This window comes from Intestinimonas timonensis, assembly GCF_900626145.1.
Taxonomy (GTDB): Bacteria; Bacillota; Clostridia; order Oscillospirales; family Oscillospiraceae; genus Intestinimonas; species Intestinimonas aquisgranensis.
Genome location: NZ_LR130823.1, coordinates 1 through 42666, shown reverse-complemented (window position 1 = coordinate 42666; position 42666 = coordinate 1). Strand labels below are relative to the sequence as shown.

General features: G+C 56.7%; 38 protein-coding genes. 32 read left to right on the top strand and 6 right to left on the bottom strand.

Going from position 1 to position 42666, the window contains the following annotated elements; all coding sequences use genetic code 11:
- The 3 genes from E0E29_RS17100 to E0E29_RS17090 all read right to left on the bottom strand — a co-directional run.
- The coding region (locus E0E29_RS17100) for a hypothetical protein (RefSeq protein ID WP_130850961.1) at positions 1–1733 on the bottom strand (1733 nt) is incomplete at its 3' end.
- A gap of 127 nt (positions 1734–1860) precedes the next feature.
- On the bottom strand, positions 1861–2451 hold the full coding sequence (locus E0E29_RS17095) for a hypothetical protein (protein WP_130850960.1): 591 nt from the start codon (positions 2449–2451) through the stop codon (positions 1861–1863).
- Between the two features lie 36 nt (positions 2452–2487).
- The gene (locus tag E0E29_RS17090; protein ID WP_130850959.1) at positions 2488–4167 is read right to left on the bottom strand and encodes a recombinase family protein; all 1680 of its coding nucleotides are present in this window, start codon (positions 4165–4167) and stop codon (positions 2488–2490) included.
- Here E0E29_RS17090 and E0E29_RS17085 point away from each other — a divergent pair.
- The 4 genes from E0E29_RS17085 to E0E29_RS17070 all read left to right on the top strand — a co-directional run bounded on the left by E0E29_RS17085 (position 4161) and on the right by E0E29_RS17070 (position 8049).
- Positions 4161–4943 carry a tetratricopeptide repeat protein gene (locus E0E29_RS17085; protein ID WP_242622576.1) on the top strand — a complete coding sequence of 261 codons (783 nt, stop codon included), beginning with the start codon at positions 4161–4163 and terminating at the stop codon, positions 4941–4943. The two genes, E0E29_RS17090 and E0E29_RS17085, sit on opposite strands and share 7 nt — an antisense overlap.
- Positions 4944–4955: 12 nt before the next feature.
- Positions 4956–5861, top strand: a complete 906-nt coding sequence (locus E0E29_RS17080) for a DUF3991 and toprim domain-containing protein (protein WP_130850957.1) — start codon at positions 4956–4958, stop codon at positions 5859–5861.
- Between the two features lie 116 nt (positions 5862–5977).
- Positions 5978–7795, top strand: a complete 1818-nt coding sequence (locus E0E29_RS17075; protein WP_130850956.1) for a type IV secretory system conjugative DNA transfer family protein — start codon at positions 5978–5980, stop codon at positions 7793–7795.
- Complete coding sequence (locus E0E29_RS17070; RefSeq protein ID WP_130850955.1) at positions 7792–8049, top strand: helix-turn-helix domain-containing protein; 258 nt, start codon at positions 7792–7794, stop codon at positions 8047–8049. Before E0E29_RS17075 ends, E0E29_RS17070 begins: the two co-directional genes overlap by 4 nt.
- Positions 8050–8244: 195 nt before the next feature.
- Here E0E29_RS17070 and E0E29_RS17065 read toward each other — a convergent pair whose 3' ends face one another.
- A complete protein-coding gene (locus tag E0E29_RS17065; protein ID WP_116721466.1) occupies positions 8245–8460 on the bottom strand; it encodes a helix-turn-helix domain-containing protein in 216 nt (71 codons plus the stop codon).
- 167 nt (positions 8461–8627) lie between these two features.
- On the opposite strand from E0E29_RS17065, the gene E0E29_RS17060 reads away from it, so the two are divergent.
- The 24 genes from E0E29_RS17060 to E0E29_RS16945 all read left to right on the top strand — a co-directional run bounded on the left by E0E29_RS17060 (position 8628) and on the right by E0E29_RS16945 (position 37523).
- Positions 8628–9182, top strand: coding sequence for an SLOG family protein (locus tag E0E29_RS17060; RefSeq protein WP_130850954.1), 555 nt, complete (start codon positions 8628–8630; stop codon positions 9180–9182).
- A 149-nt stretch (positions 9183–9331) separates the two neighbouring features.
- The gene (locus tag E0E29_RS17055; protein ID WP_130850953.1) at positions 9332–10705 is read left to right on the top strand and encodes an ABC transporter substrate-binding protein; all 1374 of its coding nucleotides are present in this window, start codon (positions 9332–9334) and stop codon (positions 10703–10705) included.
- A gap of 23 nt (positions 10706–10728) precedes the next feature.
- The gene (locus tag E0E29_RS17050; RefSeq protein WP_130850952.1) at positions 10729–12321 is read left to right on the top strand and encodes a response regulator transcription factor; all 1593 of its coding nucleotides are present in this window, start codon (positions 10729–10731) and stop codon (positions 12319–12321) included.
- Between the two features lie 173 nt (positions 12322–12494).
- Positions 12495–12848 carry a hypothetical protein gene (locus tag E0E29_RS17045; protein WP_075705368.1) on the top strand — a complete coding sequence of 118 codons (354 nt, stop codon included), beginning with the start codon at positions 12495–12497 and terminating at the stop codon, positions 12846–12848.
- Complete coding sequence (locus tag E0E29_RS17040; protein ID WP_130850951.1) at positions 12845–15265, top strand: histidine kinase N-terminal 7TM domain-containing protein; 2421 nt, start codon at positions 12845–12847, stop codon at positions 15263–15265. The genes E0E29_RS17045 and E0E29_RS17040 overlap by 4 nt, the downstream gene beginning before the upstream one ends.
- Positions 15258–16688: a sensor histidine kinase gene (locus tag E0E29_RS17035; RefSeq protein WP_130850950.1), complete on the top strand. Its 1431-nt coding sequence runs from the start codon at positions 15258–15260 to the stop codon at positions 16686–16688. Before E0E29_RS17040 ends, E0E29_RS17035 begins: the two co-directional genes overlap by 8 nt.
- Positions 16685–17302, top strand: coding sequence for a response regulator transcription factor (locus tag E0E29_RS17030; RefSeq protein WP_130850949.1), 618 nt, complete (start codon positions 16685–16687; stop codon positions 17300–17302). The genes E0E29_RS17035 and E0E29_RS17030 overlap by 4 nt, the downstream gene beginning before the upstream one ends.
- Before the next feature lie 150 nt (positions 17303–17452).
- A complete protein-coding gene (locus E0E29_RS17025) occupies positions 17453–17821 on the top strand; it encodes a hypothetical protein (RefSeq protein WP_075705364.1) in 369 nt (122 codons plus the stop codon).
- A gap of 241 nt (positions 17822–18062) precedes the next feature.
- The gene (locus E0E29_RS17020) at positions 18063–22715 is read left to right on the top strand and encodes an S-layer homology domain-containing protein (RefSeq protein WP_130850948.1); all 4653 of its coding nucleotides are present in this window, start codon (positions 18063–18065) and stop codon (positions 22713–22715) included.
- A gap of 214 nt (positions 22716–22929) precedes the next feature.
- A complete protein-coding gene (locus tag E0E29_RS17015) occupies positions 22930–24264 on the top strand; it encodes a hypothetical protein (RefSeq protein WP_130850947.1) in 1335 nt (444 codons plus the stop codon).
- 37 nt (positions 24265–24301) lie between these two features.
- Positions 24302–25636 (top strand): SPFH domain-containing protein, encoded by a 1335-nt coding sequence (locus E0E29_RS17010; RefSeq protein ID WP_130850946.1) that lies wholly within the window; start codon positions 24302–24304, stop codon positions 25634–25636.
- Positions 25637–25755: 119 nt separating this feature from the next.
- The gene (locus tag E0E29_RS17005; RefSeq protein ID WP_130850945.1) at positions 25756–26598 is read left to right on the top strand and encodes a hypothetical protein; all 843 of its coding nucleotides are present in this window, start codon (positions 25756–25758) and stop codon (positions 26596–26598) included.
- Between the two features lie 44 nt (positions 26599–26642).
- Complete coding sequence (locus E0E29_RS17000) at positions 26643–27044, top strand: hypothetical protein (RefSeq protein ID WP_130850944.1); 402 nt, start codon at positions 26643–26645, stop codon at positions 27042–27044.
- Positions 27045–27066: 22 nt separating this feature from the next.
- A complete protein-coding gene (locus E0E29_RS16995) occupies positions 27067–27918 on the top strand; it encodes a DUF4428 domain-containing protein (protein WP_242622575.1) in 852 nt (283 codons plus the stop codon).
- A 48-nt stretch (positions 27919–27966) separates the two neighbouring features.
- Positions 27967–28650: a TIGR00266 family protein gene (locus E0E29_RS16990; protein ID WP_130850943.1), complete on the top strand. Its 684-nt coding sequence runs from the start codon at positions 27967–27969 to the stop codon at positions 28648–28650.
- A 24-nt stretch (positions 28651–28674) separates the two neighbouring features.
- A complete protein-coding gene (locus E0E29_RS16985; protein ID WP_130850942.1) occupies positions 28675–30141 on the top strand; it encodes a hypothetical protein in 1467 nt (488 codons plus the stop codon).
- Positions 30142–30153: 12 nt separating this feature from the next.
- A complete protein-coding gene (locus E0E29_RS16980) occupies positions 30154–31164 on the top strand; it encodes a DUF5067 domain-containing protein (protein WP_130850941.1) in 1011 nt (336 codons plus the stop codon).
- A gap of 92 nt (positions 31165–31256) precedes the next feature.
- A complete protein-coding gene (locus tag E0E29_RS16975) occupies positions 31257–32471 on the top strand; it encodes a hypothetical protein (protein WP_130850940.1) in 1215 nt (404 codons plus the stop codon).
- Between the two features lie 177 nt (positions 32472–32648).
- Positions 32649–33674: a TFIIB-type zinc ribbon-containing protein gene (locus E0E29_RS16970; protein WP_242622574.1), complete on the top strand. Its 1026-nt coding sequence runs from the start codon at positions 32649–32651 to the stop codon at positions 33672–33674.
- A gap of 19 nt (positions 33675–33693) precedes the next feature.
- The gene (locus E0E29_RS16965) at positions 33694–35010 is read left to right on the top strand and encodes a TPM domain-containing protein (RefSeq protein WP_130850938.1); all 1317 of its coding nucleotides are present in this window, start codon (positions 33694–33696) and stop codon (positions 35008–35010) included.
- Between the two features lie 15 nt (positions 35011–35025).
- The gene (locus E0E29_RS16960; RefSeq protein WP_130850937.1) at positions 35026–36162 is read left to right on the top strand and encodes a hypothetical protein; all 1137 of its coding nucleotides are present in this window, start codon (positions 35026–35028) and stop codon (positions 36160–36162) included.
- Between the two features lie 49 nt (positions 36163–36211).
- On the top strand, positions 36212–36781 hold the full coding sequence (locus tag E0E29_RS16955) for a DUF6935 domain-containing protein (protein WP_130850936.1): 570 nt from the start codon (positions 36212–36214) through the stop codon (positions 36779–36781).
- Between the two features lie 103 nt (positions 36782–36884).
- A complete protein-coding gene (locus E0E29_RS16950; RefSeq protein ID WP_130850935.1) occupies positions 36885–37265 on the top strand; it encodes a hypothetical protein in 381 nt (126 codons plus the stop codon).
- Between the two features lie 81 nt (positions 37266–37346).
- Positions 37347–37523 (top strand): cysteine-rich KTR domain-containing protein, encoded by a 177-nt coding sequence (locus E0E29_RS16945; protein WP_130850962.1) that lies wholly within the window; start codon positions 37347–37349, stop codon positions 37521–37523.
- Positions 37524–37581: 58 nt separating this feature from the next.
- Here E0E29_RS16945 and E0E29_RS16940 read toward each other — a convergent pair whose 3' ends face one another.
- On the bottom strand, positions 37582–37932 hold the full coding sequence (locus E0E29_RS16940) for a helix-turn-helix transcriptional regulator (RefSeq protein WP_130850934.1): 351 nt from the start codon (positions 37930–37932) through the stop codon (positions 37582–37584).
- Between the two features lie 225 nt (positions 37933–38157).
- Here E0E29_RS16940 and E0E29_RS16935 point away from each other — a divergent pair, with 225 nt between their 5' ends.
- From E0E29_RS16935 to E0E29_RS18370, 3 genes are all read left to right on the top strand, one after another.
- Complete coding sequence (locus E0E29_RS16935) at positions 38158–38436, top strand: hypothetical protein (RefSeq protein WP_130850933.1); 279 nt, start codon at positions 38158–38160, stop codon at positions 38434–38436.
- A gap of 42 nt (positions 38437–38478) precedes the next feature.
- Positions 38479–38766: a helix-turn-helix domain-containing protein gene (locus E0E29_RS16930; RefSeq protein ID WP_130850932.1), complete on the top strand. Its 288-nt coding sequence runs from the start codon at positions 38479–38481 to the stop codon at positions 38764–38766.
- A 549-nt stretch (positions 38767–39315) separates the two neighbouring features.
- Positions 39316–39468 (top strand): hypothetical protein, encoded by a 153-nt coding sequence (locus E0E29_RS18370; RefSeq protein ID WP_165449964.1) that lies wholly within the window; start codon positions 39316–39318, stop codon positions 39466–39468.
- A 188-nt stretch (positions 39469–39656) separates the two neighbouring features.
- Here E0E29_RS18370 and E0E29_RS16925 read toward each other — a convergent pair whose 3' ends face one another.
- Entirely contained in the window at positions 39657–40865 is a 1209-nt protein-coding gene (locus E0E29_RS16925) for an IS110 family RNA-guided transposase (protein ID WP_130849211.1), read from the bottom strand.
- Positions 40866–41255: 390 nt separating this feature from the next.
- Between E0E29_RS16925 and E0E29_RS16920 the strand changes: the two genes are divergently transcribed.
- Positions 41256–42539, top strand: coding sequence for an IS110 family RNA-guided transposase (locus E0E29_RS16920; protein WP_130849970.1), 1284 nt, complete (start codon positions 41256–41258; stop codon positions 42537–42539).
- Positions 42540–42666 lie beyond the last annotated feature (127 nt).

The following is a 42666-nucleotide window of genomic DNA, read 5'->3' as shown; positions in this document are numbered from 1 at the left end:
TCGGTCACGCGGTCATAGGAGAGCTGACCAGATAGGACCATGCGCTGGATTTCGCCCACCACCTCGTCGGGGATGGCCCTGGCCCCCATGGCGGTGGAGGCCGTCTTGCGGATCTTCCGCCCTGACGGGTCGGTGGTGGGCACGTCCACAGGCCGGGCCGCGTTGGCCCCCTCGGGGAAGAACTGCCCACTCTGGTTCTGGAAGTGGGACCATTCGTCAAAGCCCATGGGGGCCGCGCCCACGCTGGTGGTCTCGCCATCCTCATCCGCCAGGGGCGGCGTCTGGGCCCTTCGCTCCGCGATGGGCAGGTCCACTGGACCCTGCGTCTGCCGGGGGACGAATATGGGTGGCGTTTCCGCCATCCTCCCGGCGTCCATGGCCACCGTCCCGTCCTCCATCAGTGCGGAAAGGGCCTCCGACGCCTCGGTCAGATTTCCAGCCTTTTCCGCGGCGGCGGACAGATCCCCGGCAGTCCTGCGACCACCTTCCAGACTGCCGAGGATGGCGTCTCTGGCCGTCACAGAGCCGCTGAGAGGCGAGATTTCCAAGGCGGTATCTGGTGTTGGGAGGGAGGCCGCTGTCTCCTGCACGGTTGCTGTTCCGGCTGTTGGAAGGGTCTCCGGGTACGCACCGAACCGGTCAGAGAAGGACTGGTTGGCGGCGGCCTTCGCGCTCTCCACGCTTCTCGTGTTGAAGTCCGGATTCGCCTGATTTGCCCGGATGGTGTCCATGGTGGCGGAGCGCTGGTCCAGCGTGTTGTAGGCGGTGCCGAAGGTGCCGAACACGCCGCCGGAGAGGGCCCCGCCCGCCGCCGCCTGGGCCAGCTCCGCAAGGGAGAACTCCGCCTCCGGGTCCTTGTATGCCTTGTCCACAAGGTAGTTGGCCAGGTAGGAAACCGACTCCTCCCCGGCCTCCGTCCCCGCCTGCCGCAGGATGTTCCGCAGGACACCCTTGCCCCCGGTCTTCATCGCGTCCAGCAGGGTATCCAGGGGGATCTTCTCGGTGGCCGCCTCGATTCCGCCGGAGATCAGGCCCCGGCTCAGCGCCTCGGAGGCGGGCATCCCCCGTTCGCCCAGCTCATACATCCTGTCGGCGGCGGAGATGGTCCCCATGGCCACAAGAGGAAGGGCCGGGTTGACGGCGGCCAGGGGCAGGAGGGCGGCATTCTGTCCGATGGAGAGTGCAGTTCCGCCCAGGAACCGGGGGACCCCCTCCAGGCCCTCCAATGCCTGCTCCCGGTATTCCCCCGCCCGCCGCATGAGCTGCATGCCGGCGGAATCCGGAGAGACTGCGGTGCTCATGGTGTCATGCAGCTTTTGGTTGAGGGCTTGCCGCTTCTGGTCCAGCGCCTTCCACTGGTCCTGGGAGCGGATGTAGGTGAGGGCGTCGCCCGTCCGTCCGGCCTCCAGCGCCCGAATCTGCTGGTTGACCTGGGTGAGCTGGTCCAGCGCGCCGCTCTCCGCCCTCTCCCGCGTGTTCTTGTTGAGCTGGGAGAAAGTGTCCCCGATCACGGGCATGGCGGCGGCCCCCGTGCTCAAAATGCTCTGCGCGCCGCTTTTCAGCCGGTTCGTGCTCGTTTTGGACGGCGTGAGCGTGCTCAGCTCCCGGTCGATCTCCCGGAGCCGCGCCCGGTTTTCCGCCGTCTTTTCCGGCGTATAGACCTTGTGGCTGTTGATGGCCGCCCGCTCCGTGATGAGGTCCTTCCGCTGCTGTTCTAGGCTTTTTTCAGGCAAAGGAGTAGCAATTCCGGTGTTTACAGTTCTGGTTGAAAAACTTTTTAAGTCTTTTTCTTGTTTTTTTGCCTGATTGTTTACACTGTTCCAATTTATAGCCATAATTGGTCTCCTTCAAATTAGGAGATTACGCATAAAGCCCATACTGAGAAAGGAGGCGTTTGGCAGTTTCCTCAGTAATACTTCCACGCTCATAATAAGACTGAATGATAGAAGCCGCTCTTCTGCTTGCTGTATTTAGATTCCCGGTATCTTGGATTTTGCTAAGCTCATTTTGCAGCAGAACAAGACCGGGATTTGCTGGATCATAAATTTTGTGCCCATAAATAGTCCACGCGTCGTCCGCACTTAAACCTCCGACGGCCTGCTGAGACTCCGGGCCCCAAAATCCATCTGCTGTCACTCCAATAGACGCCTGCATCCGTTTGATCTGGTCAGAGGTCAGAGACCCGTTATCGTACTGAGGAGCATAGGGCCTATTATTGGTAGGAGAATCAGAAGAATTTCTTCCCGTAGGGCTCACCGGTGCGGAATAGGTAGCAGCCTGTGCCGGCTGATACCCTGTTCCCATGTAATACTCATAGGCGCTGAGCACGTTGGGCGTAAGATTGCCGTTTTCAATGGCGTCTATCATTTGGGAATAAGACAAAACGGGTTCTGTGGATACCCTGGTGAGGTTGTTGATGTAGGACTGCGCGTCGCTTGCGGTGATGCCCATAGGAAAACACACTGTCAAAGGGGTATGTAGCGGGGGTTAGCCCGCTACTGCGGGTTTTGTGGTGTTGATTTCAATGTATTCTACTATGCGTCTAAATTCATCCGCAAACTTAAATCTCACACTAATGTTTCCATTCTCATAAACCTTAATATGGTCGATCAGTTCAACGAGAAGTTCCCGGGAGAGCTGGTCGATATTTTGATGTTTTGTAAAGGCCACCAATGCGGGATGCTCACTCTTTACGCCGTTTGCCAGTTCCGCCCGTTCAGCGTTCAGCCGGGCCAGCACATCCGTAAGAGCGATGGTCTGTCGTTCATAATCGGCTTTCATATCCCGGTAGTCCTGCTGGGTAATTTCCCCGTCTTTCCAGTCTTGATAAAGGGACTGCTTGTAGCGGCTGATTTTTGCCAGTTCCCGCTCCTTTGAAGCAATCAATTCTTCCAAACGGATGGACTGGCTCTTTTTGACCGGGGCGGTGTTAATGCGGGCAATCATTTCCGAGTATGAAACAGCCAAATGGACTTGCTGTTGTACCGCAAAGAGGACAGCGGCCTCCAGACGATTATGCTTGATTGAGTGCATTGTGCAGGCTGTCCGGGAGCGGTTCTTATAGGTGGAGCAGGCATAGTACACATTATTGTTGTTGCCTACGCTTCGGGTAATCGCCCGTCCGCAGTCAGCACATTTTAGAAAACCGCTGAACAGGTGGACTTCCCGGCCTTTTGGAGAAGTGCGGGTATCACGCTGTAAAAGAGCCTGTACCTTATCAAAGGTTTCATAATCAATTATTGCCTCATGCGTACCAGCCACCTCCACCCATTCTTCACGGGGGACGCTTTCAACTTCGTGTACCTTGTAGCTTTTCACCCGACTGCGGCCCTGTGCCAAATCCCCGGTATAGTTGGGGTTCGTAAGAATGGAGTGGATCATGCGGGCTCCCCACATAGGATCGTCATATCCTCTTGTTGAAACGGGTATGCCCTTTTGCAGTTTATAAGCCGAGGGGCTGGGTACGCCGTGTTCATTCAGATACAAGGCGATGGCCCGTTTCGATGTCCCTTTTAGGAACAAAGAGAAAATAAGTTTGACGATTTCAGCGGCATCGTGATCGATGATCAACTGGTGCTTGTCCTTTGGGTGCTTTACATATCCATAAGGAGCAAATGCGCCGATGTACTGACCGTTGCGCCGCTTGTAGTCAAATACCTGGCGGATCTTCTTTGAGGTCTGGTAGCAGTATTGATCGTTCATCACATTCGTAATCGGGACGATAATACTGGAAACGCTGTCCGGGTTGAGGTAGCTGTCCACATTTTCAGCAAGACTGATAAAACGGACGCCCATCTGCACAAACAGGTTGTCAATCAGACTTCCCGCATCGCTGTAATTCCGGGCAAAACGGGAAAGGTCTTTTACCACAACACAGTTGATTTTCCCACTCATTACATCGGCCAGAAGCCGCTGGAAATTTTCGCGGTTGGCATCCGTCCCCGTGTGTCCATCGTCCACATATTCGGAAACGCTTTCAAATTCCTCAATGTGTTTTTGGTAAAAGTCATTCAGCAGGTCGCGCTGGTTTTTTACGCTGTTACTATCGTCTTTTCCTTTTTTCAAATCTTCTTTGGAAAGCCGGATATATTCGCCCAGCCGCCAGCGCCGGATCGTATAAGAGGGAGAGAAACTCTGTTGAAACCCTCTGTTTTTTGTTCGTGACATTGTTCCTCCTTCCCTATCGTGCCGCCAAAACGGTTCTGCAGGATGTCTATGCGCTGGATGAGGAACACGCCGAAGCCGTCCGGGTGCTGGAACAGCTCTGGGTGGAAGGATACACGGTGGCGGCGCATCAACTGGGAAAGTTCTACCGGGATGATCTCTCCACCATGCGGGATTATGAAAAAGCGGAGCGTTGGTTTCGCTTATCCGCAGAGGCCGGAAATGACTTTTCGGCATACGCACTCGGGAAGCTCCTGCTCTCTCAAAAGCGCACCGATGAGGCGGTGCGCTGGCTGGACAAGGCCGCCGGGCATGGGAATCCGTTTGCCCAATACCGCCTTGGGAAGCTCTGTCTCACCGGTGAGTCCGTAAAGAAGGATGTGAGAAAAGCTCTGGAGTACCTGACTGCCGCCGCCAGACAAGGAAACCCGTTTGCTCAGTACACACTGGGCAAGCTGTATCTCCTGGGCCGGGATGTGGAACAGGATCGGGAGCAGGCCAGGGATTGGTTCACCCGCTCCGCTGCCCAGGGCAATGCGTATGCTCAATTCTTCCTTGACCGCTTTGACCAGTTCCGAGATCCGTCCATCATGCTGGCGGCAACCAAGCTGCTCCATCACATGAGCCGGATCTTCCGGGACAATTCCATGCCGCCTCGCAATCCGGCAGGGATTCGCATTGATTCCAAACGGCGCAAGCGGCTGACGGAAAAGCGGATGGCCATGGGCCACAAGGCGGATGATCATGAGGAGCAGGTATCCTATCAGCAGACCATGTAACAGGAGGAGCCTATGTCGACTTACATTCATTTCATGGAAGAACAGAAGCAGCGAGCCGCCTCCGTTGATCTGGAGGAGTTCCTCCGCTGTCGGGGCGAAAAGCTCCTTGCCTCCGGCAGAGAGAAACGGCTGGCCCGTGACCATAGTGTCACCATCCGCGGCAACGAGTGGTACGATCATGCCGAGGAGCGGGGCGGCCACGCCGTCAGCTTCGTGCAGCGGTTTTATCACCTCAGCTATCCGGAGGCGGTGACCATGCTTCTGGGAGGCGAGCTGGGAACGGTTTATCCCTCTGCCGAAGAACGGGTAGAGGAGCCGCCGAAGCCCTTTGTCCTTCCGCCGGCCAATTCCAATATGCGCCGGGTCTATGCCTATCTGGTCAAGCACCGGAATATCGACCGGAGCGTTGTGGCGCACTTTGCAAGAGAGAAGCTGCTGTATGAAGACGCCGATTACCACAATGCGGTTTTCGTGGGTACGGATGAAGACGGCGTCCCCCGCCATGCCCACAAGCGCAGCGCCAACAGCTTCGGCAAAGCCTTCCGGCTCAATGTGGAGGGCTGCGATCCCCGCCACAGCTTCCACCACATCGGCACAGATGGGAGCCTCTATGTGTTCGAAGCTCCCATCGATATGCTCTCCTACATCACGCTCCATCCGGAGGGCTGGCAGAGCCACAGCTATGTGGTCTGCTGCGGCACCTCCATTCAGCCGGTGCTGAAGCTGCTGGAGCGGCAGCCGCAAATCAATACGGTCCTGCTCTGCCTCGACAATGACGAGGCTGGCCATCTGGCCAGCCGGCGCATGAAGGAACAGCTGGCAGGGAGGTACACGGTGGAAAGGCTCATTCCCGCACACAAGGATTGGAATGATGATCTGACCGCTGAGGAACCGTCCTACACACAAGTCATGCAGTAAATAACAACAACGCACACCACTTCCTGTTCGCCCGAAGTAGGCCGTAACAAGAGTGATGTGCGCATTCAGAAGTATGGAACCGAGCAGGAAGTGGTGTGCCCTGAAAGGGGTTAACCATGCCACACCAAGTCCTGATTTTGTTGGCCGCCGGCGGGCTGATGTTTCTGGTCATCGGCTGTCTGGCCGCCTTGTCCCACTACTATACCCTGAGCGGCATCAAGTCCAGGACAGTGGGCGACGGCCAGCACGGCACCGCGAGATGGGCCACAGCCAAAGAGATCCGGCAGACCTATGCCCATGTCCCCTTCGAGGTGAAGAAATGGCGCAGCGGCCAGAACCTGCCCACGGAGCAGGGGCTGGTGCTGGGGTGCAAGGGAAAGAAAGGCGAACTCACCGCCCTCGTGGACAGCGATGACATCCACTGCCTGATGATCGGCGCTTCCGGCATCGGCAAGACCGCCTATTTTCTCTATCCCAATCTGGAGTACGCCTGCGCCAGCGGCATGAGCTGGCTGGCGCTGGACAGCAAGGGCGACCTCGCCCGCAATTACGGCGCCATTGCCAAGAACTGCTATGGGTATCAGAATGTGGCCGTGATCGACCTGCGAAATCCCACCCGCTCAGACGGTAACAATCTGCTGACGCTGGTCAACCGGTATATGGACATTGCCCGGAGTGACCCGAACAATCTTGCAGCCCGGGCCAAGGCCGAGAAATACGCCAAAATCCTGTCCAAGACCATCGTCAATCCGGACGGCGATGACAGCAACCGCGGCCAGAACGCTTTCTTCTACGATGCGGCGGAAGGGCTTCTCACTTCGGTCATCCTGATGCTGGCCGAGTTCCTGCCGCCCGATAAAGACCACCCCCAGGAGCGCCGCCATATCGTCTCCGTGTTCAAGCTGGTGCAGGATCTGCTGGAGCCCAGCCGTGTCAAGGGCAAGAGCCACTTCCAGCTCCTGATGGCAAAACTGCCGCCGGATCACAAGGCGAGGTGGTTTGCCGGTGCCGCCCTCAACAGCGCCGAGCAGGCAATGGCCTCCGTCATGTCCACCGTGCTGTCCCGCTTGAATGCCTTTCTGGACAGCGAGCTGGAGCAGATCCTGTGCTTCGACAGCGCCATTGACGCTGAGAAGTTTGCTTCGGAGAAGTCTGCCATCTTCCTGATCCTGCCGGAAGAAGACACAACCAAGAACTTCATGGCCGGTCTCATGATCCAGAACCTGAGCCGGGAGCTGTTCGCTGTGGCCGATGAGAACGGCGGCAAGCTGAAAAACCGGGTGGTGCTTTTCTGTGACGAATTCGGCACCATGCCCCCGTTTGATATACTGCCCCTTTTCTCCGCTGGACGCTCTCGCCGGTTAACGCTCGTGCCGATCATCCAGTCCTTAGCGCAGCTCGAAAAAAACTACGGGAAAGAGGGCTGCGAGATCATTCAGGACAACTGCCAGGACACCATCTTCGGCGGCTTTGCACCCAACAGCCAGACCGCCGAAGTGCTGTCCAAAGCCCTGGGCAGCCGCACCGTCCTCTCCGGCTCGGTGAGCCGTGGCAAGAACGATCCCAGCCAGAGCCTGCAGATGATGGAGCGCGCCCTGCTGACGCCCGACGAGCTGAAATCCATTCCCAAGGGCAGCTTCATTGTCATGAAAACCGGCACACATCCTATGCGGACCCGGCTTCAGCTTTTCCTGAATTGGGGCATTACCTTCGGAGAGCCGTATGTGGTGCCGGAGAGAGCCAACCGAGCAGTGGCCTATGCCAACCGGGTGGATCTGGAGCGGAATCTTCCGCAGCTCAGTGAACCGGAGGAGATGGATGAAAGCCGCGGCTATGCGGTATCCAGCCGGGGTGGAATCGCCCACACTCCGGCTCAGGAGAGAGCCGTAAAAAGAGGAAAACAGATGAAGACATTCGGAGAGGAGGAACGATGAGCTACTTCGGAACGATTTACGCCGACACTGAGCTTCCCTCCAGAGCGAAGGCTGTCTATATGTACCTGCGGGATCGCTCCGATGCCGAGGGAAAGTGCTGGCCGGGCATCAAGACCATTGCCTCGGACATGAAGCTGTCCCGCTCCACGGTCAAGCGGGCGCTGCACGATCTGGAGCAGCACGGCTATCTCCAAAAAGATTCCCGCCAAAGAGCAAACGGGAGCAGCACCTCCAATCTCTATACCGTGAAATAAAAGAGAGAGTGGTTTGTACCAAAATGTAGTACAAACCACTCTCTGAATCAATGGCAATTTCAAAATCTTCCGCCAAGGGAGAACTGCGCCCATTCGCTGGACCCAGGAGCGGTTCATTGTGAACCACCCAGAAGGACTCACTCTATCAGAGATTTAGGTCAGAGAAAAGACTTATCATCATCTTAATGAAAAATCTTACTTCTCAAGTCGAAATTTCAGCAGCAGATACGGCTCCACTTCAAGGACGGTGGCTATCCTAAACAGCAGATCCAGAGACAGGCCATGACTCATGCCGGGCGCTTCAACGGACGCGAGATGCTGGCGGCTAATATCAAGGATCTCTGCCAACTGTTCCTGGGAATATCCCTTTTTCTTGCGATAGTATCCGATAGCATAAGACAGGTTTTCCATGCGCTCGGAAAAGTCAAAATCCCATTCCAGAGTTATCACCACCTTACGGAATTAGTTTATCCGAAGGCAGCGCATACTAAAATTAACTCTAAAGCATTATTGACGCTTATAAAGCGCCAATATATAATTAAAACACTATTTTGTTGGATGTTATGTGAGGTGTCAATATGACAAGGGGACTTGCCTGTGCCATCACCGGCCATAGACCGACACGCTTTCGCTTCAAATATGATGAAAACAACAACGGCTGCAAGCGGATCAAGAAACGCATCCGGGATCAGTTGATCCAGCTCTATGAGCAGGGCTTTCACCAGTTTTGGGTGGGCGGCGCTCTGGGGGTGGACATGTGGGCCGGGGAGATATTGCTGCGGCTGAAGGAACAGTCCGAGTATTGTGAGATACAGCTGAAGATCGCTCTGCCCTTTGAGGGCCACGACACAGACTGGGAAGATCGCAGCCGCAGCCGTATGTCTTTTCTGATCCGGCACAGTACGGAAACCATAGTAGTAGGCAATAAAGATATGCCCCCGGCGGTCAATTACCGGAGGCGCAATGAGTATATGATAGATCATGCAGACTGCTTACTGGCGGTCTATGACAACGACCGTTCTATCCGCAGCGGAACGGGCATGACCGTCAACTACGCCAGAAAAAAGGGACTGCCCATCACTCTGATCCACCCGGATAAGGCAACGATATCAAAAGAAAAACCTAAACGATGAAAACTACCCGTTGCGGATAGGGCAGGTTTATGGAATCCATGTTATACTGAATTGAAATGGATACTCCACGAAATGAATTCAATAAAGTATCCTGTTTCAACTGGCTTTTTTTACCCTCAGCAGATATAATGAAAACGAGGTGATGCGATGTGAAGATACGAAGAATTGCGGCGTTTTTGCTGGCAGGTATCTTGCTGGCCTGTTGCTGCGCGGGCTGTTCCGACACGGCCAAAAAAGAAGAGACGCCGACCACCATTACGGTCTGGCACGTCTATGGCGGCCAGACGGATTCCCCACTCAACGACCTCATCGATGCGTTCAACCAGACGGTGGGAAAGGAGCAGCGGATCAACGTGCAGGTCACCTCCGTGTCCAACACCAACACCATCCACGAGCTGGTGCTGGCCGCCGCCAACGGAGAGCCGGGTGCCTCGGAGCTGCCCGACCTCTTCATCTCCTACCCAAAGACCGTGATGGCCCTGCCCGACGACAGCATTCTGGTGGACTACCGGGACTATTTCAGCCAGGAGGAGCTGTCTGCCTTCCTCCCAGCCTTTCTGGAGGAGGGGACGGTCAATGACCGTCTGGTGGTGCTGCCGGTGGCCAAATCCACAGAGATCATGTTCATCAACCAGACCATCTTCGACCGCTTCTCCCAGGCTACCGGCGTAACGATTGAGGATCTGGATACATGGGAGGGGCTTTACAGGGCTGCGGAGATCTACGCGGACTGGACCGACGACCAGACGCCGGATATTCCGGGGGATGCCAAGTCCATGTTCGTTCATGACTACTACTTCAACTACTTCCAGGTAGGAGCCCAGTCCCTGGGCGAGGACTTCTTCCGGGGGGATGAGCTGGCCTTCGGCCCCGCCTTCCAGACGGCGTGGGAACCCCTGGCCCGGGCCGCCCTGCAGGGCGGAGTCTGGCTCAAAGGCGGGTACGCCACCGAGTCTATCCGCACCGGCGACAGCATCGTCAGCGTGGCCTCCTCTGCCAGCATCCTCTATTACAGCGATGTGGTGACCTATCCGGACAACACCTCTGAGGACATCACCATCATCTCCCGGCCCTGCCCGGTGTTTGAAAACGGAGAAAAGCTGGTGATGCAGCGGGGCGCGGGCTTCTGTACCGTCCGCTCCACCCCGGAGCGGGAGCGGGCCGCGGTGACCTTCCTCAAATGGCTCACCGAGCCGGAGCACAATGTGGAGTTCGTGACCCGGACAGGCTACATGCCGGTGACCCAGGCTGCATTCGAAACGGAGCTGCCAAAGGCCATTGAAGGTTTGGAGAGCGCCAAATATGCCTCTCTCTATCAGGCCTATCTGAATACCCAGCAAAACTATAAATTCTATGTGCCGCCCCAGTTGGAGAGCTACCTGAGTCTGGAAACCACGCTGGAGGACCATGTGCGGGCCCAGCTGGCCCTGGGCCGCCGGGATTATCTGGAGGCCGGAGAGACCGCGCTGGAGCAGATTAGTGCGGACCGGCTCCAGTCCTTCCGGGAGATCATGGAGCGATAACCTGTAAGAGAGGAGGAACCACCGTGCGCAACAGACTGAAAGAACTCCGGGCGTTGAACGCCTTTGCCAAAAAGCAGAGCGTAGGGATGCAGCGAAAGCTGATGCTCTACTGGGTGTCCATGATCCTGGTGGTCTTTGCGGCGGTGGTCCTTCTGCTGTCCATCGCTGGGGCCTTCTCCCGGGATGATGAGCAGCTCCATGAGGTAATGGAGCTCCACCTGAGCAACACAGGAGATACGCTGGCCAGCCAACTGGACCATCTGACCGCCCAGAGCCTGAATCTCTCCAAGGAGCTCAGCCGGGAGATCGAGGGGGCGCTGGTACAGGAGGGCATTTCGCTGCAGGAGGTCAACGATGATCCGGAGCGGCTGCTGAAGCTGCAGGAGGTCATGTACCCGCTGATCAGCACCACCCTCCAGACGGCCAACTGCAATGGCGCCTATGCAATCCTGGACGCCACCACCAACACCGGCCTGGAGGGGGCGGACCACTCCAGAAGCGGCATCCATCTGCGCTACTCCAACCTCAGCGCCAGCAGTCCGGTCACACCCACAGTGGTCTACTTCCGCGGCATCCCGGACATCGCCCGTCAAAAGGATCTGGAGCTGCACAACCGATGGAATCTGGAATTTGACACCGATCAGATCCCGGGCTGCCGGGAGCTGATGGATGCGCCGCTGAGCCGGCCTGCCGACCGCTACTTCTGGTCCCGCCGGATCGATCTAAAGGATACCTGGGAATCCGCTATGCTGCTGTGTGTCCCCATTGTGGGGAGCGACGGAACGGTGTACGGCGTGTGCGGGATAGAGCTCAGCGCCCTGTATTTCCAGTTTTCCTATCCCACCCTGGAGGGAAAGTTCGGCTCCGCCGTCACCGTGCTGGCTCCGGTCCAGGACAGCCGTCTGCTGCTGCCGGATGGATTGGTGGGCAGCGTCAACGGCACCTACCTGGACGGTCAGGAGACTCTGGCCATCCATCAGGGGCGATACTATAACGAATACGACACAGGCGCTGGACGGTATATCGGCCTGCACCAGACCATACCCATCTCCAGAGGGAAACCGGAGGACAACGTCTGGGCCGTTGCCATCCTGATCCCCCAGGAGAGCTATGCCGCCTACACAGCCGGCGTCCAGCAGACCTGGATCATTGCGGCCCTGGGACTGCTCCTGGTGCTGCTGGCCCTGTCCTTCTTCCTGTCCCGGCGATTTGTCCGGCCCATCACCGACAGTCTGAAACGGTTCCAGCAGGCGGAGGGGCCGGAGCAGGGGATGTCCTCGGGCATCTCGGAGCTGGATGAGCTGGCGGAGTTCCTCAATGCCCGGGCGCGGAATCAGCGGCTGGAGCAGGGAGAGCTTCCTCCCAACATTGCGGAACTGTTCGACCAGTTTGTGGAGCGGAAGGATCTGCTGACCGAGGCGGAGCGGAATATCCTGCGCTACTACATCGACGGGCACGAGATCGCGGAGATCCCGGACCTGGCCTTTATCAGCATGAGTACGGTCCGCAAACACAACCGGAGCATCTACGAGAAACTGGGGGTGGCCTCCCGGGATGAGCTGATGCTCTACATCGATCTGCTCCGCCGCTGCGGAAGGCTTCAGGAGCTTTTCTAAGACAAGTTTCTCCATCACAGCAAAGCGCACAAAACCAGAGGACTGGTTTTGTGCGCTTTCTCTATTATCCAATGGATATCTTTGCGAAAAAGTGGGAAAAAGTATCCGACGGACCATATACTCCAGCCCCTTACTCCTGTTATAACAGGAGTAGAAACGAGGAGGTGCGGAATATGACAAATCTCTTGTCCAGCCACTTAGAGGACCGGTCCACGCCCCAGTATTTCTGCTTTTCCATCCGCTGCGAGGTGTGCGGAGAATTTTGGTACAGCAGCAGCATCCCCTTTTCCAAAGCGCTGCAGGCGGCGGAACACCGGGAGAAGAAGGAACTCTATGACGCCATCTATCAGCGGGAGAAGCAGCGGGCCATGCAGGCGGCCGGTCAGGAGGCCAGGGAGCGGTTCAGCCAGTGCCCCATCTGCCGGCGGCTGGTCTGCGACGCCTGCTTCCTCATCTGCGATGAGATGGATCTGTGCCGGGAGTGTGCCGGCCGGATGGAGGAGTCCGGGGAGCCGGTGGCTCCATGAAGGGGCGTTGGCTGCCGCTCCTCCTGCTGTGCCTAATCCTGGCTGGGTGCGGCACGGTGGATGCAGGGGACCGTCTGATCGCCGGAGCGGAGGGTGCTGAGGCATACAGCGCGGCTCTCGTTCCCTTCCTCCCCGGGTATTCCCTTCAGACGGCAGAGGATACCCTCTACGCGGAGGTGAGCCGGGGCAGCGCCGTAGCCTGCTTTGATGTACAGGCCATCCCGGCGCTGGAGCGGGGCATTGGCCGGTATTGGTATCCCCATGTCACGGCCACCGTGATCCTGGCGGTGGACCGCAGCCGGACGGACGCCGCCGTCACCGGCTGGAACAGCCTTCGGGAGAGTCCGGTCCCCGTGGGCATCAGCAGCAGTTCCGTGATCCGCAATATGCTGGCTCTGGGCGCCCTGTCCTACGCTCTGGACCGGGAGGTGCCCTCCAAGCGTGACGCTCTGGAGTTGCTGGAACACCTTGGTCAGAACGGAAACTTCCGGCTGGAGGCGCCGGATGCCCCTATTTTGATCTGTCTGGACTGCGAGGCTGCCGCGTGGAACCGGAACGGAGGAAATTATGAGATCATCGTGCCGGCAGAGGGCACGCTGTCCTACCGTATGGGGCTGCTCTCCGATGTCCCTCTGACGCTGGAGCCGGGGCTGGATGAAACCCTTCTGTCAGCAGGGCTGCCCCTGGCGGACGGAGAGAGACCGGCCGATTTTCCCGATGATTACCGGCCGGCCCGTACCCTGAGCGAGGAGGACTACGGCTGGTTTCTGGAGTTGACCGGGGACAGCAGCCGGGACCTACGCCGGCAGGTGCTCCACATCCGGCGCTATACCACAGCAGATCTCCGGGAGCATATTTTATCCGCCCTGCTCCTTGCCGCCGCCATCCTGTTGTGGAAGGGGACGGTATCCCATCGGATGATCCGCCGGGATGTCCGCCGGGTAGTGGGGGTTATGGGCTGGCTGATGGTGGGATGGCTGCTGCTGCGTCTGTTCAAATATCAGTTGATAGCAGATGGGCTTCTGTGCCGGATGTGCTGGTACGGCTATTACATCTTTCAGCTTGCCCTTCCGGTAACGCTGCTGTATCTGGCCGTAATCCTGGATCATCCGGAGGGTGAGAAAAAGCCGCTGCGCCCTCTGTGGCCGCCTCTGGCCTGCTATGCCCTCTCTGTGCTATTGGTACTCACAAACAATCTCCACCAGCTGGTGTTTCGTTTTGACCCGGCCGGGGACTGGGCCTCAGACTACCGGTACGGTCCGGGATACTGGGGCGTAATGGCTTTATCCCTCCTGTTCCTGGCCTGCGCAGTCTGGAAGCTGCTCCACAAGGGGCGGTATAGCCCCTACTGGGCCGGCAGGGTGGTTCCGCTGCTGTTCTGCGCGGGGCTTCTGGCCTACATCACTGCTTACATCAGGCGGGTGCCTCTGGCGTGGGAGAGCGATCTTACTGTGAACATCTGCGTGCTGTCCGCCCTGTTTTTTGAGTCGGCCCTCCACGCGGGGTTTATCCCGGTCAATCTTCAGTATCAGCGCCTGTTCACCGCCACTCCCATTGGGCTGACGCTGCTGGATGAGCAGGGCCGCACCGTCCTGTCCTCCCGGGGCGCGCCTCCCGTCTCCCGCTCCATCTGGCGGAGGATCTCAATGGATATGACCCATCCGCTGCTGCGGGACAGCGACACCCAGCTTCACGCAGTCCCCATTCACGGCGGTATGGCGGTATGGCAGGAGGACCTCTCCCAGCTCAACCGGCTGCGCAGGGAGATCCAGGCTGTGCAGGCCCGTCTGGAGGCGGCCAACGCCCTGCTGCGTGAGGAGAGCGAGGTGAAAAAGCGCCTGCTGGCCGCGGAGACAAACCGCGCCATGTTTGAACAGCTGGACCGGGACATGGAGCGCCGCATCCAGACGCTGGGACGGCTGATCGAGACTCTGCCGGAGACCCCCCATCCCCGGGGCCTGACCGCCTATATCACTCTTTGCTTGTGCCATATCAAACGCAGATGCAATCTGTTTTTCCTGGCACGTCAGGGAGATGGACTGCCCGGAGAGGAATTGAACATTTATCTGGATGAGCTGGCAGAACTGGCCCGCTATGCGGGGCTGCGGCTACTCATTCGATGCGGGCAGCGTGGAGCGCTGGAGATCCGCAGGGCGGCACTGTGCTACGACTTTGCCTTTGAAGCCATATCCTGGGCCCTGCGGGAGAACGCCTCTCCTCTGCTGGGGTATCTGGAGCCGGAGGGCGCCCATCTGGTTTTCCGTTTTCTTCCGGGCGGTGATCCCGGACAATGGCGCTTTTCGGAGGAACTGACGACGGCGGCTGCCGCGCTGGGCGGTCAGATCGCCTGCAAAGATCTGGACGATGCCGTTGGGATCTGCATGACGCTGCCCTGGGGAGGTGAGTCCTGTGGCTGAATTTTACCGGTTTCCCCATTGGGTGCTGACCACATTGGTGATGGCGGCCGCCCTGTGCATCGTGTTTCAAACAAGGGCCATCTCTTACAGCATCCGACGTCTGCCCACCGGCTGGGTGCGCCGGGTGGAAAATGGGATGGAGTGCGCCATCCTCGGGGTGCTGTTCCTCTTCGCCGCCCTTCTTGCACAGGTGCAGTATGGGCTGTTCTGCGGCTTTTTGGCGCCCAGCGCCTACGGCCTTGTCCGGCAGGCGGTGTTTTTGCTGACTGCGGTGCTGGGAACCACCGCCGCGGTGGGGATGGAACTGATCTGGCCGTTTTTTGCCGTGGGCGGGGCGGCTGTCCTGCTCCCCCTGGCAGAGACGGTCACAGGGCCCGCCTATCCCGTCTTTTTTCTGATGAGTATGGCGTTCTTCCTGCTGCGCAGCGTACATATCTGCCTGCTGCGCCGGCGGGAGCTCTACACCCAGATCTCCTCCGTATCCGTCAAGGAAGCCATTGATACCCTGCATACCGGCCTGCTGTTTTTTCGGCGGTCGGGGGAGCTCCTGCTGTGCAACCGCAGCATGGAGGCGCTGGCACGGCAGATGACGGGGCAGCCGGTACAGGACGGAAGGCTGTTTCAGCGGCTGCTGGAGTGCGGCCCGCTGTGCGGCGGCTGCGCACGGGAAGTTCTGGGTGGGCAGCAGGTGTTTCGCCTCCCCGATTCCTCCGTATGGAGCTTTTCCGCCCATGAGCTCCCCATGGGGCGCCGGACCATGCTTCTGCTGACTGCCGATGATGTCACGGAGCATTGGGATGCGGTGACCTTTCTTGCCCGGCAAAACCAGGCGCTGGAGCAGCGCGGACAGGAGCTTCGCAGCACCATTGCGCATTTACAGGCCATCTGTGAAGCGGAGGAGATCGCCCGAAGCAAGGCGAGGGTACATGACCTTTTGGGACAGCGGATCAGCCTGCTGCTCCGGGCGCTGCGGGATGACCGGCAGATGGATGAGTCGCTGCTGCTGGACTTTGCCCGCAGCCTTCCCACGGCCCTCCGGGAAGATCCCACGCCCAGCCCTGCTCATCGTCTGGAGATGCTGCGGGAGACCTTCCAGGGCATGGAGGTGTCGGTGGAGTTCCAGGGCGCGCTGCCGGAGGATGGGGCGGTGGCAGACAGTTTTGCCGAGATCGCCGTGGAATGTGTCACCAACGCCGTGCGCCACGGGTATGCCACCCGCATCCAGTTCCACTTTTTCCAGAATGACTGCTGGCGCATGACGGTCACCGACAACGGCATCCCGCCTGCCGGACCCATCCGGGAGGGCGGCGGCATCGGCGGGATGCGCCGCAGGGTCCGTCAGCTTGGCGGAAGAATGGAGCTCTGTACTGTCCCCCGATTCCGAATCGAACTGTCTGTTCCAAAGGAGGCTGTGGAGAAATGACAAACGTTCTGATCGTGGAGGATCACGTTTCCATGCGGGAATCGCTGACCACGGCGCTGACAGCGGCGGGAGATTTTTCCGTGGTGGGCGAAGTGCCCAACGCAGACTACGCCCTGGATTTCTGTAAGCATCTGCATCCGGAACTGGTGCTGATGGATGTCTGCACCGAGGGCGGCGCCTCTGGGCTGAAGGCGGTGGAAGCCATCCGCAAAACAGATTCGGAGGTCAAGATCATCGTCATGACCGCCTTTGACGAGATCACCTACATCCCCCGGGCCAGGGCCGCCGGGGCCAACGGCTTTGTCTACAAAAGCCGGAGCCTGCACGATTTTCTGGAGGTGGCCCGGACGGTGATGGCGGGGGGCAGCAGCTTCCCGGAGCCCAGGACCATCCCCATGCCCCAGGGTGAGGCTCCTCTCACCGACCGGGAGATGGAAGTGCTCCGGCTGATGTGCAGGCACATGACCAACAAAGAGATCGCCCAGGAGCTGTTTATCAGCGAAAACACCGTCAAGTATCACAAGATGAACATGCTGGGCAAGACCGGCTTTTCCAAGGCGGTGGATCTGGCCTTCTACATGATCTCCAACGGCTGGATCAATCCCCTGTATTGAAAAATTGCACTTCCTATCCACCGGCTTTGTGCCGGTGGATTTTTTGTTTCAGGGAAAAGACTACCCGCAGCGGGTAGGGTGCAAATTCGAAATAAGCTCTACAATAAATCTGTAATACAGAAGGTATGGGAGGTGGGGAGGCTGAAAACTGTGCTCCTGATCATGCGGCGGGCATCGCTGGCTCAGGGCCTGATGGCGAAAGTGCGGGACGCCCCGGGAATACAGCTGTGCTATGAGCCGGACTATGCCAACGCGGATGTGGCCATCCGCAGCCATCTGGCCTCCGGGGCACTGCTGGAGGTCTCCGAGGACGGCGATCACGGCATCGACTTCTGTCTGGCCCTGTGCGCATGGCTGCGGGAAGTCACGCCCCACTGCCGGCTCATGCTGATGTGCCCCGAAGGACAGCCGGAGGCTGTGAGCCGCGCCATCGAGGCTAAGCGTAGGGGCGAGATCGACGACTTTGTGTTTTATGATGTATCTCTGGACTATTTGGCCGCCAGTCTGCAATCCCTTTGAGATAGGCAAAGATCATTTTGAAATGGGGGGTACCCCCCATTTCAACGCCTACCGTGGTAGGCGTTGATCCGGCTCTGGTCGATTCGGTTTTATACACAAAGACGGCCTGGCGGCGAACACCAAGAGACAACGGAAAAAGTGCTGCGGTTTTAGGAGGCAGAAGGGAGGAAAAAAGAGGCCGCACGCCGAGAAACAATGCGCGGACAATGGGTATCTAATCAAAATAGGAGGAAGATAGAACATGAGAAAACGAATTACCAGTTTACTGCTGACGCTGGCCATGCTGCTCTCACTGCTGCCCGCCATGGGCGCGACGGCGAGCGCGGCGGACGATACTTACGGATACGGCAACATCAAGGACTGGAGCGGGTTTAAAAGCTATCTCAGTTCGCCCGCTTCAAGAGATCTCACGCTGGAAAATGACATCGATTATACGACGGGATATGATGATGATGCGATCATTATAAAGGAAAGCCAAAAACTGGACCTGAACGGCCATAAGATCAGGATCGACGCAAGCAAGCGGGCGGAGTTTAACAACCTGATCACAATTCGCTCCGGCGAATTCACGCTGTGCGACAGCCAGGGCGGCGGCGCGATCGAGGTTGAATTTGCGAGGGACTCCAAGTGGCACTGCATCATCATGATAAGCCCCGACAGTGCTGGCGCGCCTGCCAAATTCACAATGGACGGCGGCACGCTGACAAGGCTGAATCCGATAGATTCGAATGTCTATGGAAACAACGGCTGCATCAGCGACAACTATTTTGTTCCGTTCAAGGGCGGTGAGCGCCCGCAGATCACGATCAACGGCGGCACGATCAACTGCCCGTACAGCTGGGACAGGAGCAATACCAGTATGAGGCAGGTTGAGTATATGCCGACGGCGCTGCTGCTGCGCTATTCCAATCTCACAGTCAACGGCGGCACCTTCAACGGCATAGTCTGGACAGATAAGCTGTCGTGGAAAGAGGGAGATGCGGAGCCGCGCGTTCTTCTCAACGACGGCGAGTTCAACTCCCCGTTTGCGGTGACCAGCCTGCTGGAAAATAAGACGCAGATGGTCATAGACGGGGCGCGCTTCAACGATGGCCTTTATGTTACCGAAAGCATAAAAGAAAGCAATTATAAGGGGAACGAGCCGGCGATGCTGATCAAAAGCGGCGTATTTGACGCGTCCGGCCAGTATCTCAAGCTCGATATTTACGGTGTCACCAGAGAGCGTGGGTACGATTCGCGGGTCAAACAGCAGGTGATAGAGCGCGTTATGAAGTTCTTCCCGAACAGCGCGATAAAGGTGAACGGGAAGATCTATACCTCCGAGAACATCGGCTCGCGCGTGATATTTGACGACAATCCTTACGGTGGGTCTTTCTATCTGAATTTAAACTTGAAGGGCCCCATCGAGGTCATCCGCAACGCATGGGGCATGAAGTCCGTCACGCTGGACGGCGACTCCATCGACTACGCCAAGGACTTCAAGGGCGAAGTTAAGGAGATTACCAACAACACGGCGCGTACCCTCAAGTTCGAGTGGTATCCTCTGGCGCAGGAGCTGAAAGACGCGGGCTATACCTATCGAGCCAATTTCGATTGCTATACCGTCGGCTCTAACACCCCCACCAGCGTTCCCATCAGCGCCACCGCCACCGAATATAGCTATACCATTCCCGCAGGCGAAGCCCCGTCGGTCTATTCCTTTGATTTGCAGCTGAATCTGCAAAAGGACGGCAGCTCCGTCGGCATCATGAGCAACGATCATATCGTCAAGCTGGTGGTGAGCGAAGCGGCAGACACCTTCATTTCTACCGTTTCGTTCAACGTGGACAAGGCTGACGTCGGTGAGCCCGGTGAATTGAGCTTCGAGGCCAAGGACAAAAACGGAAATACCGTGGCGATACATCCTAATGTAACGTGGGAACATGACAACATTCAGGTGGGCATCAACCATGTCTCCTTTACGATTCCCGCCCCGGATGGCTATACCTTTAGCGGCGAGAACGGCAAGGTCACGGCGCTGAAGTTCGGCGGCGTGGATGTCATCGGCTACGTTGATAGTACCGGTGCGCTCAATTTCAGCTTTCCTCTGGAAGTACCTCACCAGCACAAGCCAGCTTCCGTGGGCTATAACGCCAAGTATCACTGGAAGGTCTGCTCCTGCGACCAGAAGATCATGAACACCAGCGAAAAGCACACCATGAGCGATTGGGTCGCGGGTAATACGCTCTCGGGCGGCGGCGTGGAATATACCCGCTCCTGCACGGGCTGCGGCTATACCGAGACCACCATTGACTACTCCGGCGTGAAGCACGTCACCAGCCTTGTGCTGAACATGGAAAACTACCCCATGGACGGCATGAGACCGCATAACTTTGTGCATCAGGAAGACGATGCAATCGTTCATGATAACGTCATGGATCAGGATTTTTATAAGCTGACCAAGCGTGATCCTGAGATCAAGTATCCGTCCTTCTCTATCGCGACCGGCAATGAAAAGGTCAAGTTGTCCGCAACAAACCCGGAAGCCTATGACGATCCTGCGGAAAATCCTGACTTTGCAAAGTGGACTACGGCAACCGGAACTCTTTGGCTCAGACCGGATACGGGATACACTGATTATGAGACGGAGTTCCAGACCAACGGTAAGTATAAGGCCCATTTGACGCTTGACGCCAAGAATGGCTATGCATTCTACGAAGATTTCAAAACCAACCAGGATAACTTCAAGCTCTACACCGACATGGAAGGCATCACCATCGAACAATACGGTGTCCGGCGGTGGTATTATGACAGCAAGAGACCTTCGTATGATGATCCGAATGTCCCCGAAGGTTGGGGCTGGTATACTCAGGCGCCTGATGACAATAGCGCCGGTGCCAGCAGGGTTCAGATCACGTTTGTGATCACCGCAAGAAACGAGGGCAAGCTGAACATCACCCTGCCGGAGCTGAAGGCCGGCGACGACCTCAAAGAAACGTGGGCCGATTTTGAAGGTACCCCCAACTTCGGCACTGACGATTTCGTAAGGGACTGTTACGGTAGCGAGACAATGGCGTGGAGGGGCGGCCCCAGCTGTGTGATTCACAATAAGGCTGTCACCGGCGAGAGCATGATCGCGCAGGCCGGACAGACCTACACGCTGGAGATCCCTGCTGTGAATGAAAACGTTCTGGCGCACATCACCATTAAGAATCCGACGGCCGCAACCAAGATTGTCGAGATGCCGTCCGGCGCGATCACCGTAACCTATACGCTGCCCGCTGCTGCCGACGATACGATCGTGAACGGCGCAGCCGTCAGCATCACGCCTCCGGCCTACGGCGCTGCGCCCAACACCACGGCGACGGTTACCGGTACTGCTCACTGCACGGCTTCCTCTGTGACGTGGAACCCCGCTGATGCAGCATTTGAGGCGAAGGAGTATACCGCAACCGTTACGCTGACCGCAAACGATGGCTATACCTTCGCAAGCGATGCGGTATTTACCATCAACGGCCACAAGGTTACTCCCGAAGCAGGTGGCACTACTACCAGCGTGACCCTCAGCTACGCCTTCCCGGCACTGGCTGGGCCCCATACACACACCTATGGCGGTAACTGGATCTTTGCAACTCCCGATACGCATATCCGTTACTGCACGGCGAACGACGGTTCTTACGAGGAAGCCCCGCACAGCATCACCAGCTGGACGGATAGCAATGATGGTACCCACACCGGCACCTGCACCGCTTGCGGCTATGCAAAGACCGAGAACCACAGCTGGGTATTCGTTAGCGAGGTTGCGCCCACCGTGACCACGGAGGGGACTCGTCATTACAAGTGCTCTGCCTGCACGGCCACCAAGACCGAGAGCATCCCCAAGCTCACCGAGTACACCGTCACCGTGACCAGTGGCGGCAACGGCTCCGTTTCTGTGGACCACGCCAAGGCTGTCGCCGGGACGGAGATCAAGCTGACCGCAACTCCGAACAGCGGCTACCACTTCAAGGAGTGGAAAGTCGTCAAGGGCAGCGTGACCATCAAGGACAACCAGTTCACCATGCCTGCCGAGAATGTTGAAGTCAAGGCGATCTTCGAGAAGAACAGCTCCACCGGTGGCGGTGGCGGCGGTGGTGTCACCACCTACTCCATCACCGTAAAGAGCGCCAAGAACGGTGATGTGACCGCCAGCCACAAGTCCGCCTCCAAGGGCACCACCGTCACCCTGACGGTCGATCCCGACAAGGGCTATGTGCTGGATACCCTCACCGTTCTGGACGATAAGGACAAGGAAATCAAGCTGACTGAGAAAAACGGCAAGTATGTCTTTACTATGCCGTCCGGCAAGGTTACCGTAGCGGGCAGGTTCGAGGTCGAGCAGCCTGCCGACAAGCATCCCTTCACGGACATTCCCTCCGGCGCTTATTATGAGAACGCTGTGATCTGGGCTGCGGACAAGGGCATCACCGGCGGCACCAGCGCCACCACCTTCTCCCCCAACGGCATCTGTACCCGCGCCCAGGCGGTCACCTTCCTGTGGAGGGCTGCCGGATCTCCCGCCCCCAAGAGCATGAACAGCTTTGCCGATGTCCCCGCGGATGCCTACTATGCCAAAGCGGTGGCCTGGGCCGTTGAGAACGGCATCACCAGCGGCACGAGCGGCGGTAAGTTCAGCCCCAACGCTACCTGTACCCGCGCTCAGATCGTCACCTTCCTGTACCGTGCGGCGGGCAGCCCTGCGGTCAGCGGAGGAAGTGTATTCAGCGATGTAAAGGCCGGCGCTTACTATGCCGACGCGGTCACATGGGCGGCGAACAAGGGCATCACCGGCGGGATCGGCAATGGCCTGTTCGGTTCGGATAACAACTGCACCCGCGCCCAGATCGTCACCTTCCTCTATCGGTATGTGGAATAATAACAGGATATTCTTACCAAGCGGAGCGGCAAATGCCGCTCCGCTTTTTGCGTTTTGTCCGAAAAACTACCCGCTGCGGGTAGGGCGCAAAACAGCGGCACCCGGTAAAATGAAACCATAGTAGAGCGCAGAGAAACAAAAACAGAAAGAAAAGAGGTGTCGTCATGCAAGTAACTGCAAACAGGGAAATGATGATGTCAAGGTGTGCAGTGAGATGAAACGAGTATGGAAGTCTATGCTGGCCTTGCTGTTGGCGCTCTGCCTGACAGCCTGCGGCGGCACCCCCGGCGGCGGAGAAGAAGGGCCGCCCGAGTCTCCTGATGACACAGCGACCTCCGCCCCTCCGTCCGACCATAACTCCGACAGTTCATTGGGCGGCACCTATTGGACGGCTGTACAGCACGAGTCCTACGACGATCTCTTTGACCGCACAGAGGTGAGCCAAATGCCCACGGAGCGGTGGTGGGCCGATCTCTTTCTCAACGAGGACGGAACGGCGCAATTCCGTGAGGTCCTGGGCGACAGCTTCAACAGCTATCTGGGCAGCGGGACCTGGTGGCTCGGCGCGGATCACACCCTGCGGCTGACAAGCTCGGACGGCGATGAAGATGGTGAGATGAATGGCCGCATTGAAGATGGCCGCATCATTTTGGAATCCTTCTATGGGGATCGATTCTATTTTGAAAAAGCGGAGCGGCCGGGCCCGGGCGGCGAACTGTGTATCGCAAACCTGCATGGGACATGGCACATGACCACAGGCGAGGTGGATGGATGGAGCTATAACGCCCGGGAAGAAGGCTTGGCCTCCACGCTGGTTTTTGAAAGCAGGTGGAGCGACTCCATCGAGGGATATGTGCTGAGCGCGGATTATTACTTTGCGAACTTTCTGGATACGGATGAGCCGGAATACCGGCAGGAAGCCGAGCTTCGGACGGAGTTGCTGGAGGAACCGCTGTTCCACGGCCTCTCCAACGAGCTTTGGAGCGTCCGGCTCTTTCACGATGATACCGGCGCGGAGTTCTTTCTCACGCTGACCGATCCGGATACGCTGTATCTCCAGGAGCATTACGAGAAGGACGGCGCTCCGGCGGTCCGCACGGCGGTCTACCAGCGGGTAAACGCATTCTTGCCGGAAACGCTGCAGACGGCTTTGTATGAGGAGCCTTCTGACTGCCTGACCTTCTACTGGCCCAACCCACCGGAGGATGTATCCGCATGGCTGGAGGTACTGCCGGTCACAAAGCTGGAGCCGGATGGACTGGACAGGCTGCTGGTGGTGGGGCGCTGGTATGAAACACAGATCCGGTTCTGTACGGGCGAGCCCCTGTGGGATGACAGCGGACGGCTTCTGGATTGGGTCACGGACGAGATCCTGTACGACGAAACGCTCAACATTGATGAGCCTCGGTGGTTTTCCCTGACGATCCCGGAAGGCGTACCGAACCTGTGCCTGCACATCAAGCGCCCCTGGGAGGATTTTTGGTACCTCTGGCCCATCACCGACACAAACGGGTATCTGGTGGATGGGTGGACATTCCTGACACCATAACACCATAACAAAATAAAACAAGAGAGGAGATCGCATTATGGGACTGATCAAAGCTGCATTGGGCGCAGCCGGCGGCGTGATGGCCGACCAGTGGAAGGAATTCTTCTACTGCGAAGCCATCCCCGCGGATGTGCTGGCGGTAAAGGGAAAGAAGAAGGCCACAGGCCGCTCCAGCAACACCAAGGGGGATGACAACATCATCACCAATGGCTCTGTCATCGCCGTGGCCAACGGCCAGTGTATGCTCATCGTGGAGCAGGGCAAGGTGGTGGATATGTGCGCCGAGCCGGGCGAGTACACCTACGATATGTCCACCGAGCCCAGCCTCTTCACCGGCGATCTGGGGGAATCCATCAAGGGCGTGTTCCAGAACATCGGCAAGCGTTTCACCTTCGGCGGAGAGGCCCCCAAGGACCAGCGCATCTACTATTTCAATACCAAGGAGCTCACCGGCAACAAGTACGGAACCCCAAGCCCCGTCCCCTTCCGGGTGGTGGACCAGCGGGCGGGTATCGACATCGATATCGCCATCCGCTGCTTCGGCGAGTACAGCATCCGCCTGAAAAACCCCATGCTGTTCTATACCAATGTCTGCGGCAACGTCAGCGAGGACTTTAAGACCGAGCAGATCGCGGGGCAGATGAAGACGGAGCTGCTCACCGCCCTGCAGCCCGCATTCGCAAAGATCTCGGAAATGGGTATCCGTTACTCCGCTCTCCCCGGTCACACCCTGGAGCTGGCAGAAGCCCTCAACGAGCAGCTCTCCTCCCGGTGGCGGGACCTGCGGGGCATGGAGATCGTTTCCTTTGGCGTCTCCAGCGTCAAGGCCAATGAGGAAGACGAGCAGATGATTAAGGAGCTGCAGCGCAACGCGGCCTTTATGGACCCCACCCGGGCGGCGGCCCATCTGGTGGGCGCACAGGCCAGCGCCATGCAGTCCGCGGCCAGCAACCCCAATGCCGGTCCCGCTATGGCTTTTATGGGCATGGGGATGGCTGGACAGATGGGCGGCATGAACGCCCAGAATCTCTATCAGATGGGCGCGCAGCAGCAGGCTCAGCCCACCCCCGCACCTGTACCCACGCCCCCGCCTGCCGCCCCTGGCTGGACCTGCGCCTGCGGACAAAGCGGCATCACCGGAAAATTCTGCCCAGAGTGCGGCAAGCCCCGGCCCGCAGCGGACGGCTGGACCTGTTCCTGTGGTGCGGTGAACAAAGGGAAATTCTGCGCGGAGTGCGGGGCGAAAAAGCCCGCTGGCGTACCCCAGTACAAATGCGACAAATGCGGCTGGGAGCCGGATGATCCCGCCCATCCGCCCAAGTTCTGCCCGGAGTGCGGCGATCCCTTTGACGATGGCGATGTGCAGGGATGACCCGGGGAAGAAAAACCGCCGTATTTTCTGTTGTAGGTCTGTTCCTGCTTCTGGTGGCTGCGGGGTATTGTTTCAGAGGTCATCAGGGAGGTGATTCACCCATACAGAAGAAATCTGCCGTGCCGCCCGGTACCTTGACTGGCGTCACATACAGCCACACCAGCGGCATGGTTGCCAGAGCGGATTTTGCCATCACGCTTTCGCCGGAGGCCATTCTGGAAACAAGCTATTATCCGGCCCTTGATCCGGATACGGCGGAGGACGAGGACTGGCATCATCCGTCCACCAAAAAGAATGTCCCCATCACCGCGGCTCAGTGGTCGGATGTGGAGCATATCATTCTGGAGCTCTACCCGCTGATGGAGCCCATCCCGGAAAACCGGCTTGAGGTGAAGCTGCCACCGGGGATCGAAGTCATGGATGGCGGGGACTCCACCAGCCTGATCCTGACCTGGAGCACAGAAGACGGTACACGGAGCATCCGTTATGATCCGCCAAATGACCGCCGTATCCATACGCTGATCGCTCTGCTGGAGGAGCTGGCCGACCCCATTGGACGGGAGATCCCCCGCTATGCCCCGCCGGAGCTGAGCGGCTTCTATATGGGTCAGTCCGGGGCTCTCTTCTCCAAAGACTATTCCTTCCAATTCGACCGGGGCCCGTCTGTTGTGTACGGAGAGGACGCCCCCTATATCCTCCGGGCCAGATTTACCCCGTCCGGTCGGAAGCAGGAGATCTGGAGTGACTGGGCCGTGTCAGATGAGGAGTGGGATGCCTTCACAGCGTTTGCGGAGGAGATCCGTCTGGAGCAGCAGCCGGACGGCAGCTCGGAAAAGCCGACCTGCACCCTCTATTACTCTGACGGCAAACAGCAGCAGAAGAAATTGGATCAGGAAACAGCGAAGCAGCTCCGGGCGTATTTTACAGAGCTGGCCCTGTGCCTGCTGGATGAACAGCCATAGTACGCAAATCGATCCATAAAAACAGAACATAGGAGGTACGACAAATGAAAGGTCAGAAGATTTTGAAAGTCACATCCATTCTCATGATCATCGGCGGCATCATCGCCGCCATCGCCGGCGTCATCGCCATTCTCGGCGTCAGCGCCCTGGCAGCCCTGTCGGGGAGCGCGGAGGGTACCGGCCTGCTCTATGCCAGCTCCATTCTTGTAACTGTGGCCTCTGTGATCCAGTTTATCGCAGGCATTAAGGGCATCGGGGCCTGCAGCGTACCCCAGAAGGCCGTTTCCTGTGTCAAATGGGGCATTATCATTGCGATCTTAGCAATCATCTCCATCATCATCGGCCTTGTAGGCGGAGGCCAGTTTAGCATCACCAGTCTGGTGCTCAATCTTCTGCTGCCGGGATTGTATGTCTACGGCGCCATGCAGATGAAGGGCACCGCGTAAGCGGCTTCAGAAAGGGGTGCAGATGATGGGGCTCTTTGGAAAACTATTTGATAAAAAGGAATGCTCGGTCTGCGGCGGCGAGATCGGGCTGCTGGGTAACCGCAAGCTGGAGGACGGCAATCTGTGCAAGGAATGCGCCGCCAAGCTCTCCCCCTGGTTCAGCGACCGCCGCCAGAGCACGGCGGCAGAGATCCAGGAACAGCTGGCCTACCGGGAGGCCAATCAAGCCAAGGTATCCTCTTTTCGCACCACCCGTACTCTGGGTGAGCGTACCAAGGTGCTGCTGGACGAGGATGCGGGTCTGTTTATGGTCACCTCCGCCAGAAATTGGGAGGAGGCCAATCCGGATGTGCTGTCCTTCTCCGATGTGACCGGCTGCAAGCTGGACATCGACGAGCGCAGGACGGAGATCGAATACAGGGATAAGGATGGAGAGCGGCAGAGCTTCAATCCCAAACGGTATGCCTATTCCTACGATTTCTACATCGTAATCAACGTCAACAATCCCTATTTCAGCGAGATCCGCTTCCAGCTCAACAGCAGCTCAGTGGATAACGATGAGGAAACACTGCTGGATGGGCCCGACGCCATGCGCAGACCCCGCGGGGGTCTCCGGGCTAAAGCCGGCGGAATGGGCGGCGGCTCCCTGACCTCCAACGCGGAGGAGGTGCGCTCCAGCGTGGAATACCGGCAATATGAGGAAATGGGCTGTGAGATCCGGGATGCGCTGCTGCAGGTCCGGCAGCAGGCGCGGGAGGAAGCGGCCGCGGCAGCAGCACCCAAGGCGGCGGTGACCTGTCCGTACTGCGGGGCGACCACCACACCGGATGCCAGCGGCTGCTGCGAGTTTTGCGGCGGCGCAATCAACGGATAAGAATACCTTGGAGCAATAGAAAAAAACGAAAATGAAAGGAGCTTCACCATGAAGAAGTATGAAATTTTAGGAGAAAATCTGCCGGTCGTCGTATGTGAATTGTCCCCAGGCGAATCCATGATCACGGAGAGCGGCAGCATGAGCTGGATGAGCCCAAATATGAAAATGGAAACCACCACCGGAGGCGGTATGAAGAAGATGCTGGGGCGGCTGGTGTCCGGCGATTCCGCATTCCAGAACAAGTTCACCGCAGAGGGCGGGGACGGGATCATCGCCTTCGCGTCCAGCTTTCCCGGGGCCATCAAGGCCCTGCAGATCAGCGCAGGCCGGTCCATGATCGTGCAGAAAAGCGCATTTCTTGCCTCCGAGGAGGGTGTGGAGCTATCCATGCACTTCCAGAAAAGACTGGGCTCCGGCATCTTTGGCGGCGAGGGCTTCATCATGCAGAAGCTGAGCGGAAACGGGATCGCCTTTATTGAGATCGACGGTCACGCGGCAGAGTATGACCTGAGCGCCGGACAGGAGCTTCTGGTCAGCACAGGGTACCTGGCGGCTATGGAGGAGAGCTGCACCATGGATGTGGTTGCGGTCAAGGGCGCAAAGAACATGCTCCTGGGCGGAGAGGGTATTTTCAATACCGTTGTCCGGGGACCCGGCAAGGTGATCCTGCAGACCATGCCCATCAGCAAGGTAGCCGAGCTGCTGACGCCGTTTTTCAGCAACAAAAAATAAGAACAGACAGAGGGGAGACTGAAAATGAAAACCAAGTTCAAGCTGTCGTGCCTGTTCCTTGCGGCGCTGATGCTGTTCAGCCTCACTGCCTGCGGCAAGGACAACCCGGAGCCCAGCTCGACATCGGAAGGAACCGAGCAGACAAAGCCTCCTGTGGAAGCGGGAAGCGGAACAACGATCCATACAAATCTGTGGGATCTTACTTACGATGAGGCGGACGGCTGGGTCTATGAGGAGGACGACTTTCATGACGATGAGACATCCTCCAAGATCATCCTGACGCTTCCCAAGGAAGGAGAGGATGGAAGCATCGTCGATGCGGAGATCCGCGTTTCCGTGGAAGATCCGTATACCTTCCGGGACTATCTCACCAGCTACGGCTTTGACGAGTACGAATATGCAGTCGATCAGGCCTATGATCTTACTCCCGTCGGCGGCATCGATTGCCTCAAAGCAGAAGGAAACTATTGGGGTTCCCCTTGCCTGCGGTATATGAACCGGGTGGAGGGCGCGGGAGCCACCGTATTTATGGAGATCATCGGCGAGTACGAGGATGAGCGTGTAGACAAGCTGCTCTCCGGCCTGACGATCCATCTGGAGGATACCGGAAACGAGGATGGCCCCTGGTACTGGGAGGGTGAGCCCTTTTCCGCCCAGCCCCGCAGCGTCATGGTGGGGACGCACACGCTCAGCAGCCAGTGGCTGCCTATTACAGACTGCATCATCACAAAGGAGACCTTCAATCACGCAGCTGCTGTCACAGGAGATCAGGCTTACCTTCTGGTGGACGGAGAATTGAAGCGCTTCGATTACGACGGCGCATCTCTGAACTTTGCGGAGGATATTGTGCTGGACGCGGAATATGAGGATATTTCCGCCGACACCACAGGGACCCTCTGGCTGGCGAATTTTATGGAGCCGCTAATCAGCTGGAAGGACGGCGCACAGACGGCGTCCTATGAGGGCCCGGATCACGTCACCATGCACCCATCCGGGACCTGGGGCGTCAGCTGGTTCTCCGGACCGGAATGTGAAAAGATCACGCTCTCCGGCGGAGCCCTCAAGACGGAGCCCATGGTATTCCAGGAAGTGGACATCCTCAGTCATCTGCTGATCGACGACAGCCACATCTATGTCTGCGGGTCTGCCGTGGATGGCAGCGGTCACAAGGTGTTTGTCTATGACAGCAATGGCGCGCTGCAAATGACTTTGGCAGATTCCGACGGAGGCGGCCTGGGAAGCATTACCTTTATTACGCAGACCGCAAATGGCTATCTGGCCCTGGACGGAAATATGCGTGAGGTGGTGCTTTGGAGCAAGGATGGCACCTATCTCGGCGAGGCGGATGACGGCGACCTGTTCGGCACGGACTATCCCTGGTTCTGCGGCGGCGTGAAGCTGGCTGACGGCAGCATCCTTGCCATTATGACCGAAGACAGAGCAGACGAGTCCGCAATGGAACTTGTGGCATTCAAACTCAGCGGCTTTTAAGGAGGATCTGACATGAAACGCACAAGGTTATTCTGCGTCCTGCTTGCGGCGGCGATGCTGCTCAGTCTGGCCGCCTGCGGCAAGGGCACACCGGCAGAGTCCAATTTGATCAAACTCGGAGATTATGAACTGCTCTATAAAGGGGCCAGTATCATGGAGGACTCAGATGGAAACGACGCACTGGTCCTGACGCTGGATTTTACCAACAACAGCAAGGACAGTGGCTCCTATGTCTGGTCAGTCTCTGAAACAGCGATGCAGAACGGCGCAGAATTGGCTATCGCCACCGTCTTTGCGGACAGCGACTCCTACGACACGGTAATCGACAGTCAATTTACGGATGTCGCGCCGGGTGAAACCCTTGAACTCCGCACCGCCTTTGTGCTGGCGGATACCACCAGCAAGGTCGAGGTGACCTTTGAGGAGGCGTTCGGCGACAAAAACGGTAAAATCACCGTTGATCCGTCCACACTCAGCCGGGAAACGGCGGGAAGCGGTACAGGTCAGGATACTGGGACCGGAGATATACTGCTGGACTGGTGGAACGGTGACTGGTACGGCTGGTGGATCATGACCGGCTGCTCAGGCGACTACGAGGATCTGGAGGGCGCCTGGTGGGACATCTGCGGCGCCATTGACATCGGCGGGGACGGCACGGGCACTGTCACCCTCTGGGATGAGGACTACACGAAGTCGGAACCGATGGTCTCCGCATCGGTCAGCCTCAGTGATGATGGGACCAGCATATATGGCACCATGACATCCGAGGGCGGTGCCTTCACGGATATTGCGCTGGAGCACGGGGACTGGATCGTTGACCCGGGACTGGTGGACTATGGAGACATGATCCACATTGACGGTGATTACGAAAACGGCGGAGATGCATTCCACTATGATATCTACCTGCGCCCGTGGGGGACCTATTGGGTGGATGTGGACGAGGAGGATCTGCCCAATCTCTATGACAGCTGGTATCTGCCTCTGATCGATGCGGAGGAGCCTATGCCGGACAGCATCGGATAACACCAGAATGGGGATCGTTCCCGCCCCATTTGGGGCGGAACGATCCCCGTTTGCGCAATGGTATGGAGCAGTGACATTTGAAAGGAGCAGTTATGAAAAGGACATCAAAACGAGTGATCGCATTTTTTCTAATACTGGTTCTGATGCTGTCTCTCTGTGCCTGCGCGCAAAAACAGCAAGCGGGAACAGACGAACCAAATCGAAGCGCCGATGGTGAGACGCTGTCTGGTATGCCCGATCAGAAACTGCCAGAAAAGCTGCGCCCGGGGGCCGGGGGATCGGATATGCAGCCGACACCGACCGGATTCTCTGCGGAAGCGGAACAATCTCTTGTTTGGCTGCGGGAGAGAATGGCTTTTCCGCAGACCATGTTCGGCGCGGCGTATCTGGGCTATGTGGAAAAAGCCGGCGATTGGCTGTCAGCGGCAGACCAGGTCATGCTGGAGGAATATCCCTTCCTTGCGGAGATCGACGAAACCCGCATCATCGGCAGTTCAGGCCATCTGTACGGTATCGTGCCGCTGGATGAAAATGCGACGGTTTCCGTCAATCTCATGCGGTGGGATCCGAAATCAGATACCGAAGAGGTCATCGAGGTTCTCTACCGGTCTGAAGTTGGAGATCCGCTGCTGATCTTTGCAGCCGGCGGGGACGATGCATACGCATACCTGTCCTACATACAGGTCCAGATCGTAGACAACGCAGGCAACAGCTGCGTGTGGGAGCCGCAGCTCTATACATCAACGGGGCACATCGTGCCATGTTTCTCGGAAAACGGAGACTACCTCTCCTTCGACTTTACGGAATACGGCTGGCAGGGCGTTCCTTCCGAGCTTGCACCGTGGCTGGCAGACGGCTGGAGCGGCGTATATGCCTCCGGGCTTGGCGGCAGCTGGACAACGCAGGCAGCGGCATGGGATACGAGCCGTGTGGCAAATTACTACCTGTGGTTCTTTCCCGAGGATGAGACAGGCGGAACGGTCGATCTGTACTGGGAATACGTGGGAACCGATCCTTCTGAAACGATGTGGGATGAGGTGTGGAGCGGTTTCTGGACGACCACATCCGTCATGGATGGGCCCAGTTATGTGACCATCAGCCTGTCCCTTGTTGGCGGTGATAACTATGGCGTCACAGACGGTCCGTATTATATCTCGGAGACTTATCCGATTTTGATGAGTCCCAGCGGCGAGGAGATGGTGATCGGCACTGGGGAGAACGAAGTCAGCCTGCCGTTTATGCCGAAGTATGACGCGCAGCTGTGCGTCCTGACGCTGGACAGTTTGCTCACCGACCCGCTCGGCTGATCTTCTGCGGATTACGGCCTGTTTCGGTATAGACCGTTACAGCGCCGGCATGGGAAGGAGAAATTTCAGATGCCAACACAGGTAACAAATTATCAATGCCCCAGCTGCACGGGACCGTTGCATTTCTCCGGCGCGTCCGGCCGGTTGGAATGCGAATACTGCGGTGCCAGTTATGATGTGGCAGAGATCGAGGCGCTCTACGCAGAGAAAGAAAAAAAGGCGGCAGAAGCCCAGCAGGCGGCGGAGGAAGGCGGCACCGGACAGGGTGCGCCGGCCGCGGATGGAGGCGCATGGGACACCTCTGACTTTTGCGAGGATTGGGGGGCTGAGGGCGACGGTATGCGGGCCTACGGCTGCCCCAGCTGCGGCGCGGAGCTCATCTGCGAGGAGAGCACGGCGGCGACCTCCTGCCCCTATTGCGGGAACCCCACCGTGGTGCCGGGCCAGTTCTCCGGGGCACTGCGGCCAGATTTCATCGTTCCGTTCAAGCTGAGCAAGGAGGATGCGGTAAAGGCCCTCAAGTCCCACTACAAAGGGAAGCTTTTCCTGCCGAAAAGCTTTACCGGTGAAAATCACGTGCAGGAGATCCGGGGGATCTATGTTCCCTTCTGGATGTTCGACGGCGAGGCGGAGGGCGACGCCCATTATGAGGCTGCCCGCTCCCGTACATACCGTTCCGGCGACTACGAGATCACGGAGACGAAACACTACGATGTCTACCGGGCCGGAACCGTCACCTTTGAGAAGGTGCCGGTGGATGCCTCCAGCAAGATGCCGGACGGCCACATGGACTCCATTGAACCCTATGACCACAAGGAGCTGAAGCCCTTTTCCACCGCGTATCTCCCCGGCTTCCTGGCCGATAAGTTCGATGTGACGGTGGAACAGAGCCGGCAGCGGGCGGATCAGCGCTGTGAGGGGACCCTTGCCTCCGCGCTGCGCGGCACAGTGAAGCGTTATGACCTCTGCGTTCTCAGAGAAAGCAGCGTTCACCTGCGCAGGGGCAAGGTGCATTACGCCCTGATGCCCGTCTGGATGCTGAATACCAAGTGGCATGGGAAGGACTTCCTCTTTGCCATGAATGGACAGACCGGAAAGCTGGTGGGCGACCTGCCGGTCAGCTGGGGGAAGTTCTGGGGGCTGTTTGCCGCCATCGCCGTCCCCCTGTCTGTGATCAGTTCGGCGCTGGTCCTATTGCCGTGAGAAAGGAGGCAGACCGGATATGAAGAAAGCATATACTGCTCTCGCGCTGGCATTCCTGTTGGCGCTGTCCCTCTGCACTCCCGCAATGGCGGCAATGGAGTACGGCGTGATCTATGACGAAACGGAATCATTGGGATCGCAGGAGCTGACCATGCAGGGAGAACAGACCCTCCCCCAGCTCTCCCAGGCGCTGGGCCTTGATCTGCGGGTGGATGTATTGACCCAAAATAGCTATGACGGACTTGGCGACGCCGCCGCAGGGATATATGAGGAATATGATTACGGCTATGGCGAGCACAAGGAGGGCGTTACGCTGACCATTCTGCTGGAACCGCAGGATGGGGATACCTACAGTATGGTTGACGAAAATGACTGGTGCGTCTACGCCAGGCTGAGCGATGAGCGGGGCAGCGGCCAGGAATTGTCCGACGCCGTCTACGATGCGGTACAGCCCTATATGGCGGCGCGGGCATGGAACGGTGAGGACATGACCATGAGCGCCGTGGCGCTGACCCAGGCAGTGGACGCCATGGCAGAAACGGCGGAGGAGTACATCCGCACAAATTGCCCGCCGGCCGGCTCCGGCGAGGATGCCGGTGTGGAAGAACCGGTGCAGGGCAGCGTCACGATGCAGTATGTATTTGATGCTGCAGACCTTCTTCCCTATGAGAAGTGGGAAAAGCTGGAGGCTCGGGCCGAAGCTATTTCCCAAAAGCAGGATTGCGGCGTTTATTTTGCTCTTGTAGATGATTACACGGAATACGGAAACGGCAGTGTCTTTGAGGTCACCTATCAACTCTATCACGGCAGTGAGCTCGGTATGGGCAGCGGGCGGGATGGGATCATCGTGCTCCTGAGCATGGCCGAGCGGGACTACGCCATGTTCGTCTACGGCGAGTACGCCGAGTATGCCTTTGATGAATATGGGCAGGAGAAGCTGGAGGAGCAATTCCTGGGCGATTTTGGGGAAAACGACTGGTATGGCGGCATCTCCAATTACTTGGACGCCTGTGAGGAATATCTGACGAAGGCCGACGCCGGCAAGCCGGTGCGCCGTCCTTACTGGATCTGGTTCGTCATTTCAGCAGGATGCTCCTGTCTGGCCGCGGGGACGGTTTGCCTGTGGCTGCTGCGTAAGATGAAGTCCGTCCATCAAAAGGCGGAAGCTGATGCGTACCTCACCGCTGGCGGCTTACACCTGACAAAGCAGTACGACCGGTACACCCATACCACCGAAACACGCACCAAGATCCAGAAAGAGAGCTCGGGCGGTAGCGGCGGCAGCACCTACAGCGAAAGTGGGGGCGGCGGCAGCGGCCGCAGCGGAAAATTCTGAGAAGGAGGCCGGATGATGAAGAATTTGCTCCGGCGCCGCTTTCTCCCGGCGATTTTGTGCATGGCACTGGCCCTTGGCCTGTCCGCCTGCGGAGGAGAAGATACACCGTCCGTTGAAACGGAAACGGACAGTGCGATGGGTACCCTTTCCGGCAGCAAGGGAGAAAAAGATTCCGGGGTGGGTGCGTTCTCCGGCAGCGGGGAAGAAACAGCGGAGGCGGAATTGGCGGAGGAGTCCCTGAACCTGTTGTATGACGCCATGACATACGATGACCAGTACGCCGGCGCGGTCGCCTATCTGGGATACAGGAAGCAGGGGGACTCCACCCCGCTGTCGGACTGGCTGGTGGAGAATTGTACCGGATTGGTCGAGGCGATGCCGTTTCTGCTGCATATACCGGCCGAACGTATCCTCGGCGCAGGTTGGGGGGATTTATTCTGCATCGTTCCCCGGGATGAGAATACCAGCCTTGCCGTGAACCATGTCACCTGGGAATCTCTCGGTAACGGCGTTTGGCCTGTACCGGGTGAGGTGCTCTACCGGGAGGAGTGTGCCCAGCCTGTACTGATATTCGTAAATTATGAGCAATGGCGGGATGAACCGGACACGGAGATCGTCCTTGTGACAAACGATGGCGTGGAGGTGAAGTGGCTCCCGCTGACCGATGAATACGGCATTCCCATCGTGCCCACCGGGGAGAACTACCTTCCCATGCTGATGGATTTCGGCATCTGGGGCTATGTGACCGGGTTGGACTACCCCGAGGACTGGGAGCCGTCCGGGGACGACTGGTGGCTGCCTCCCACAGACTGGGGGCTGGCTTACACAAACTGGACCTGCGAGCACTGGTACATGGAGTTCAACTGGGGCGACAGCGACCCGGACTATTCCGGGCGCATCGATCTCTACCATCAGCCGGAGGATGGGCAGGAGTATGCGTACTCGTATTCCGGCATCTGGCGTATGGAGGGCGACTGCCTGTATCTGGACCTCTCGGACGGCGCGGGCACCCGCATGAGCGGCAGCTTCCCGGTGCTGATCGACCCCTCCGGCGAATCTCTCCATATCCAGCAGGATCGTGAAACCGGTGTGTGTCCACCCTTTTTTGGCGAGGGCATGACCTGTATGGATCTGATACGCGCCTATGGCTGAGAGAACATCAGGCGCACGAGTGTGGGACAGGCGTGAAAGGAGTATTTGTATGAGTATTTTTGACAGGCTAAAGCAGTCCGCCGTGGATGCCGCGGCGACAGCAGCCACAGCCATTGGAAACAAGAGGGAAACCTTTACCTTCACGGCCCTCCCTGAGAGCCTTGCCCAGATGCAGGCTCTCCCGGAGGCGGCCCTTGACACTCCCTTTCAGACGGCGGCGCTGACCGTGCTGGCCCTGTGCGCCTATGCCGCTGACCGGCAGATCGGCACGGATATGCTGAATTGGCTGCGGGGGCCCCGTCCTTTGAACGGACAGGAGATCTCCTTCTTAAACGACCGCTTCCGTGACGGAAAGACCTACCTTCCCTTCACCTACTTTGCCGGCTCTACCCCCGACAACAATTACACACCCAACCAGCCCTACACCATCCGGGTGGAAAGCAACCATGTTTCCGGTGAGGAGCAGGGCTATATGAAACTGTTTATCCCCTGCGGCGGCGCGGACAGCCCTCGCCCCATCAAACTCCGACAGCGGGGTAGCGATGGGAAATGGTTCCTCTGGGAGCAATATCTGCTCACCGGCGTCCGTACCCCCAAGTCCGCCGATCCCTGGGCGTGAGTCAGGCGGCGCGGTTGTGGAGGATCGGCTCATGGAAGCCGGAGCAGGCGGGAGCGATCAGAAAACCATCTGTATTTATCGGATTGGATAGAAGGTGCCGATCATGAAAACAGTGCTGTTTATATCATCCAATAAGGTGCTTGGACAGGGGTTGTCAGCGGCCATCCAGGCAAAGCCGGAGCTTGACTTCCTGTGGGCGGCCCAGCTCCATTATCCGCAGGCTATGGTCGGCGTTGATATCTTCCATGCGGATGTGGTGATATTGGATATTGTGGATCAGGCGGATATGGATCAGGCGGTCGGGATCTGCCAACCTCTTCGGCAGGTTGAACAGGACCTCAAGATCCTGCTTCTGGTCAGGCCGGAACAGTCCGCCGTATGCAGCCGTGTCATAGATGCAAAAAATGCCGGACTGATCGATGATTTCGTCTTCTATGATAGTTCTCTGGCATATCTGCTGGCGAAATTGGCGGCGTTTTCATAGAATGATTGGGTATCAATGAAGAAAAACCAACTGCAATTATCTAACTTGTAACTACTAACTACGAATAAATGGGTGATTGCTATGCGGCATGGGTCAAAATGGATCTGCTGTCCTCAGTGCGGCAGCAAAACGAAAGTCAAAGTATATGAAGAAACGGTTTTAGTAAAATTCCCGCTATACTGTCCAAAATGTAAAAAGGAATTCATGGTCAATGTGGTAAAACTGAAGATGGTATTAAGCGACGAGCCGGATGCTTAAAGCACAGAGCCTGCTGATCCCCCTGTCGGGGAAAAGCAGGCTCTGTTTTTTTATGTAGTCATCCAATCTCAATGGCGTCCTTTGTCCGGAGTGCGGCAATGACCGATTCCACCACCGGGATCAACGCTTCGGCTTCCTGCTCACTGCATTCCTCAATCATAAGCCGAAGCTGTTGTAGAGCGGGAGTTTCGCGCTGCAGTTCAGGGTTAAAAATGCTTCTGGCATCAATACGGAGGGCACGGATCAAAGGGTAGAGCACTTCCATCTTGGGATTTGCCTTGGAGTTCTCAATATTCATCACGGTTCGCACATCGATATCCGCCATGTCTGCTACCTGAAGCTGGGTCAGACCGCGCTGATAACGTGTGCTCTTCACCACATTTCCCAATGGATAGGAGAAATCATACATCACAGTTCACCTCAAAGATATTCTACAATACATCTTTTTGCGGGTGAATGCGACATAATTCGCTTGTTAGGTGTATCACGATACATGAACCAACAAGCCTGAGATACATAAAACTGAATTACATTATCGGCAAGACAGTCGCATTTGCCGAAAAACAAAAATTTTAAGGGGGTGATGCTGGCTGTCTGTGTGCCGGCCGCGTAAGTGGACAAGGAGAAATGCAACATGGCAGACAAAAGCTGCCGCATTAAGTTGTTCCATCTGGTTAAGCCGAGTCACACTGCTTTCAGGACAGCACGAGGAAGACTGTCAAGAAAAAAACGGGATACGCAAGCTGGGCATATAAGAAAGGAAGAAAAACCTCCGCCTGCTGCCCCTGTATCCCGCCCTGGACTTCTTAATACAGATCAAGCACAGGTTGCCGATTCTCCATTTTTGCACGGGATCGGCAATTTATTTTTTAATGATAATCTTTCTGTTGGGTGCCGTAATCCTCCGAACTGAAATTCGGTCTCATCCAAATTTCAGAAAACGGAGGAAAGTGTTATGGGCTTCAACAGAGATAGCTATGCCGCTCAAATCAAGAATTTACGGAAAAGCCGAGGACTTACGCAGGAGCAGCTGGCAGAGAAAATGAACATCACCAGTACATACATCCTGAAAATTGAAAACGGAAAGCAGACCGGCTCAGTTGAACTGGCTGTGGAGCTTGCAGCATTCTTCGATGTCTCCCTGGATTATCTTTTGTCGGGGAGAGAATTTAAAGCTATGGATCAGAAGCAGAACCTGCGAATGACCATTGCATTTTTGTCTGAATTGGAGGCAAAACTCTAAAACCTTCCATTTTGGGTAGGTAACCTTCCATTCTGTTTATGTAATTCTGAAACACACAGAGTTACAATCTTAGTGAGATCAGTAAATCTCACAGTACCTTGAAAAATACTGCCCCAGGCAGTCATATCCGGCAATATAAATACATCAGCTGACGGAGCCAGCGTCAGGCCGAGTGCGCGAAGACCACCTGTGCGGATCATTTCCGCATCTAAGGACGGCCAATTAAGGTGCAGAGCGATACCCACTCAGGCCAGGGCAGGATTGGCACCCTGCTCCGCCAAGATCCCGTCAGCCCACAATGGTACTCCTGCACGCAGCTCCGGGCGTTCCCCGGAGGGGTGAGATTCCCGTGATGTGCGCCAGCACAGTTTATGTTGCCGCCCTGCCTGGGGAAGTAGTGTCGAATACAGGCAATATTCTTGATATTAGAAGCAATGGAGGTCGCCTGCGATGTAGTTGAGCAAGCCAAAGCTACCCCAACCAAATTGGGCGGCCTCTATTTTTGTGGTATCAAGAGTCAGAAAATAAGCAAATGAAGGGAGGATTTTTATGACAGTCCAAAATGTAAACATCGACTACTGCGGCATTATTACACTGCTTAAAAAACTTGTCCGGATTGGGAAATGCACCGAAAAAGAAGCCAAAAAAATTGCCGGCTACCTCTCCGTGCAGGATGGTGTCGAAATCATTCTGTTTCCCTGATTTTCGTTGCATTTTGTGATAGCTATTTGGACAAAAGTGTGGTAATGTTTGTTGCTGTAAGACCTGCTAAGTATTGTCAAGAAGAAAAAGCAAACATTGTAAGTAGTTGAAAATCGGTGCACCTATTCAAGCCGCTTTGCATCTCAAAATGAAACGGCGGCCAGCCAACGCTATGCAACGCAATAAGATCAGCTCTGTTCTAATGTTTCCAGATAGGCTTTCACTGTGGCGTAGTAGATCCGCAGGAATTTATTCGCGGATGCCATCATGTAGACGCGGTAGGGTTTGCCTTCGGCTCGTTTTCTGTTCATGAACTGGTAAATTGGTTCATTCGGCGGCGAGTTTTGCAAATAGACGCTCATGACAAGGAATAGCGTCCGGCGTAGCGACGATGCACCTACCTTGCTCATGCTCTTGTGCCTACCGATCACATCACCAGAGTCATTCGGTGGGGCATCAATACCGGCATAGGCAACGAGTGCTTTCTTGGAGTAAAAACGGCGAACATCCCCAATTTCAGCTATGAGCTGCGGCCCAAGAGTCGGGCCAACGCCAAACATGTCCATGACAACAGGATATTCCGGCAGCTGAGAGGACAGAGATTGCATCTCCTGTTTGAGCGCAGCAAGCGCAGCGGAAGTAGCGCTAAGCTGAGATACAGCCTGCTCCACAAGTAGCTTTGTAGTTTCAGATTTCGGCATGACACCAATATGTCCGCTGGCTTCATCGTAAATGGCGTGTGCTTTTTCTTCACTGAAGTTGTACCCATGCTTTCGGCACCACCGCCAGTACTTGTTCACGAATGACTTTAGGGGGCGTTCAGAGACGCATTCACAATGCCAAAACTCCGCTACGAAATCCACCCACTTCTCACTTCCGTCTGCACGGGCAGGGCTGTTAAACAGACGATTTGCATTTGGAAAGGTCATATCCAACAAGGAAATCAGATTGTTCTTCAACACAGTCTGCACCTTGGAATACTGTCGGTACTGGCGATAGCAGTTCTTCAGCAACAGCCGAGTATTTTCCTCCGGGATATATCTCGGCAAGGTAAGCCAGCGATCAAGGCCATAGTTCGCCAGCTTTATAGCATCCTTCCGGTCGGTCTTGACACGCCTCAAATCATTGTTCCCGTAGCCATGCACCAGCTTTGCATTGACAACGGAAACATATAACCCTGCGTCGTGAAGCAGCTTTGCCACCGGCGCATGGTAGTTCCCTGTGGCCTCCATGACCACACGAGTCTCACCGTTCAGGCTTTTGAGCCGCCTTGCCAGCTCGCTCAGTTCACTGTCGGTGTGACGCACTTCAAAGGGTGAGATGACAACCTCTCCAAAGGGACGCATGACGGCAATCGTGCTCCTGCCTTTGGAGATGTCAATACCTACAGAGTTCATGTATCTGCCTCCCATACGAATTTGCAACCGGAATCCATCTTTTTTCTCATTGCCGATTCAATCTATTGGGTGACGCGAACTCTATGGCTCAACCTGCTCAAAGCGAACACTGCAATAAGAGGGATGGCTGACAGTCTTATCAACGGACATCTAAGCCCAAGGAGGTGATGGTCAGCCAGTTGCTCCCCTTATTGTAGCTTAGGCATGAGACGGAAAGAAGCCCAGCCGGATGCTGGGCTTCCAACCAATAATTATTGTAATAGGAGATTCCTGTAATATGAGAAAATCCGGCGTTTGAACAAAAAAGGACACTCCCTTACAATCAAAGTACACGAACAGGGTCAAAGCCCTAATAAAAACGTACGTTGAGATTGAAAGGAAGTATCCAAAATGAGTGTAACACAGAACGAGAAAATCCGTCAAGTCACAGAAACAACAATGGTCATTGGTGTGGATATTGCCAGCGAGATGCATTGGGCCAGAGCGTTCGACTGGCGCGGTTTGGAGCTTGGTAAGGCAGTCAAGTTTGAGAACAGCGCAGAGGGCTTTCGGTTCTTCCTGCATTGGCTGTCAGAATTGGCAGCCGAACAGAAGAAAAGCAGCGTCATGGTAGGGCTTGAGCCCACAGGACACTACTGGTTCACCCTGGCAGCGTACCTGCAAGGAAGCAGTATTAAGCTGGTGCTGGTCAATCCATACCATGTGAAGCGCAGCAAAGAACTGGACGACGGACATCCCAGCAAGAGCGACAAGAAGGACCCCAAGACAATCGCAAAGCTGGTGCTGGAAGGGCGCTATGCATTCCCATATATCCCACAGGGGCTGTATGCGGAACTGCGAGTTGCCATGAACTGCCGCTGGAGAGTACAGAAAGAGCTCACTTCAGTGCAGAATCAAATCCAACGTTGGCTGAAGATCTACTTTCCAGAACACAAAACAGTATTCGGAAAATTTGAGGGCATGGGAAGTATGGCGCTGCTTCATGCAGCACCGTTTCCTTCCGATTTAATCGCTTTAGGTGTGGATGGAATCAACCAGATATGGCGACAGATGAAACTGCGCTGTGTTGGCCTGAAACGGGCGCAAAGGGCCTTTGAAGCGGCCAAAAACAGCGTAGGATGCACAACGGGGATTGAAGCGGCCCGCATGGAGCTGCAAATTCTGCTGGAGGATTATGACGTGAAACTTCAGCAGTATGAACGCATCATGGAGGTTGTGGAAAGCCTGTGCGGGCAAATCCCAGAGGCAGAAGAGCTGCTTCAAATCAAAGGGATCGGTCTCACCACTGTCGCTGGCATCTTTGCCGAAGTTGGAGACATTCGGCGCTTCTCATCCCCTCGCCAACTGCAAAAGCTGGCAGGACTCGCCATCACGGAAAACAGTTCCGGAAAGCATAAAGGCCAGACGGAAATTAGCCGGCGAGGGAGAGCACATCTGCGTGCAATCCTGTTCCGAGCGGCGATGCCACTGGTGGCGAAAAATGAGGAATTTCAAAAACTCCATCAGTATTTTACGACAAGAGCAGAAAACCCATTGAAGAAAATGCAGTCGATGATTGCGATATGTTGCAAGCTGCTTCGGGTGTTCTATGCAGTGGCCATAAAAGGCTGTGCATACAGTGCAGAAAAAATGCTTGCTGACATCCACAGAAACCAGCCGCTGAAAGCGGCGTAGTTCGCTTACAGGAAGCGTCTCTCTGTTGCGTCGCGGAAGAGACTCACACCGCTTCCGTTTAACTTGATTCCACAGGTATAAATACAGAGCCGGTAGTTGGTCAATGAATTTCACCATTAGAGCTTAG

Bases quoted from the DNA above. Each gene is read 5' to 3' on its own strand.
- E0E29_RS17095 (WP_130850960.1), bottom strand. From the start codon at position 2,451: ATGGGCATCACCGCAAGCGACGCGCAGTCCTACATCAACAACCTCACC.
- E0E29_RS17090 (WP_130850959.1), bottom strand. From the start codon at position 4,167: ATGTCACGAACAAAAAACAGAGGGTTTCAACAGAGTTTCTCTCCCTCT.
- E0E29_RS17080 (WP_130850957.1), top strand. From the start codon at position 4,956: ATGTCGACTTACATTCATTTCATGGAAGAACAGAAGCAGCGAGCCGCC.
- E0E29_RS17075 (WP_130850956.1), top strand. From the start codon at position 5,978: ATGCCACACCAAGTCCTGATTTTGTTGGCCGCCGGCGGGCTGATGTTT.
- E0E29_RS17070 (WP_130850955.1), top strand. From the start codon at position 7,792: ATGAGCTACTTCGGAACGATTTACGCCGACACTGAGCTTCCCTCCAGA.
- E0E29_RS17065 (WP_116721466.1), bottom strand. From the start codon at position 8,460: ATGGAAAACCTGTCTTATGCTATCGGATACTATCGCAAGAAAAAGGGA.
- E0E29_RS17060 (WP_130850954.1), top strand. From the start codon at position 8,628: ATGACAAGGGGACTTGCCTGTGCCATCACCGGCCATAGACCGACACGC.
- E0E29_RS17045 (WP_075705368.1), top strand. From the start codon at position 12,495: ATGACAAATCTCTTGTCCAGCCACTTAGAGGACCGGTCCACGCCCCAG.
- E0E29_RS17040 (WP_130850951.1), top strand. From the start codon at position 12,845: ATGAAGGGGCGTTGGCTGCCGCTCCTCCTGCTGTGCCTAATCCTGGCT.
- E0E29_RS17030 (WP_130850949.1), top strand. From the start codon at position 16,685: ATGACAAACGTTCTGATCGTGGAGGATCACGTTTCCATGCGGGAATCG.
- E0E29_RS17020 (WP_130850948.1), top strand. From the start codon at position 18,063: ATGAGAAAACGAATTACCAGTTTACTGCTGACGCTGGCCATGCTGCTC.
- E0E29_RS17015 (WP_130850947.1), top strand. From the start codon at position 22,930: ATGAAACGAGTATGGAAGTCTATGCTGGCCTTGCTGTTGGCGCTCTGC.
- E0E29_RS17010 (WP_130850946.1), top strand. From the start codon at position 24,302: ATGGGACTGATCAAAGCTGCATTGGGCGCAGCCGGCGGCGTGATGGCC.
- E0E29_RS17000 (WP_130850944.1), top strand. From the start codon at position 26,643: ATGAAAGGTCAGAAGATTTTGAAAGTCACATCCATTCTCATGATCATC.
- E0E29_RS16995 (WP_242622575.1), top strand. From the start codon at position 27,067: ATGATGGGGCTCTTTGGAAAACTATTTGATAAAAAGGAATGCTCGGTC.
- E0E29_RS16990 (WP_130850943.1), top strand. From the start codon at position 27,967: ATGAAGAAGTATGAAATTTTAGGAGAAAATCTGCCGGTCGTCGTATGT.
- E0E29_RS16985 (WP_130850942.1), top strand. From the start codon at position 28,675: ATGAAAACCAAGTTCAAGCTGTCGTGCCTGTTCCTTGCGGCGCTGATG.
- E0E29_RS16980 (WP_130850941.1), top strand. From the start codon at position 30,154: ATGAAACGCACAAGGTTATTCTGCGTCCTGCTTGCGGCGGCGATGCTG.
- E0E29_RS16975 (WP_130850940.1), top strand. From the start codon at position 31,257: ATGAAAAGGACATCAAAACGAGTGATCGCATTTTTTCTAATACTGGTT.
- E0E29_RS16965 (WP_130850938.1), top strand. From the start codon at position 33,694: ATGAAGAAAGCATATACTGCTCTCGCGCTGGCATTCCTGTTGGCGCTG.
- E0E29_RS16960 (WP_130850937.1), top strand. From the start codon at position 35,026: ATGAAGAATTTGCTCCGGCGCCGCTTTCTCCCGGCGATTTTGTGCATG.
- E0E29_RS16955 (WP_130850936.1), top strand. From the start codon at position 36,212: ATGAGTATTTTTGACAGGCTAAAGCAGTCCGCCGTGGATGCCGCGGCG.
- E0E29_RS16950 (WP_130850935.1), top strand. From the start codon at position 36,885: ATGAAAACAGTGCTGTTTATATCATCCAATAAGGTGCTTGGACAGGGG.
- E0E29_RS16945 (WP_130850962.1), top strand. From the start codon at position 37,347: ATGCGGCATGGGTCAAAATGGATCTGCTGTCCTCAGTGCGGCAGCAAA.
- E0E29_RS16940 (WP_130850934.1), bottom strand. From the start codon at position 37,932: ATGTATGATTTCTCCTATCCATTGGGAAATGTGGTGAAGAGCACACGT.
- E0E29_RS16935 (WP_130850933.1), top strand. From the start codon at position 38,158: ATGGCAGACAAAAGCTGCCGCATTAAGTTGTTCCATCTGGTTAAGCCG.
- E0E29_RS16930 (WP_130850932.1), top strand. From the start codon at position 38,479: ATGGGCTTCAACAGAGATAGCTATGCCGCTCAAATCAAGAATTTACGG.
- E0E29_RS18370 (WP_165449964.1), top strand. From the start codon at position 39,316: ATGACAGTCCAAAATGTAAACATCGACTACTGCGGCATTATTACACTG.
- E0E29_RS16925 (WP_130849211.1), bottom strand. From the start codon at position 40,865: ATGAACTCTGTAGGTATTGACATCTCCAAAGGCAGGAGCACGATTGCC.
- E0E29_RS16920 (WP_130849970.1), top strand. From the start codon at position 41,256: ATGAGTGTAACACAGAACGAGAAAATCCGTCAAGTCACAGAAACAACA.